General features: G+C 72.4%; 40 protein-coding genes and 1 pseudogene (1 of these 41 running past the window's edge). 16 read left to right on the top strand and 25 right to left on the bottom strand.

Annotated features, from left to right (window positions below):
• Positions 1-125, top strand: a pseudogene (locus tag NMN56_RS04405) (electron transfer flavoprotein subunit alpha/FixB family protein); the annotation flags it as partial.
• A 115-nt stretch (positions 126-240) separates the two neighbouring features.
• Here the strand turns inward: NMN56_RS04405 and NMN56_RS04400 are convergent.
• The 5 genes from NMN56_RS04400 to NMN56_RS04380 all read right to left on the bottom strand — a co-directional run bounded on the left by NMN56_RS04400 (position 241) and on the right by NMN56_RS04380 (position 5,191).
• Complete coding sequence (locus NMN56_RS04400; protein ID WP_274045132.1) at positions 241-894, bottom strand: hypothetical protein; 654 nt, start codon at positions 892-894, stop codon at positions 241-243.
• Between the two features lie 92 nt (positions 895-986).
• Positions 987-1,622 carry a hypothetical protein gene (locus NMN56_RS04395; RefSeq protein WP_274045133.1) on the bottom strand — a complete coding sequence of 212 codons (636 nt, stop codon included), beginning with the start codon at positions 1,620-1,622 and terminating at the stop codon, positions 987-989.
• A 117-nt stretch (positions 1,623-1,739) separates the two neighbouring features.
• Positions 1,740-3,968, bottom strand: a complete 2,229-nt coding sequence (locus NMN56_RS04390; RefSeq protein ID WP_274045134.1) for an ABC transporter permease — start codon at positions 3,966-3,968, stop codon at positions 1,740-1,742.
• Positions 3,965-4,642: an ABC transporter ATP-binding protein gene (locus NMN56_RS04385; protein ID WP_430542466.1), complete on the bottom strand. Its 678-nt coding sequence runs from the start codon at positions 4,640-4,642 to the stop codon at positions 3,965-3,967. The genes NMN56_RS04390 and NMN56_RS04385 overlap by 4 nt, the downstream gene beginning before the upstream one ends.
• A gap of 171 nt (positions 4,643-4,813) precedes the next feature.
• A complete protein-coding gene (locus NMN56_RS04380) occupies positions 4,814-5,191 on the bottom strand; it encodes a hypothetical protein (protein ID WP_274045136.1) in 378 nt (125 codons plus the stop codon).
• Positions 5,192-5,984: 793 nt separating this feature from the next.
• Here NMN56_RS04380 and NMN56_RS04375 point away from each other — a divergent pair.
• On the top strand, positions 5,985-6,644 hold the full coding sequence (locus NMN56_RS04375) for a TOPRIM nucleotidyl transferase/hydrolase domain-containing protein (RefSeq protein ID WP_430542460.1): 660 nt from the start codon (positions 5,985-5,987) through the stop codon (positions 6,642-6,644).
• A 142-nt stretch (positions 6,645-6,786) separates the two neighbouring features.
• Here the strand turns inward: NMN56_RS04375 and NMN56_RS04370 are convergent, their stop codons facing one another.
• The 5 genes from NMN56_RS04370 to NMN56_RS04350 form a co-directional block, all read right to left on the bottom strand.
• Entirely contained in the window at positions 6,787-7,512 is a 726-nt protein-coding gene (locus NMN56_RS04370) for a SanA/YdcF family protein (RefSeq protein WP_280842837.1), read from the bottom strand.
• Between the two features lie 171 nt (positions 7,513-7,683).
• The gene (locus tag NMN56_RS04365) at positions 7,684-8,562 is read right to left on the bottom strand and encodes a LysR family transcriptional regulator (RefSeq protein ID WP_274045139.1); all 879 of its coding nucleotides are present in this window, start codon (positions 8,560-8,562) and stop codon (positions 7,684-7,686) included.
• Between the two features lies 1 nt (position 8,563).
• Positions 8,564-9,772 carry a low temperature requirement protein A gene (locus NMN56_RS04360; RefSeq protein ID WP_274045140.1) on the bottom strand — a complete coding sequence of 403 codons (1,209 nt, stop codon included), beginning with the start codon at positions 9,770-9,772 and terminating at the stop codon, positions 8,564-8,566.
• A gap of 226 nt (positions 9,773-9,998) precedes the next feature.
• Positions 9,999-10,313 carry a nuclear transport factor 2 family protein gene (locus NMN56_RS04355; protein WP_274045142.1) on the bottom strand — a complete coding sequence of 105 codons (315 nt, stop codon included), beginning with the start codon at positions 10,311-10,313 and terminating at the stop codon, positions 9,999-10,001.
• 93 nt (positions 10,314-10,406) lie between these two features.
• Positions 10,407-11,156, bottom strand: coding sequence for an SDR family oxidoreductase (locus tag NMN56_RS04350; RefSeq protein WP_274045143.1), 750 nt, complete (start codon positions 11,154-11,156; stop codon positions 10,407-10,409).
• A gap of 605 nt (positions 11,157-11,761) precedes the next feature.
• On the opposite strand from NMN56_RS04350, the gene NMN56_RS04345 reads away from it, so the two are divergent.
• Entirely contained in the window at positions 11,762-13,543 is a 1,782-nt protein-coding gene (locus tag NMN56_RS04345) for a serine/threonine-protein kinase (protein ID WP_274045144.1), read from the top strand.
• A 187-nt stretch (positions 13,544-13,730) separates the two neighbouring features.
• Complete coding sequence (locus tag NMN56_RS04340) at positions 13,731-14,945, top strand: MFS transporter (protein WP_274045145.1); 1,215 nt, start codon at positions 13,731-13,733, stop codon at positions 14,943-14,945.
• A 102-nt stretch (positions 14,946-15,047) separates the two neighbouring features.
• Here the strand turns inward: NMN56_RS04340 and afsR are convergent, their stop codons facing one another.
• Together afsR and NMN56_RS04330 are read right to left on the bottom strand one after the other, a co-directional pair.
• Positions 15,048-17,942 (bottom strand): AfsR/SARP family transcriptional regulator, encoded by a 2,895-nt coding sequence (gene afsR, locus NMN56_RS04335; protein ID WP_430542465.1) that lies wholly within the window; start codon positions 17,940-17,942, stop codon positions 15,048-15,050.
• A 1,486-nt stretch (positions 17,943-19,428) separates the two neighbouring features.
• Positions 19,429-20,727, bottom strand: a complete 1,299-nt coding sequence (locus NMN56_RS04330) for a trypsin-like serine protease (RefSeq protein ID WP_274045147.1) — start codon at positions 20,725-20,727, stop codon at positions 19,429-19,431.
• A 342-nt stretch (positions 20,728-21,069) separates the two neighbouring features.
• Here NMN56_RS04330 and NMN56_RS04325 point away from each other — a divergent pair, with 342 nt between their 5' ends.
• The 4 genes from NMN56_RS04325 (at position 21,070) to NMN56_RS04310 (ending at position 26,780) form a co-directional block, all read left to right on the top strand.
• On the top strand, positions 21,070-21,864 hold the full coding sequence (locus NMN56_RS04325) for an IclR family transcriptional regulator (protein ID WP_274045148.1): 795 nt from the start codon (positions 21,070-21,072) through the stop codon (positions 21,862-21,864).
• A gap of 328 nt (positions 21,865-22,192) precedes the next feature.
• Positions 22,193-23,962 (top strand): OPT/YSL family transporter, encoded by a 1,770-nt coding sequence (locus NMN56_RS04320; RefSeq protein ID WP_274045149.1) that lies wholly within the window; start codon positions 22,193-22,195, stop codon positions 23,960-23,962.
• 255 nt (positions 23,963-24,217) lie between these two features.
• Entirely contained in the window at positions 24,218-25,282 is a 1,065-nt protein-coding gene (locus NMN56_RS04315) for a 2,5-dihydroxypyridine 5,6-dioxygenase NicX family protein (protein WP_274045150.1), read from the top strand.
• Between the two features lie 169 nt (positions 25,283-25,451).
• Complete coding sequence (locus NMN56_RS04310) at positions 25,452-26,780, top strand: alpha/beta fold hydrolase (RefSeq protein ID WP_274045151.1); 1,329 nt, start codon at positions 25,452-25,454, stop codon at positions 26,778-26,780.
• Between the two features lie 133 nt (positions 26,781-26,913).
• Here NMN56_RS04310 and NMN56_RS04305 read toward each other — a convergent pair whose 3' ends face one another.
• Positions 26,914-27,531, bottom strand: coding sequence for a short chain dehydrogenase (locus NMN56_RS04305; RefSeq protein WP_274045152.1), 618 nt, complete (start codon positions 27,529-27,531; stop codon positions 26,914-26,916).
• Between the two features lie 70 nt (positions 27,532-27,601).
• Here NMN56_RS04305 and NMN56_RS04300 point away from each other — a divergent pair, with 70 nt between their 5' ends.
• Together NMN56_RS04300 and NMN56_RS04295 are read left to right on the top strand one after the other, a co-directional pair.
• Positions 27,602-28,483, top strand: coding sequence for a LysR family transcriptional regulator (locus NMN56_RS04300; RefSeq protein WP_274045153.1), 882 nt, complete (start codon positions 27,602-27,604; stop codon positions 28,481-28,483).
• 213 nt (positions 28,484-28,696) lie between these two features.
• Positions 28,697-29,191, top strand: coding sequence for an STAS domain-containing protein (locus NMN56_RS04295; RefSeq protein WP_274045154.1), 495 nt, complete (start codon positions 28,697-28,699; stop codon positions 29,189-29,191).
• A 37-nt stretch (positions 29,192-29,228) separates the two neighbouring features.
• Here NMN56_RS04295 and NMN56_RS04290 read toward each other — a convergent pair whose 3' ends face one another.
• The 3 genes from NMN56_RS04290 to NMN56_RS43000 all read right to left on the bottom strand — a co-directional run bounded on the left by NMN56_RS04290 (position 29,229) and on the right by NMN56_RS43000 (position 33,519).
• Positions 29,229-30,035 carry a DUF3710 domain-containing protein gene (locus NMN56_RS04290; protein ID WP_274045155.1) on the bottom strand — a complete coding sequence of 269 codons (807 nt, stop codon included), beginning with the start codon at positions 30,033-30,035 and terminating at the stop codon, positions 29,229-29,231.
• A 196-nt stretch (positions 30,036-30,231) separates the two neighbouring features.
• Positions 30,232-31,122 carry a DUF4232 domain-containing protein gene (locus NMN56_RS04285; RefSeq protein ID WP_274045156.1) on the bottom strand — a complete coding sequence of 297 codons (891 nt, stop codon included), beginning with the start codon at positions 31,120-31,122 and terminating at the stop codon, positions 30,232-30,234.
• A gap of 306 nt (positions 31,123-31,428) precedes the next feature.
• Positions 31,429-33,519 (bottom strand): serine/threonine-protein kinase, encoded by a 2,091-nt coding sequence (locus tag NMN56_RS43000; protein WP_347178573.1) that lies wholly within the window; start codon positions 33,517-33,519, stop codon positions 31,429-31,431.
• A 122-nt stretch (positions 33,520-33,641) separates the two neighbouring features.
• Between NMN56_RS43000 and NMN56_RS04275 the strand changes: the two genes are divergently transcribed.
• A complete protein-coding gene (locus NMN56_RS04275; protein ID WP_274045272.1) occupies positions 33,642-34,232 on the top strand; it encodes an RNA polymerase sigma factor in 591 nt (196 codons plus the stop codon).
• A gap of 324 nt (positions 34,233-34,556) precedes the next feature.
• Positions 34,557-35,381 (top strand): aldo/keto reductase, encoded by an 825-nt coding sequence (locus NMN56_RS04270; RefSeq protein WP_274045273.1) that lies wholly within the window; start codon positions 34,557-34,559, stop codon positions 35,379-35,381.
• Between the two features lie 112 nt (positions 35,382-35,493).
• Here the strand turns inward: NMN56_RS04270 and NMN56_RS04265 are convergent, their stop codons facing one another.
• The 5 genes from NMN56_RS04265 to NMN56_RS04245 form a co-directional block, all read right to left on the bottom strand.
• Positions 35,494-36,471: a PfkB family carbohydrate kinase gene (locus NMN56_RS04265; RefSeq protein WP_274045157.1), complete on the bottom strand. Its 978-nt coding sequence runs from the start codon at positions 36,469-36,471 to the stop codon at positions 35,494-35,496.
• Complete coding sequence (locus tag NMN56_RS04260; RefSeq protein ID WP_274045158.1) at positions 36,468-38,060, bottom strand: purine-cytosine permease family protein; 1,593 nt, start codon at positions 38,058-38,060, stop codon at positions 36,468-36,470. The genes NMN56_RS04265 and NMN56_RS04260 overlap by 4 nt, the downstream gene beginning before the upstream one ends.
• A gap of 105 nt (positions 38,061-38,165) precedes the next feature.
• Complete coding sequence (locus tag NMN56_RS04255; protein WP_274045159.1) at positions 38,166-39,170, bottom strand: ADP-ribosylglycohydrolase family protein; 1,005 nt, start codon at positions 39,168-39,170, stop codon at positions 38,166-38,168.
• A 95-nt stretch (positions 39,171-39,265) separates the two neighbouring features.
• Positions 39,266-39,985: a GntR family transcriptional regulator gene (locus tag NMN56_RS04250; RefSeq protein ID WP_274045160.1), complete on the bottom strand. Its 720-nt coding sequence runs from the start codon at positions 39,983-39,985 to the stop codon at positions 39,266-39,268.
• Between the two features lie 225 nt (positions 39,986-40,210).
• Positions 40,211-41,152, bottom strand: a complete 942-nt coding sequence (locus NMN56_RS04245; RefSeq protein WP_274045161.1) for a LysR family transcriptional regulator — start codon at positions 41,150-41,152, stop codon at positions 40,211-40,213.
• A 136-nt stretch (positions 41,153-41,288) separates the two neighbouring features.
• Between NMN56_RS04245 and NMN56_RS04240 the strand changes: the two genes are divergently transcribed.
• Positions 41,289-42,221 (top strand): NAD-dependent epimerase/dehydratase family protein, encoded by a 933-nt coding sequence (locus tag NMN56_RS04240; RefSeq protein WP_274045162.1) that lies wholly within the window; start codon positions 41,289-41,291, stop codon positions 42,219-42,221.
• Between the two features lie 58 nt (positions 42,222-42,279).
• Positions 42,280-42,822, top strand: coding sequence for an NADPH-dependent F420 reductase (locus NMN56_RS04235; protein ID WP_274045163.1), 543 nt, complete (start codon positions 42,280-42,282; stop codon positions 42,820-42,822).
• 203 nt (positions 42,823-43,025) lie between these two features.
• Here the strand turns inward: NMN56_RS04235 and NMN56_RS04230 are convergent, their stop codons facing one another.
• A complete protein-coding gene (locus NMN56_RS04230; protein ID WP_274045164.1) occupies positions 43,026-44,336 on the bottom strand; it encodes a hypothetical protein in 1,311 nt (436 codons plus the stop codon).
• Between the two features lie 360 nt (positions 44,337-44,696).
• On the opposite strand from NMN56_RS04230, the gene NMN56_RS04225 reads away from it, so the two are divergent.
• Entirely contained in the window at positions 44,697-45,914 is a 1,218-nt protein-coding gene (locus NMN56_RS04225) for a glycosyltransferase (RefSeq protein ID WP_274045165.1), read from the top strand.
• Positions 45,915-45,995: 81 nt separating this feature from the next.
• Here NMN56_RS04225 and NMN56_RS04220 read toward each other — a convergent pair whose 3' ends face one another.
• The gene (locus NMN56_RS04220; protein WP_274045166.1) at positions 45,996-46,184 is read right to left on the bottom strand and encodes a hypothetical protein; all 189 of its coding nucleotides are present in this window, start codon (positions 46,182-46,184) and stop codon (positions 45,996-45,998) included.
• A gap of 330 nt (positions 46,185-46,514) precedes the next feature.
• A complete protein-coding gene (locus NMN56_RS04215) occupies positions 46,515-47,900 on the bottom strand; it encodes a cryptochrome/photolyase family protein (RefSeq protein WP_274045167.1) in 1,386 nt (461 codons plus the stop codon).
• Between the two features lie 98 nt (positions 47,901-47,998).
• Between NMN56_RS04215 and NMN56_RS04210 the strand changes: the two genes are divergently transcribed.
• Complete coding sequence (locus tag NMN56_RS04210) at positions 47,999-48,448, top strand: hypothetical protein (RefSeq protein WP_274045168.1); 450 nt, start codon at positions 47,999-48,001, stop codon at positions 48,446-48,448.
• Positions 48,449-49,142: 694 nt separating this feature from the next.
• On the opposite strand, the gene NMN56_RS04205 is transcribed toward NMN56_RS04210, so the two are convergent.
• Positions 49,143-50,079, bottom strand: the 3' portion of a protein-coding gene (locus tag NMN56_RS04205) for an adenine deaminase C-terminal domain-containing protein (RefSeq protein WP_274045169.1). The gene runs 884 nt beyond the window's last position; 937 of the gene's 1,821 nt are visible here — the last part of the coding sequence; its start codon lies off the right edge, out of view — the gene reads right to left on this strand; its stop codon occupies positions 49,143-49,145.

Here is a 50,079-nt window from a genome sequence, read left to right as displayed (position 1 = left end):
CGATCGTGGCGATCAACAAGGACGCCGAGGCCCCCATCTTCGACCTCGTCGACTACGGCATCGTCGGCGACCTCTTCGACGTCGTCCCCCAACTCACCGACGACATCAACACCCGCAAAGCCTGAACCACCCCCACCCCCGGCGGACGCCCCACGGCGGCCCCGTGAACGCAATGTGGGCACTGTGAACGCTGTGAGCCCTACTTGCGTGCCGCATGAGCCAACTCGCTTGCCCGGCGCGCTACTTGGGCGCCCCGTACCAGCGCCAGCTGGTCAGGCGCGGGTGCCCGGGGAGCTCGGTGCGTCCCGTGGCCCACAGCAGAGTGGGCCACGGGTCGGTGCCCTCGGGGGCGTGCGGGAACAGGCGCGCGAGCGTACGCGCACACAGACCGGCGGGCGGCGCCCAGGGCAGCCCGAACGTCTCGGCCAGGTCGTAGGTGTGCACAAGCGTCTCCACGATGCCCATCGCGGCGAAGCCCTCAGGGTCAGAGACACCGAAGCCGTGGTAGCCGCGTACGTGCGGTGGTGTCGTACGCACCATCGCGACGAGCAGCGCACCGCTCGCCTCCAGCACCTGCAACAGCCCGGCTGTCCCCGCCGAACGGTCCGCGTGCACAGCGTTCAGCGGACCGCCTGGCCGGCGGCTCTCCCACACGTAGGGCACATCGCCGGTCAACGGCGGTGTCCTCGGGCCGAGTTGGACGGCGTAGGCGAACAGGTCGTCACTGAGGTGCTCGACGGTCTCCCAGCAGTCCCAGTCCAGCGAACCCGCGTTACGGTCCCAGCCGTCCTGCGGCGCCCCGCGCAGCGTGGCGACGGCGAGTTGCACGGCTTCGTCGAGGTCGTCCGCCGTGACGGGCGAGGCCGGGGACGCGGACGAACGGGTCTCAGGCATGCCGAGGACCCTAGCGCGCGAACGCACGGGCCGCTCGGCCGGACAGTCGCGGTCAGGCGGTCAGGCGGTCAGGCGGTCAGGCGGTCAGGCGGTCAGGCGAGCGTGAGCTGCCAGTACGCGGTGTCCCTGTACTCGTCGTCCGGCGGCTTGACCTCGACCGTGACCGGCATGCCCTTCGTGTCACCCGAGACGCGCACAGGCACGGCGACACTCTCGCCCTCACCGAGCGGGGCCAGGAGCCTGGCCGCCGCCGCGTCCTTGTTGAGCCAGTCGCTGACGCTGCCGTCGTCGGACCCCGTGTCGTCCAGAGGATCGCCCGCGCGGACGACGAGAGGGGCGTCCTCGTACTCGGAGACGCTGTCCTCAGCCGTGGGACCGCCGGGCCTCAGCTTCCTGTCCGTCTCGTTCTCGTACGTGACGGTGAAGCGGTAGGCGTGCCCGCCCCGTTCGCGTCGCAGGTCGCCCACGGACACCGTGAGCCCGTCCTCGAAACGGGCCGCCATACCCGGCATGAGCGGATCGGCGGCGCTCCCGTCCGGACTGTCGGCCGCCGAACCCTCCAACTGCCCGTAGCCGTCGAGCCCCTTCTCCAGTTCGGAGAGCCCCCACATCCCGAGCAGCAGCAGGGCACCGAGCACGAGAATCGCCGCCACACAGCCCACCTGCCACCGCCGATCCGTCTTCTCGACGCTCTCCGGTTCCGACTCGGACCGCGCTTCCGCTTCCATGCACTCCACGCTAGAAAGCCCCGCGCCCCCACCCCTGAGCGCACATACTCAACCCGGCTGAGTACCCCCCACCCACCGGGTCCGCGCACTCCCCCACCGCGCCAACGACTGCTTGTCTCAGTCCTGTTCGCCGGGTTGCCAGGCGTCCGCCTGGCGGGCGGCGGCGGTTGCCGCCCACCACCACATGAGCAGGCCCAGCAGCGCCACGACCAGGAGGCTGACCGTGGTCAGCGCTGCGGGGACTTCGAGGCCGCGGGGGCCGACGAGGGGTTGTGCGAGCCAGCCGCCCGCCAGGGTGCCGGTGAGTCCGGCCAGGAGGAGAGGCATGCCGACGCCCCAGGCCGCAGTGGTGCGGAAGATGCCGGTGCCGCCTGCGAGAGCGGTCAGTGGTGCGAGGGCCCGGCCTGAGCGCAAGTGTTCGGCCATGCCGGAGAGTCCGGCGGCGAGGGCGAGGATGGTGAGGGCGGCGATACCGAGCAGAACGCTCCAGCGGCCCTGGTCCCTGTTCGGGGCTCCTCCCACGAGGTAGTCGGCGCCGGGCGCGTCGATGCGGGCTCCGCGCGGGAAGCTGTCGTAGGCGAGTTCCTTCAGCGCCGCGACGTCCAGGTCCTCCCCGTCTCGGCTGGTGAGGATGAGCGTGCTGCCGTTCTCGGCGTCGACAGGCTTCCTGGTGGCGTTCCGGTCACGGGTGACGGTGACCGCAGCGTCGGGGAAGGCTTTCCAGGCAAGGAGTTCGCGTACGCGCGGGTCCGAGGGCCGCTCGTTCAGTGCGGTTGAGGCCCCCTCGTCGCCGGGACAGGGCAGCGCGAGCGTGCGCAGTGCCGTGCAGTCGCCGGCGATGCGGACGCCTCGGGCTCCGGGTGTGGAGAAGAGCGCGGTTTCGGTGCCCTGGGGAAGCCGGGTGACGAACCGGGCCTGGGCTCGCTTTCCGCCTCCCTTCGGGCCGACTTCGAGGGTGCTCAGGCCGATGCGGTCGAGGGTCAGCTGGGCCGCCGTGGCTTGCTGCCCGAAGATCATCTGCCAGGCGACCGCTTGGAAGAGCAGACACAGGGCGATCGCGACGCCCGCCACCATGCGGGCCACGGTGCGCGGATGTGCAGCTGTGCGGCGACCGGCGACGAGCAGCCCCGGCAGGCGTCGGCGTCGGCCGATGCGTGCCAGTCCACGTCCGAGTGCGGCTGCGGTGACCGCGACGGCGGCCGGGAGGGTCGCGAGGGTGCCCGCTGTGCCTGCCCAGGTGGCGAAGAGCCGTGCCGGATTCTCAGGAGGGAAGAAGCGGGCGCCCTGAACGCCCAGGAAGAGCATGACGGGACACAGCATCGCCCACACCATCGGCGAGCGGCGGTGTCCCTGCCCGGGACGAACCATCCGTTGGCGGCGCCCTGAGGCGGGGCGGTCGAAGAGGAGAACAACGGCGAACAGGCACAAGGCGGCGGCCAACGGGACCAGAAGAGTGGCAGGCCACCACCAGCGCTGCAGGTCCGCGGCCTCGATGACGTATCCGGTCACCGGGAGGCGAACACCCCGCCAGGCGGCTGCCCCTGTGGCCGCGGCGCCCAGGGCGATGCCGCAGAGCACAGGGCGCCATGCCTCGCCGCAGGCGATCAGTGCCCTGTCGCTCGCGCGCCCGCCCAGGGAGGCGATCAGCGCCATCCGGCGGTCGCGGGCGCGTGCCCCGGTACGGGAAGCCACCCAGGCGAGCGCGAGACCGGGGAGGAACAGCATGCCGACGATGAGCGCCTGGAACATCCATTCCGGTTGATCGTCGCGTGGATAGGGTCCGACGCGGCCCTGTCCCGCTCCGTCCCCCGGTCCGAATCCGCTGATCCGGGAGGCGTAACGGGAGTGCAGTTCTTGGGGCTTGACGACGATGTAGGCGAAACGTTCTGATCCGTCGGCGAGCCCGTCATCCGCGATGGTGCCGACGGTTCGGCCATAACGCTCCTCGATCCCCTCACCAGCCCCCGCTTCGCGCAGCGCCGGTGAGAGCAGCACCTCGCCCGCACTGGGCCAACCGCGCACGCCCGGCGGCAGCGGCACATCGGAGGTGAGCGGAGCGAGGAAGACGATGTCGTACTGGCGCCGGTCTGCGAGCCAGTCCGAGGAGACCTGATAGGCCGCCTGCGCCCGCTGCGCCGTCCCGGTGGCGACCGCGGGTTCACGTGCGGCGACGCGCTGGGCCTTCCCCTCGTACACCGCGTGCACGGCGACCGCCGAAGCGCCCCCCAGCGTGAGGACGAGCGCGGCGCACAGCAGGGCGACGAACCGGATGTGTCCGGCCTCGGCGTGCTGTCCGGCAGCGTGACCGATGCGCAGGAGGCGCCGGGACAGTCCGGTCCGTTTCACGGCCGCACCTCGTCGGGCGCGCTCGCCCGGTCTGCCGGCGTCAGGCGGCCATGACGCAGGTGCAGGACGCGGTCAGCGCGTTGGGCCACGGTCACGTCATGGGTGACCACCAGCAGTCCGCAGGAGTGTCGCCGGGGAAGCGAGAAGAGGAGGTCGGCGACGAGTTCGCGGGTGTCGGCGTCGAGCGCACCGGTCGGCTCGTCGGCGAGCAGCAGTCCGGGGGCGTTCATCAGCGCCCGTGCGACGGCCGTCCGCTGGCGCTCGCCGCCGGACAGTCGGCTGGTGGCAGTGCGTACCGGTACCCCCAGGTCCGTCAGAAGGCCCTCGGCGCGGACGAAGGGATCTTCGCTCTTCGGATCGCCCGACGGCGTCGTCGCCGTACGGGACAGCAGCGGGGCCAACGCGACGTTCTCGACGGGAGTCAGCTCAGGGAGCAGTTCACCGAACTGGAAGACCATGCCGATGCTCTCGCTGCGCACCCGCGCCATGCGCTTCCCGGACAGGCCGGTCGTCGGCGTTCCGGTCACCGCGACCGTCCCCTCCCCCGGCTTGATCAGGCCCAGCACGCACGACAGCAGCGTGCTCTTACCAGAACCGCTTGCTCCGGTGACAGCCACCGACTCCCCGCGAGCGACCTGAAGGTCCAACCCGTCGAACAGCACACGGTCGGCCAGAGAATAGGAAAGCCCGCGCACACGAAGCGCCGGGGCTTCGCCGGAGGGGGCGGTTGCGAGGGTGGGGGCGTCCGATGCGAGCACAACTTTCCTTGTCCTGGGCGGAGTTCGGCGGGAAGCGCACGTAACGAGGGGCGGCGCCCAAGACGCCGCCCCTCAAGAGGAGCAGGCTCAATGTCCGTCGCCGGGGCGGTCATAGGCACCGCACTCGTCGGGGGAAAACTGGATGTTCGTGCATGCCTGCACGGCGGTCACGCGGTGAGAACTGTCCGAGCCGCTGTACTTCTTGGACCGATAGCCCCCGCTGTTGTCCATCCGCAGGCCACGACTGTTCTTGCGGTCGTACTTGACGTACACGGAGTGGCTGTCCGAGGCAGTGTCTTGGACGGCGACGCTGCGATTGTTGTACGCGCCGTCTGTGCTCCACGCATGGGCACCAGGGGAGCGCGAATCAAGATTCTCGGCAAGTGCCGGAGACGCGGATCCCAACAGTGCTAAGACAGATATTCCTGCGGCTGCATATCTGGCAACCTTCTTGTTGTTGCGCACGACCGCTCCTTTAGATGGATTTCAGGTGGCACTCGAGTAGAGACCTTGTAGAACTTGGGAAGGAAGATACTTCACACGGAGCTGACACCGTGTCAAACCACCCCGACCCAAGGGGAGCTAAAGGATCCACATAAGTTCACCTTGAGTTATTCATTCCGGGGCCGCGAGGACATTCCCGATGATTCATCAGCACGTTCAGTCACCGCGCTACCAATGTGATGTACGTCACTTGCCTTGATTCGTTCGCGCCCAGGTCATGTTGCGCAACCTCGCCCACGACCGGTGCAGAGCGCCGTATGGAGCGACCATCCAACAAAGGGCGTCTGTCTTCTCGGCGCGTTCCGACAGAGGTGAATGCTCCTAGTAGGGTCGGGGACTGGCGCGGTGGCTGATGCTCCGTTTCCAGTCCCCGCCGCTACTAGAGGAAGAACGGCCGGGCGACCAGGAGTTGCCTCCGTCCGGCGCCTCAGCTCGGAAATGCAACTTCAGCCCCGTCTCGTCCCAATCGTGCGCTCGGACGAACTCGCCCGCCTTGCGGACATCGCCCGTCGTCAGCTGCACAGCGCCGCGAAGCCGGCCACCACGCTTCGGCTGGACGTGAATGCGGTAGCGCTTCCGGGGCCCCGGAAGCAGGGTCTGGTGGGCTCGTACAAGCTCGTACCAGATCTTCTCGAAGGCAGTGCGCGGAGCGGTCTGTGAGTCGTTCGCCGAGGTCGATCCCTGACCGTGAAGGCGGGCCGGTGGTGGGGAAAAGCGGGGGTCGGGGGTGGGGTGGTGGTGCGAGACTCGGGGGGTGGACGCGATGGAGCGGTTTCGTTCGGCGGCCGTCGCGTGGGCGGCCGGGGGTGTGGGGGCCGGGGACGCCGGTGTGGTGGCGCAGGGGCTGGCCGGAGACGTGGGTGTGCGTACGGTCGTGCTCGTCGAGGGGGTCAGCGACCAGGTCGCGTTCGAGACGCTCGCCGCGCGGCGGGGGCGGGCTCTCGGTGAGGAGGGCGTCTCCGTCGTACCGCTCGGCGGTGCGACGAGCATCGGGCGCTATCTGGCCCTGCTCGGGCCCGGCGGGCTGAACGTCGGGACGGCGGGACTCTGTGACGCGGAGGAGGAGAGGTTCTTCCGGCGTGCGCTGGAGCGCAACGGTTCCGGGCCGCTCGCCACCCGTGCCGACCTGGAGCGGCTGGGGTTCTTCGTGTGCGTCGCGGATCTGGAGGACGAGCTGATCCGCTGTCTCGGCCCCGGCACCGTGTGCGACGTGCTCGGTGAGGAGGGCGATCTGCGCGCGTTCCGTACCTTCCAGAAGCAGCTGGCGCAGCGGGAGCGGACGGTCGAGCAGCAGCTCCGGCGCTTCCTCGGCACCACTCGTGGCCGCAAGGCCCACTACGCGCGCTCACTGGTGGAGGCCCTGGGCCCCGCGGAGGCGCCGACACCGCTGGAGCGGCTGCTCGCCTACCTCTGAGCCCGCTTGCTGCTCTCGTGTCTCGTACTTCTCAGCCCGTTGCTGCTCGCGCCTTTGAAGGCCCGGTTCTCGGGAGCGTCCGTTTCCTCACCTCGTTCGTGCCCTCACTTCCTCAGCGCGCTCACTTCGCCCGCCGGTGCCCTCACTTCGCCAGTGCGCGTCGCACGCCGTGTTCGTCGGGGCCCAGGAAGTGTGGGTCGGGGGTGAGGGTCGCCTCGTAGAGTGCCTTGGCCGCGCCGGGGAGTTCGCGGACGCTGCTGGCGTACCAGGTGAGGTCGCGCGGTTCGGACACGGGCACGCCGTGTGCCTCGATCCCGACCGCCCCGCACAGCGCGGTGGCGCGGCGGATGTGGAAGTCCTGGCTGACGAGCAGCGCCTTGCCGACGCCGAAGACCCGCTTGGCGCGGGCGCACGAGTCCCAGGTGTCGAAGCCCGCGTAGTCGGCGACGACATGGCGCGAGGGCACGCCGCGGCCGGTGAGGTAGCGGCGCATGGCGTCCGGTTCGTCGTAGCTGTCGCGGCTGTTGTCGCCCGTGACGAGGACAGCGCGGACCTTGCCGTGTGCGTACAGCTCGGCAGCGGTGTCGAGCCGGTGTGCGAGGTACGGGGAGGGTTCGCCGTCCCACAGTCCCGCGCCGAACACCATCGCGACGGGCGCGGAGGGTGCGCCGGCGACGGCCTCGGCGACGGCGCCGGCTTCGGTGACCGCGGAGCGCGTCGTCATGCGCAGCCACGTCGCGGGCAGCAGCGCGAGCACACACAGCAGCACGAGCCCCTGTACGGCGCGGCGTCTGCCCCGTCGGGTGCGGGGCAGACGCGGGCGGCGGAGCAACGCGCGCGCCCGTTCGAACAGCTGAGGTCTCGGCACATGTGCTGCCACGCGGGGAGGGGCCCGCACGGTTGCAGTCCCGGGTTGCACGTCCGGGGTCGCACGTTCGGGGTTGCCCGTTCGGGGTTGCCCGGAGTTACTGCCCACGGTTGCTGTCCTGGTGCCTGCTGAGGTCACCGCGCGGTGCGGCGACCACCTGCCCGTACGGGCTTACGGGGCCGCGGTGCCGAGGAGTATGTCGCGCCCCGGGCAGGTGGTGTGGGGCAGGTAGAGGGCGTGGAGGGGTGCGTGGAGCGGGGGTTCGAGTGTGAGGATGCGCGCTTTGCCACCGGCGGCGGTGCCCGGTGGTGTGGTGACGAACGCGAGGTGGTCAGTGCCGATGACGGCGGTGACCGGGGGCGTGCCCTGGCGGCCGGTGCGTGCGATGCGGGGTTCGAAGCCGGCGTGACGGCAGTGGTCGATGAGCAGATCGGTGTAGCCGGACCGGCCGGGTGTCCCCCAGACCATGAAGCGTTCGTCGGCCAGTTCGGGCAGCGTCACACCACCGGTACGGGTGGCGAGGGGGTGGCTGGACGCGACGGCGATGTGCAGGCGCTGGTGGCCGAGGGTGGTGCGGGTCAGCCCGGGTGCGGGGGTGATGCCGCGGCACAGGCCGAGGTCGAGGTCGCCGGCGAGCAGCGCTTCGGTCAGTTCGTCGGGGTAGCGCTGGTGCACATCGGGGACGGTGCCGGGGCGCGCGTCGGTCACGGGGGTGAGCAGGCTGACGACTTCCTCACCCGTGACGGCCGGGGTGTAGCCGATGCGGAGGGGCTCGGCCTCGCCGCGGCCGATGTGCCGGGCGCGGTGTACCGCCGAACGTGCCACGCCGTTCAGGACGCGGGCGTCCTCGACCAGGGCGCGGCCCGCGGGGAGAACGGTGACGCCGGTGCTGCCGCGCTCCAGCAGCGGCACGCCGACTTCGCGTTCGAGGACGCGGATGGATGTCGACAGCGCCTGCTGGGACAGGTGCATACGCGCGGCGGCCCGGGTGAGGCTGCCCTCTTCCGCGACGGCGACCAGGTGCCCCAGCTTGTTCAGGTCCAGTACCACGTCAAAGTCCCTTGGCGCGGCGGCGGTTCACGGTGATGAGGTTGGCGGCCAGAGTGGCACTCACTGCCAGGCCGGTGCCGAGCACCGTGCCTCCGATGCCGAGGGCCGGTGCGCAGAACCCCAGGACCAGCACGACGAGCGCGCCGGCGAGCACCAGCAGCGAGTGTCCGACGGCCCCGGTGCCGGTGGCCCGGTGCAGAACGGCCAGTACGAGGAGCACGATCGCGACGGGCACCGCGATCGCGAGCCCCGCTCCCCGGGTGGAGAGGTGCCCGTGGTGTGCCGCCGCGTCGAGGGCCGCCTCCAGACCCGCGCCGATCGCGGCCAGCGCGGCGAAGACGGCATAGTGGCCGTATCCCCAAGCCAAGGCGGTACGCAGGGTGGTCAGTGCGGCCTCGCTGCCGCTGAAGTAGATCCACCACAGGGCGAAGACCAGCAGCAGTCCGCCCACGGCGATCAGCAGAACGGTGGTGGACAGGCCGTGGTCGGTCATGGCGGACTGGACGGCTGCGAGCGAGGCGAGGATCACCTCGCCGAGAACGATGATGGTGAACAGCCCATAGCGTTCGGCGATGTGCCCGGGGTGCCAGCTGGTGGGTCGGCGACCGCGGGACTCGGCCCACGCGGGTACGGCAACCTCGGCCACCACCAGGACGAGGAAGGTGACCCAGACCCACACTCCGGACGACCACAGGCGGGCGATCCATCCGACCTGCACCACGGCGATACCGGCGGCGTAGCGCAGCGTGGTGCTCCGGCCCTCGGGGTGTTCGGCCGCTGCCCGTAGCCACTGGGTCAGCAGCGCCACCCGCATGATGACGTAGCCGATCACCACCACGGTGAAGTCGTGGTCCTCGAAAACGGGGCGCGCGCCCGCCGCCAGCACCAGCACACCGGCCATCTGGACCAGCGTCAGCAGCCGGTAGGGCACGTCATCGGTGTCGTAGGCGGAGGCGAACCAGGTGAAGTTCATCCACGCCCACCAGATCGCGAAGAACACCGCGGCGTACGCGGCGAGCCCCGAGGCGATATGGCCCTCGGCGAGCGCGTGGTGCAGCTGGACCGCGGCCTGGGAGACCGCGACCACGAATGTCAGGTCGAACAGAAGCTCCAGCGGCGTCGCGGCGCGGTGCGCCTCGTCCGGGTCGCGTCCGCCCATCACCCGCCGTACCGCTCCTGTCCGGCCCGTGCCGGCAACCTGGCCACTCATCGCAACGCCTCCTGGCCGTCGTCTTCTTCACTCTCGTTCGTCGCCGGTCCCATCCTTGCCGCTCGTCCGGCCCACGCCCGGCAGGGACGCGTGTTCCGAGCATGCAAGCGGGCCCGGACGCTCCAGCAGTCCGGGCCCGCGCTGAGGGTCCCAGGTCCTCCATGGGATCAGGCTCGTTCAGGGAACGACGCCGAGGGGGCGCCTCCCCCGCCGAACAGGGCCGGCCCTACGCTTGGCCGGTCTCGAAGCGGCTGATCCGGCCGTCGGTGACGGTGAACGCCCATCGGGTGCGCATGCTGCCGTAGGTGGAGTTGGTGTAGGTGCCCGTCAGTGTCCGCCCGTCGGACGCGACGTCCTCGACGTCCAGATGCCCGTTCGAGGAGAAGATCTCGCTGTCCGTCCACGCGGTGACGTCGCGCTCGGTGCCGTCGTCGGACATGGTGACATCGTCGGTCAGCGCGGCGGCGAAGGCGTCCTTGTCGCCGGAGTTGAGGGCGGCGACGAAGGCGGCCACCGCGGGGTCGAGCGGTTGTGTGGTCATCGGTACCTCCGGGTGCTCGGGCTGTACGGGGGCGGGGGGGGTGGGGCGGTGGCCCGGCGGGGGCCTCGCGGCTGCGTCGTCGCCGGCGGGGGGTCAGCGGGTGGTGTAGCCGCCGTTGGGGAACAGCGTCTGCCCCGTGAACCACCAGCCCTCGGTGGACAGGAACAAGATCACCGGGACGATGTCCTCGATGTGGGTGAGCTGGTTGCCCAGCGCCTGGGACGCGTGGAACTCCGCCCTCTCCGGGGTCTCCTGCGGGTAGAAGAACGGAGTGTCCATCGGGCCCGGGGCCACGGTGTTCACCGAGATCCCGCGGTCAGCGAACTCCTTGGCCGCCGCCCTGGTGAAGTGCTCCAGCGGCGCCTTGCCGCCCGCGTAGGTCGCGTAGCCGTCGGTGAACGCCGCCAGCAGGGACGTACCGAGGCTGATGATCTTGCCGCCGTCGTTCAGCCGCCGCCCGGCTTCCTGGATGAAGAAGAAGCCCGCCTTGGCGTTGATGCCGAACATCCGGTCGTACTCGTCCTCCGTCGTCTCCAGAATCGGCTTCCGCAGCACCATCCCCGTCGTGTTCACCGCGATGTCCACACCTCCGTAGGTGTCCACCGCCGTATCGAACAGACGCCGCACATCCGCAACGTTCGTCAGGTCGCCCTGCACGGCGACGGCCTGTCCACCGGCCTGCTGGACGTCCGCGACCGTCTGCTCCGCCTCGCTCTCGGAGCCGTGATAGTGCACGACGACCTTCGCTCCTGCCCCGGCGAACGTCCTGCTGATCAGCCCGCCCAGGTTCTTCTCGCCGCCACCGACGACCGCGACCTTCCCCTGCAGATTCTTCCCGGCCATGCTCCGCACTCCCTCTCGTCCTTGCTGGTGCTCGCGTCATTGCTGGTGATCGGCTTGATCACGTTCCACCAATGACACTAGGCGGACATTACGGACAGCGGGTAACACAAGCTCTTGGTGTCCCCACAAGCACCGTCGATACCTGCAGGCGGGAGCCCGCCCCGCCAAGCCGCCGCTCCGCAATCGAGTGACCGGCCCCTGCCGCCGACTGCCGGACGGTGGAGCCCTGGTCCTCCTCGACGGCCGGCCGCCGGGCCGCTGGGCCGCCGGGCCAGGGGGTCACGCGCCCGGGCCGGGTGGCTCGTGCGCCCGGGCCGGGTTCTCGCGCGCGCGGCCCAGGTGGTCATACGCCAGGCCGGTGGCCGACCGCCAAGCCGGGGAGGGATCGCGCACCGAATCCGTTGACCCGGCGCACCGAGCCGGGGGGCCGCGCGCCGAATCCGTCGGTGCAGCGCCGTTCCGGACGCCTGTCCGTGTACGCCCTTAGCCCCCGATTCCCGTACAACTCCGCACCGCTCCCGATGCCGGTCGACCCCAACCGCCCCAACGGATCACTGGTGACGAATGGTTAGGATCGAGCGGCCAGCTGATCGGAAGGAAGCGGAATGAGGAACCTTGAGCCCGCCGACCCCGTCCAGGTCGGCAGGTACAGACTGCTGAGCCGCCTGGGCGAAGGGGGAATGGGGCGGGTCTATCTGGCACGTTCGGAGCGGGGCCGCACCGTGGCGGTCAAGCTCGTGCAGCCGGATCTGGCACGGCTGCCCGAGTTCCGGCAGCGCTTCCGCCAGGAGGTCGCGGTTTCGCAGCGCGTCACGGGAGAGTGGACGGCGCCGGTGCTCGACGCGGACACCGAGGCCGAACAGCCGTGGGTGGCCACGCATTACGTGCCCGGCCCCTCGCTGTACGCGGTCGTCGCCGAGGAATACGGCCCTCTCCCCACCGAAGCGCTCCGCGTCCTCGCGCACGGCCTGACGCGCGCGCTCCGCGAGGTGCACGGTGTCGGCCTGGTCCACCGCGACCTCAAGCCCGCGAACGTCCTGGTGACCATCGACGGCCCCCGGCTGATCGACTTCGGTATCGCCCGGGCCGTGGAGACGGCGACGGGCAGCGATCTGACGCGGACGGGAGCCGTCGTCGGCTCGCCCGGCTTCCTCTCGCCCGAGCAGGTACGGGGCGAGCGCGTGTCCCCGGCCAGCGATGTCTTCGCGCTCGGCTGCGTGCTGGCCTTCGCCGCCGGCGGCAGGTCTCCCTTCGGTACGGCCGAAGGCGGCCAGCACGCCCTGCTGTTCCGCGTCGCCGAACACGCGCCGGACCTCGGGGCCGTGCCCCCTGAGTGGCACGCGTTCATCGGCGCGTGTCTGGAGAAGGCCCCCGAACGGCGGCCCACCGTTGACCAGTTGCTCGACGCGACCCGCCCGTCCGAGGCGGACGGGGCAACGCCGTGGCTGCCTGCCACGCTGATCGCCGGCCTGGGACGGCACGCGGCGGCGCTCCTCCAGTGGGAGAACCCGGCACCCGGCGCTGACCCCGCTCCCCCGTCCACCGGTACGGCGCACGCGGGCCCCGGCAACGCGCACCCCGGGCCGCCGCCAAGTACCGGAGCGGCCGGACCGGCAGGCCCCGGCCCGGCGGGACCCGGAACGCTGGGCCCCGAGCCATGGGGCCCCGACCCGGCGAGTACGGGACTGACGGCTCCCGGCCCCGGAGGGCCCGCATCCACCGGGCCCCCGCCCGACGGGCCCGCATCCACGCCGATACCCTCCCCTCCGTCCGGCGCCACGGCGACACCACCACCGGCACCGGCACCCAACCGCGCGCAGGCCGACTCACTGCACCAGCAGGCCGCAACGGGCCAGGAGGTCATCCGCCTCTCCAGCCGGACGGCCTCCATCACGCGGTTCGCGCAACTGGCCTACCAGGCACAGGGGTTGGGCTACACCTACGACACCTTCGAGGCGGGCCTCACAACGCGCCCCGCCCTCACCCTCCGCCGCCACCCGGGTCCTCCGGGCAGCCAACCGGCGACCCCCTTCGATCTGCTCAAGTCGCGGATCACCGTCGACGGCATGGGCGCCTACAGGCGCAACATCACGCTGCTCGTCGGGGCCTTCCTCTGCGTCGTCTTCGGCCCGACGGCCGGGAACTCTGTGATCTCCTCCATGATGGGTACCTCCTTCATCGGGGCCCTCGTCATCGTCGCCTACCTCCTCCTGCGCAAACGCGACCAGGCCCAGGCCGACCGGCTCACGGGCTTCGGCTACCGCCGCTTCCCCGACCCCATGGGCCGCCCCCGCTACCAGCCGGCGCCGCAGAACCCGGCCACGCCACCGCCATGGAGCGGTACGCCCCAGCCTGGTCCGCACAGTCGCGGCCCCTACAGCCCCTGAGCCCCGGCTCCCCCGGACACCCTCGCGCCGCTGGTGTGCCTCGTGGACCCGGTGGAGTTCCTGGTCCAGGTCGTGCAGCGCGTAATCCCGTTCGTGCCGGGCCGCCCCGCTCCCCTACGGTGCGCTCCATGGGACGGCGCGGTGGCACACGGGACGGGGCCAGGGGTGGCGGGCATGCGGTGGCCCCGTGAAGCTCGGTGCCGAGTACCGGCGGATCTGGGCCGGGAACGCCTCGTCGAACCTCGCCGACGGCATCACCTTCATCGCGCTGCCGCTGCTGGCCGCCGACCTCACCAGCTCTCCCGCGGCGATCGCCGGGCTGCCCCTCGCCCACGCGGTGCCCCGCATCCTGGCCGTGCTCGGCCTCGGGGTGCTCATCGACCGCGGGGACCGCCGTGTGCTCCTCTACCGGGCCAACTTCGCCCGGGCCGCCGTCTTCGCCGTCCTCACCATGCTGGTCGCCACGCACACGGCCTCGCTGCCCGTCCTCTACGCCGTCTTCGTGGTCATGGGCGTCGTGGAGACGCTGTCGGACAACACGGCCTTCGCCGTACTGCCGCAGGCCGTCACCGCTGCGGGTCTCGACCGGGCCAACTCCCGGATCGCGGGCACCCAGTTGATCGTCGACGAGTTCGCCGGGCCGCCGCTCGGCGGCTTCCTCTTCGCCGCCGCGGCCTTCGCCCCGTCGGGGCTCAATACGCTCGCCTTCCTGGCAGCCGGCGTCAGCTACTTCCTTCTCCGGGGGAACTACCGCGTCCCGGCGGGCGGGACGGCGCCTCCGGCGGGCGTCTACGCCGGCATCCGCGAGGGGATCTCCTGGACGTGGCACCACCGGATCGTGCGTACCACGGTCGTCATCGGCACCATCGCCGGCGTCGGCTACATGATCCCGTTCTCCTATCTGGTGCTGTACGCGCGCGAGGTGCTCGGGCTCAGCTCAGCCGAGTACGGCCTGCTTCTGTCGGCGTCGGCCCTGGGCGGTCTGGCCGGCGCGTGGTCGGCCGGCAGGCTCCGTGCCCGTATCGGATACGGCTGGTCGATCGCGGTGGCGCTGGCCACCGGCTCCGCCTCGTTCCTCGTCATCTCCGTGACGGAGAACCTCGTCGCCGTCGCCGTCGCGCTGGCCGCTTACATCGGGCACTCCGCGCTGTGGAACGTGCTCGCCGCCTCCGTACGGCAGAAGGCAACGCCCGCCGCGCTCATGGGGCGCGTCATCTCGGCGACCCGGCTCATGTCGTTCTGCGGACTCGCGCTGGGAGCACTCCTGGGCGGCCGGCTGGCCACCACGTTCGGGCTGCGGGCGCCCTTCCTCGTGGCAGGCGCGCTCTTCGCAGCGGCGACGGCCGTCAGCGTGCTGGCGATACCCCGCTTCCGGGCCTGGGAGAGGGGCGGGGAGGAGTGAGAGGGGTGAGAGGGGTGAAGTGGCGCCGCAGCGGGGTGAGTTGGGAGGGCAGGATGCCGAGGACTGCGTCAAGGCGCGGGGCGCTACGGCAAGGGCGTGGCGCTACTGGGCCGCCCTCGTGGGTTCGAGCAGCGCGGCGACCTCCTCGGCCTCGCCGCTCCCGAGCTGCCGGAACAGCGTGAGCGCCTCGCGCCAGCAGGCACGCGCGCGGTCGTGCTGGCGTACGGAGTCCAGGGCGCTGCCCAGCAGCGTCAGCGCACCGGCGCAGTGCCACGCGCCGCCGACGCCACGGAGGATGGCGAGAGCCTGCTCAGCCTGCGAAGCCGCCAGAGCGGGGCGCCCGCGTGCGAGGTGGAGCTGTCCGAGGCGATAGTGCGTGAGCCCCTCGCCCAGGCTCTGCCTGGTCTGCTGGAAGAGGGACCGCGCTTCGTCGAAGCACTGTTCGGCCTCGTCCAGCCGGTCGGCCGCGGTCAGCGCCGTACCCAGCGCGTTCAGCACCGGGGCCCTTCTCTCGGGGGGACCGCCGTGCCGGTCCTGGAGCGTGAGGGCCTGCTGAGCCAGCGCCAGCGCGTTCCCGGTCTCGCCCAGTCCGGTGTGCACCCGGGAGAGGAGGCACAGCGCGGCGACTTCGGCGTGATGGTCACCACGGAGACGGAAGGCGTCCAGTGCCCCGTCGACATGGCGCTTGGCCTCCTCGTGCCGGCCCTGGTACGTCGCCACGACCCCCAGGTCGTACAGCGCGTGTGAGGCGGAGAGCGGGTCGTCGGCCCTGTCGGCCAGCACGGCCGTCTCGCGTGCCGACTCGCCCGCCGCCTCGAACCGGCCGGCGGCGAGATGGAGCGCTGTCAGCGCGGAACGTACCCTCGCCCCGGCCCGGGGGTCACCGGCCGCGTCGGAGGCCGACTTCAGCGTCTCGGCCGTCTGCTCGTACTGCCAGACGTGGACACCGCTCTCCACAAGCACGCCGGTGACCGTCAGCAGGTCGACGGCGTGGCGGAGCGTGGGCCCTGAGGCCAACTGGCGGGCGCAGGACAGCGCGCAGTCGGACTCCGCGACGAGCCAGCCGACGGCGTCGCCGCGACCCGCGAAACGGATGCCTCCGCGTGCGCCGGTCTCCGTGGAGTCCATGAGCTGCGCGCCCGGCCGCGCCAGCGCGTACACATGCCGGGCCGTTGCCAGGTAGAAGTCGAGGAGGCGGGAGAGTGCCGCGTCGCGTTCGCTGGGGGGGTGTTCGTCGCGTTCGGCGCAGGCGCGTGCGAAGAGGCGTACGAGGTCGTGGAGGCGGTAGCGGCCGGGTGCGGCCGATTCCAGCAGGGAGGTGTTGACCAGGGATTCGAGCAGGTCCTCGGCGTCCTCGGCGCTCAGGTCGAGCATCGCTGCCGCAGCGCGCAGGGAGATGTCGGGGCCCTCGACCAGGCCCAGCAGGCGGAAGGCGCGGGCCTGTCGGGCGTCGAGCTGGCCGTAGCCGAGTTCGAAGGTGGCGGCGACGGCCAGGTCGCCGGCCTGCAGTTCGTCCAGCCTGCGGCGCTCGTCGCCCAGCTTGCGGGCCAGTACGGAGACCGTCCAGGTGCGCCGGGCCGCCAGCCGCGTCGCCGCGATCCGCAGGGCTCGGGGCTGGAAGCCGCAGGCGGCGACGACGTCCATGGCGGCTTCGCGTTCGGCGGCGACGCGCTCTTCGCCGACGATGCGGGTGAAGAGGGTCATGGCCTCTTCGGGGCTCATCACGTCCAGGTCGACCAGGTGGGCGCCGGCCAGGTCGATCATGCGGGTGTGGCTGGTGACCAGGGCTGCGCAGCCGGCGGTGCCGGGCAGCAGCGGGCGTACCTGGGCGGCGTCGCGTGCGTTGTCGAGCAGGGCCAGTACGCGGCGGCCGGCCAGGAGGGAGCGGAAGAGCGCTGAGCGTTCCTCGACGCCGTCCGGAATGGCTGAATCAGGTGTTCCCAGGGCGCGCAGGAAGGACCCGAGTACGGATTCCGGGTCGGCCGGTGAGGATCCGGCGCCCTGCAGGTCGACGTAGAGCTGTCCGTCGGGGAAGCGGTCGGCCGCCGCGTGTGCCACCTGGACGGCCAGTGTCGTCTTGCCCACTCCGCCGATGCCCGCGACGGCGGAGACGGCCATGACGGTGCCGTCGGCCTGCGCGAGCTGGTCGCCCAGTTCCGCGACGAAGGAGGCCCGGCCGGTGAAGTCGGCCACTTTGGCCGGGAGTTGGGCCGGACGCGCGAGCGCACGGGAACCGGATGAGACATCCTCCGGCTGGTGTGCCAGGGTCAGCTCCTCGTCGGCCTCCAGAATGCGCCGCTGGAGTTCGGACAGCTCCTGGCGCGGATCGAGACCCAGCTCGTCGGCGAGCAGGCGCCGGGTGTCGGCGTAGACGGCCAGCGCCTCGGCCTGCCGCCCGCTGCGGTACAGCGCGAGCATCAGCAGCTCGCGCAACCGCTCCCGCAGGGGATGCTCTGCGGTGAGCGCCGTCAGTTCACTGACCGCCTCCGCATGGCCGCCCAACCGCAGGTCCAGATCCAAACGGCGTTCGAGGAGACCGAGCCGCCACTCCTCCAGGCGCGTGCGCTGCGTCTCCGCGTACGGACCCGGCACATGGACCAGCGGCTCGCCCTCCCACTGGGCCAGCGCCGCGCCGTACTGCTCGCGGGCCGCGACGAAGTCACCCGCCGCGACGGCCCGTTCGGCCTGCGCGGCGTGCGTCAGCGCGATGTCCAGGTCAAGAGCGTCCTCGGCGCCGGTCCGCAGCGCGTAGCCACCCCACTCGCTCACCAGCAGCCCGGCCTCGGAACCGAGGGCCTTGCGAAGGCGTGAAGCGTACGTACGCAGCGCCGCCTTCGCCTGGCCCGGTGGCTCCTCGCCCCACATCGCGCCGATCAGTTCCTCGGCCGTCGCGGTGCGCCCGCCGCGCAGCAGCAGCGCCGCGAGCAGCGCTCTCTGCTGAGGCGAGCCTGTGGGCAGCGGCTCGTCGCCGCGCCATGCCCGCACGGGACCGAGCACGGCGAAACGGAGCCGGACCGAGGGAGGGGTGGCCTCGGGTGCGGGGTCGCCTTCCGGCGGGGGGTCGCCTTGCGGTGCGGGGGTGGGGCTTTCCGGTGTGGGGGGCCTTCCCGGAGCGGGGGTGCCTTCCGGAGGGGGGACTCGCTGTGGCGGTTCGGACGGCTGTTCCGGTTCGGGGGTCCGTGCCCGTGCGGGGGGCTGCTCTGCCGGGGCGGTGCTTCGCGGCTCCGCGAGTTTCCCCGCGGGTGGGAGGTTCGGCACGGGCTCCGGTTCACGTTCCGGATCAGCTTCCCGTTCACGTTCCGGGTCCGAATCCGGGTCCGGGTCCGAGTCCGGGTCCAGGTCAGGGCCCGGTCCCGGGCCGGGCGTGTCGAATTCGCTTACCGGCTGGGCCGGTTGGGCATCTGCGGGTGAGGCCGCGTGCCGGTGGCGGGGGCGCATTCTGTCCGCCGCCGTACGCACGAGTTCGGCCGCGCGGCGTGCGCGTGGCTCGTCGGCCGCGTCCTGGGCCGCCTCGAACTCCATGCAGGCGAGCATGGCGAAGGCGCCCCGCGCCTGGGGGTGGTCGCGGCCGAGGGTCGCGGCGGAACGCTGGGCGACAAGGGTGAGGACATCGACGGCACGTTCCGCGCGGTCCCGTTCCCCGGCCGCGCGTGCGGCCTCGAACTCGGCGGCCGAGAGGGTCACCAGGGCCGCCAGGCACCGGGGGTGTTCGCCGCCCAGCAGCGCGACCAGTCGCCGGCACACGGACTCCACCTCGGCGGCGAGCTGTTCGGCGGCGGCCGGCCCGGTGGGGCGGTCGCTGTGGCGGGCCTCCTCCACGAGTACGGAGAGGAGGAGCAGCCGGGCCTCCAGCACCCCACGGGCATCCGGCCGTCCCCCGGCCCTCTGCCCCCACTCTCGCGCCCCCTCTTCCTCCAGCTCCCCGTCCCCGTCGCCGTCCCTCCCTGCCTCTGCCTCGGCCTCGGCCTCGGCCTCTCCTTCTCCCTCTGCGGAGGCGAGCCGGTCCCGGGCGGTACGGGCCAGCTCGGCGGCGGTCAGTTCGGTGGCGTGCGGCGCGGGGCCCAGGCGCAGCCGGAGTGCGGAGAAGCTGGCCAGCATGGCTGATCCGGCCAGCCCTGACGGCGCGGCGGTGTCCGTGAGGGGAAGCGACAGCAGCCGCTGGGCGGTCTCCAGGTCGCTGCGCTCACCGCGTTCGGCCAGCATCCGCACGAGCTGGTAGCGCACGGGCAGCAGAACGGCGCTGTGCAGGGCCTCGTCCGACAGGGCCCGGTCAACGGCGCAGTCGACGGCCGTACGGGACAGCTGGGGCATGCCGAGTGCGTCCAAGAGGGCGACGAGGTGGGCCAGTTGGCCGACCGTCTCCGGGTCGGACATCGCCGCGTTGCCCCGTACGAAGACGGCGGTGTCCCTGGCGACGGCGGCGCGCGCCCCCGCGTCACCGCGCAGTCCACGCTCGGCGGTGGAGATGGCGTGGGTCCAGCTCTCAATCATGGGCATCGCGGGCGCCCTCGCCCAGCTTTCCTTCGATCAGCCGCCGCAGGACCTCGACCCGGTGTGCGGCGGCCTCGGTGGGGTCGATGAGCCCGTTCTCCGCCCACTGCCGCAGCGCGACGAGCAACGTCTCGGCCTCGGCGACCGGTTCGAGCCCCGTGCGCGTGACCGGCCCGGAGGGCGGCGGCGGGACCACAGGCGGGGTGTCAGCGGCAGGCCCGGGGCCAGGGGCGGCGTCGGGGTGGGTACCGGGCTCGCCCCCGGGAGCGAGAACAGGGGCTGTGGCGGGGAGTTGAGCGGCGTCCTGCTCCTGCCCCGCCGCGGGGTGTGCCGGGGCCGGGGGCCGGCCGTTGTGGGCCGCGGGATGGGGACCGTTCCGCGCCGGGGGAAGCGGACCGTTCGTTGCCGCCAGAAGCGGATCGTTCGTTGTCGCCGGAAGCGGACCGTTCGTTGCCGCCAGAAGCGGATCGTTCGTTGTCGCCGGAAGCGGACCGTTCGCCGACGGAAGCGGTTCACCCCGCGACGGCAGCCGGCCGTCCTGCCCGGTCGGAAGCGGCCCATGGCGCACCGGGTGCGCCGGGTGCGCCGGCGGGCGGAGTACGTCGATGAGGTGCCCGACGTCGAAGTGGTCGAAGCGGCGCAGCGCTTCCGCGATCGTGGCGGCGAACAGGACGTTGGCCGCGCGCAGTTCGGTGGAGTGCCGGTCCATGGCCTGTTCGAGGAGGATGCCCAGCACCACCGGATCGGCATCGGCCTCGCCGCCTTCGACGGGGCCGCCCGAGTAGCCGGAGTAGTCGCCGAGCCGCTGGTCCGCCGTGAGCTGGAGTGCCTCGATCGAGGCTCCGGCGACGCAGGTGTAGAGCATGGCGCCGTGGTCGATGGACCCGCTGAGCTGCACGTCGCCCGGTGAAGGGCGGTAGGGGCCGCGCCATTTGTCCCCCCGGGCCGCGATGTGGGCCGAGGGGACCGGCAGGGCGATCTCGTGGGATGCGTCGATCTCGATCAGTGCCAGGTCGGCCTCGTCGGCCGTACGGCACACCCTTCCGCGCACGCGCCGTGCGTCCGCCAGTGCGATCACGACCTCGCCGGTCGAGGCGTCCAGGTGCCGCAGACAGTGCAGCGCGGTGAGCACGAAGCAGCGGTTGAGGAGGAAGCCGGCGCCCAGTCGCTGTCCGGCCTGGAAGAGGTCCACCCAGTAACCCTCATCCGCCACGGGCCCCCGAGGGCCCCGGGCCCGTTCCGCCACTCGGCTCTCGTCGCCGGGCACCGAACGGGATGCCGGTGTCCGCACAGCACCCTCCTCCGCCGCCCGCGCGCTCAACTCCCCCAGGCTAGCCGAGCGTTGCTCTCTTCCCGCCCGGCGCGGCGCAGATCCCGGCCCGGTCGCGGCCCGGCCTGAGCCCGGTCCCCGCCCGGCCCCCGCCAGGTCGCGGGCCGGGGCACCGGAGGACGGCGGTGGCACGGCCCGGGAAGCGTACGAACCGGGCGACACAGGGCAAGGCGCGCGCGCAGGCATCACCATCGGAGTCCCTCCGAACCCTTGACACCCCCGGGGCCCACGCTCATAGTTCTCACCTCACAGCGCAACGGCGTTGCGCTGAGCGCACCAGGAGTTACGGCAGGAGGTGGGCGTATGGCCGACGAGGAAGAGCAGTCGCCGGCAGCCCGGCAGGCCCCGGCAGCGGGGGTGTTGCAGACGGCGGACCGCGCGCTGGTCGTGCTGCTCACCTTCAGCGAGCGGCGCCCTGAGTGGGGGGTCAGCGAGCTGGCACGGCACCACGGCTGGGACAAGGCGGTCGCGCAGCGGCTGCTGACGACGCTCACGGCGCGCGGGTTCCTGCTGTGCGACGGCACCACGCGCCGCTACCGTCTCGGCCCCGCCGTCTCCCGGCTCGCACGCGTCGGCGAGCACAGCGGCGTACTGCCCTCGCTGGTACGGCCGGTACTGGCGAGACTGCTGCGCGAGACCGGCGAGAGCGTGGTGCTCAACGTGCCCAACGGCGGCGGGTACCGCTGTGCCGCCGCCGTGGACGGCACGGGCCCCATCCGCTACACCGCACTGGTCGGGGCCCACATGCCGGGTCACGCGGGTGCTTCGGGCCATGCGATCTTCGCCTACTACCCCGAGGCGGAGATCCGGCAGATCTTCGGGGCAACAGCCCTTCAGCGCTTCACCGAACACACCCTGACCAGCCTGGACGCCCTGTTCGAGCAGTATGAGCTGATCCGCGGACAGGGGTACGGCGTCAGCCACGGCGAGTACGACGAGGCGGTCACCGCCGTCTCGGCGCCCGTCTTCCAGGGCGGCACCGTCGCCGCCTCGCTCACGGTCATCGGGCCGGGGCACCGGGTCTCCGCCGCGGTCGAGAGCATCACCGCTTCGGTGCTCGACGGGGCACGTGAGGCGACGGCGGCCTTCGGCATGTGACGCCGGCGACGCCGTACGCGGCGCCGCGCCCGCCTGAACACCCACGCCTCACCCGCCACGGCGGCCGGGCCAGGCCCGTCACGCCCATCAGGCCCACCGGGCCCGTCACGCCCGGCGTCGCACCGCCACTCTCCACCGCACGGGCCCACACGTGGGCCGGTACGCACATGGGCCGGTACGCACGTGAGGGCGCGGCACGGTCCGCCGCGCTGGGGCTCGTCGCACCCACTTCCTCCGCATTCCTTCCGACCTGTTCCGCCGATCTGCTCCGCCGATCTGCTCCGCCCGAGCGTTCCTCCCCCGTCCTGCCCTCGTGAAGAGGTGTCACATGTCTTCTCCACCCTCCCCCGGCAGAACCGCGCCCGATCCGGCGCCGGCGCCTGACCCGTCCTCCGCGACGCATCCCCGGGTGAGCGAACCGTTCCTGTTCGTACTCCTCGTGGTGCTGTCGGTCGTGGGCGCTGTCATCGGCATCGACCTCGTGGCCAAGCTCGGCATCTCCGCCAACACCTCGGTCGTGGGCGCCCTGATCGCCATGCTCATCGGGCGGATACCGCTGCGGATACTGCACCGGATGCGCTCGGTGCACCGCCAGAACCTCGCGCAGAGCGCGATCTCCGCCGCCACGTTCGCCGCCGCCAACGCGCTGTTGACCTCGGCCGCCGTGCCGTACGTCTTCGGGCGCGAGGACCTGGTGTGGCCGATGCTGGCCGGTTCGTTTCTCGGGCTGCTCATCGACGCCTGGGTGCTCTACCGCTCCTTCGGCTCCCGGCTGCTGCCCGCGCAGGCGGCCTGGCCCCCGGGAACGGCGGCGGCCGAGACGATCAAGGCAGGTGACAAGGGCGGCAAGCGGGCCGCCGTGCTGGCGGGCGGCACCGTTGTCGGGCTGGTGGGAACGTTCTTCAGCCTGCCGCTGTCGGCTGCGGGCGTCGCGTTCCTCGGCAACGTGTGGGCCCTGCTGATGTTCGGCGTCGGACTCGGCCTGCGGGAGTTCGGGCCCGACCTGTTCGGCACCGACCTGGGCACCGGCTACGTCCCGCACGGCGTGATGGTCGGCGCGGGCCTCGTGGCACTCGGCCAGGCCGTGACGGTGCTGGTGCGCAGGCACGGCAAGGGCGGCGCCGCCACGGGGAGCGCCCCGTCCACGGGCAAGGCGCACACGGACGGTGCGCCCGCAGCGGAGCAGCACACGGACGAGGCGCCCGCGGCCGAGCCGCCCGCAACGGACCCGCACACGGACGAGGCGCCTGCGGCCGAGCCGCACGCGGACGAGACGTACAGCGTCGACGAGGCGACGCTGCGCCGCACTCTGGTGCGTGGCTTCGCGCTGTTCACCGGGGGCGCCGCGCTCCTCGCGCTGGTGGGCGGGCTGTGGGGCGACATGAGCCTGCCAGGGCTGGTGGGCTGGGTGCTGTTCGCCGCGCTCGCCGCGCTGGTGCACGAGCTGATCGTCGGGCTGGCCGCCATGCAGTCCGGCTGGTTCCCGTCCTTCGCCGTTACGTTGATCTTCCTCATCCTCGGCCTGGTCATCGGCATCCCCTCGGTACCGCTCGCGCTGCTGGTCGGCTATGTGTCCGCCACAGGCCCCGCGTTCGCCGACATGGGGTACGACCTCAAGGCGGGCTGGCTGCTGCGCAGCGACCACCGGCCGTGGGACCCGTACGAACGGGCCGGCAGGCGCGAGCAGTTCCGCGCGGCGCTCATCGGGTTCGCCGTGGCGCTCGGTGTCGTCGCGGTGCTGTGGCAGTCCTACTTCCAGCAGGACCTGATCCCACCGGTCGCCAAGGTGTACGCCGACACCGTGCGGCACGGGCTCAGCGATCCGGGTGCCCTGCGCACGATGCTGCTGTGGGCGATCCCCGGCGCGCTCATCCAGCTTCTGGGCGGCACCCGCCGCCAGATGGGCGTGATGCTGGCGACCGGGCTGCTGATCCTCACCCCGCACGCCTGCTGGCTCGTTCTGGCGGCGCTGGCCATCCGCGTCGTCTACCGGCGGATGCGGGGCCCGCGCGCCGACACGGAGCTGAACCTCGTCGGCGCCGGCCTGATCGCGGGCAGTTCCCTGGGGGACTCCGCCCAGATCATCAAGGCGCAGTAGCAGCGCCCCCGAAAAGCAGAAGCAGCCCCCGAAAAACGCGGTGAACCGCACACCGAAGAGGGCGGCCGTCTGCGCCCCGAAGGGGCGCGGGGAACTGCGCGCCCAGCCACAAATCACCCGCAGTCCTGGGGGCACCTCCCTGCTCGAAGAGCTTGGGGGAACACAGAAAGCCGCACCCCCCTCCCCGGCAACCACAACCACAACCACAGGCACAAGCGCAAGCACACGCACAAGCACAAGCACAAGGAGCCCAGCATGGAAATGCACAGCCGCCTGGAACCCCGCAACGAATACCTCGGCTTCGAACTAGCCCTGGCGGCACGCAAACTCGTAGAGGAGGTCATGCTCGTAAAGCCCGGAGAACATGTCGCCCTCACAGGCGACACCAGCAGCGACCGGCGCGTGCTCGACGCGACGGCGCACGCGGTGGCCGCGGCGGGCGCGCACCCGGTGATCATCTGGTACGAGACGCTGCCCGGCTCCTCGATGGAGCCGCCGCGGCCCGTCGCCGGCGCCATCGCGGACGCGGACGTGTGGATCGAGTTCGCGGTCTCCTACCTGATGCACTCGAACGCCTTCCGCGCCGCAATGAAGAACGGCTGCCGTTACACCAACCTGACCGCGATGGACGTCCAGATGCTCGTCGCGACCGTCGGGCGCCCCGACTTCCAGGGCGTCATACGGCTCGGCAAGGCCCTGGTCAAGCTGCTGGAGGCCGCCGACGAGGTACGTATCACCTCGGCCAACGGCACCGACATCACCGGGCGCAACGGCGACCGCCCCATCAACCTGCGCGGCAAGCCGGCCGAGAAGCCGGGCGAGACGGTCATGCTGTCCGGGCAGATCTCCTGGAACCCGCTGGAGGAGACACAGAACGGCACCCTCGTCTTCGACGGCGCCCTGTGGCCGCCGGACGAGCTGGGCCTGCTGCGCTCGCCGGTTCGCTGCACCGTGGAGAACGGCGTTGTGACCGCCATCGAGGGCGGCCAGGACGCCGAGACGTTCCGGCGCTGGATGGAGTCCTGGGACGACGCGAACATGTTCCGCGTCGCCCACTGGTCGCTCGGCTTCAACCCCGGCGTGCCCGCGCCGACGGGCCGGATCGTGGAGGACGAGCGGGTGTTCGGCTGCGTGGAGCTGGGCATCGGCACCAAGGGCGCCTGGATCGGCGGCGAGCCGTGGGTGTCGGCGGCACACACCGACGGCAGTGTGCTCGGCCCCTCCATCTACCTCGACGGCGAGGCCATCGAGGTGGACGGACGCTATGTGCACCCTGAACTGGTGCGCGTCTGCCAGGAGTTGGGCGTAGCCGGGTACTGAGGGCCTTCCGGAAACCGCCCGTGGGGAGGGGCCGCCCGGCCGGCGCACAGCCACCCGGCCCGGCCCCGCCCCACCACTCCCCCGGCCTCTCTGACGCCCTGCCTCTCGCCCGTCTCCCCTCGCCCCGAACCGCCCCCTCCCCTCCCCTCACCCCGAAGGAGCCCCGCACATGAGCACCCCAGCGCCCGTTGCCGTACACCGCCACGGCGGCATGGTCTGCGCCGACCACGTCCTCGACGTACCGCTCGACCACGCCAGGCCCGGGGGGCCCGCGCTCTCGCTGTTCGCGCGCGAGGTCACGGCGGCGGGGCGCGAGCACGAGGAGCTGCCCCGGTTGCTGTGGCTCCAGGGCGGGCCGGGCGGGCGGGCCGAGCGGCCGAACGCGGCGGGCGCCTGGCTGCGCCGCGCGCTGCGCGACTACCGTGTGGTCCTCATGGACCAGCGCGGAACGGGCCGTTCAGCCCCCGCTGACCGCCGCACGCTGGCCGGTTTCGCGGACGCGCACGCCATGGCCGACCACCTCGCGCACTTCCGCGCCGACTCGATCGTCCGCGACGCGGAGCTGCTGCGCGCCCACCTCGGCGGCGTACGCGAGGCGGACCGGCCCTGGAGCGTGCTGGGGCAGAGCTTCGGCGGGTTCTGTGCGCTGACGTATCTCAGCCTGGCGCCCGAGGGGTTGGAGCGGGCCCTGATCACCGGCGGCCTGCCCACCCTCACGGGGCACGCCGACGACGTCTACCGGGCCGCGTACGCCCGTGCCCTCGCGCACAACGAGCGCTACTTCGCCCGCTATCCGGGCGACCAGGAACTCGCCGACGCCGTCGCAGCGCACCTGGAAAGCGAGGACGTACGCATGCCGACAGGGGAACGGCTCAGCGTGCGGCGCTTCCAGACGCTCGGCATCACCTTCGGTACGGCAGCGAAGTTCGACGCGCTGCACTATCTGCTGGAGACCGCGTTCACCGAGGGGCCGCGCGGGCCCGAGCTGTCCGACGCGTTCCTGCGCGGGGCCGACGCGCTGCTCTCCTTCGCCGAACGCCCGCTCTACGCCGTACTGCACGAGCCGATCTACGCGCAGGGTGGTGCGCCGACCGACTGGTCGGCGCAGCGCGTACGCGAGGAGTTCCCCGCCTTCGACGCCTCGGGCAGCAGCGCGGAGGGCGGTGGGCCCGTGCGCTTCACCGGCGAGATGATCTACCCCTGGCAGTTCGAGGAGGACCCGGCGCTCGTACCGCTGCGTGAAGCGGCACATCTGCTCGCGCAGCGCACCGACTGGCCGCGCCTGTACGACCTGGACCGGCTGGCCTCCAACGAGGTACCGGTCACGGCCGCCGTCTACCACGACGACATGTTCGTCGACCGCGACCAGGCCCTGACGACGGCGGCCCAGGTGCGCGGCCTGCGCCCCTGGGTGACCAACGCCTACGCGCACGACGGTGTACGCGCCGACCCGGCCGTGCTCGACCGCCTGCTGGCCATGTCCGCCGGGGAGTTGTGAAGGACACCCGGTGAACGCCACCACCGAACACGCCGTCCCGGTCCGGCCGGGACCCGTACCCGGCCACACCCCGCGCACGGCGCCCGCCGCCGCGACGCTGCGCGCCGGCGCGGCGCGAGCCGGCCTCGCCGGCTCAGGACAGCTCGTAGACCTGTCCGGTCTGCGCGCCCTCGATGGAGCGCACATACGCCTGCGCCACCGTGTCCACGTCCACCGGGGGCATGCCGGGGAAGAACTCCCCGTACTGGGGGACGCATTCGGTGAAGAGCGTGGGGCTGACCGCGTTGACGCGCTGGGGTGCGATCTCGATGGCCGCGGCGCGCACGAACGCCTCGACGGCGCCGTTCGTCATGGCCGCCGCGCTGCCCGTGGGGATGGGCTCGCGCCCCAGCACACCGCTGATCAGCGTGAAGGAGCCGCGCTCCGCGATACGGGAGACGCCCTGCCTAACCACTTCGAGCTGGCTGAGCACCTTGCCACGGAAGGCGGCCGTGTGGTCCTCGGGCGTCATCTCCAGCACCGGCTTGTAGGGCACGTCGCCCGCTGCCGAGGCCACGGCGTCCAGGCGCCCGGCAGCGCCCGCGCCCTCGGCCGCCCGGTACATCCGCGTGATCTGTTCCGGATCCTCGATGTCGTGGCGCAGGTCGCCGCTGTGCCGGCCCACGGTGACGATCTCGTGGCCGCGCGCTGTCAGTGTCTTGTGGACGGCGGTGCCGAGCGTTCCGGCCGCGCCTATCAGGAGAATCCTCATGCCCTGGACGCTAGAGCGGGCGGCTCATGGGAGGGAAATACCGTTCGTACCGGACTTATGCTTGGCGGTTATGAATGTGGAGCTGCGTCACCTGCGGGCACTGGCCGCGATCGGCGACGAGGGAACCATCACCGACGCCGCCCGTACGCTGCACGTCAGCCAGCCCGCGCTCTCCCGCACGCTGGACCAGTTGGAGAGCCGTCTCGGCACGCGCCTGGTCGAACGGACCACCCGCCGCCTGGAACTGACCGCAGCGGGCCGCGGACTGTGGGAGCACGCACACCGGATCCTGCGGCAGCTCGACGACGCGCTGACCGAGGCGGCCTCCGGGCCACGCGCCCTCCAACTCGGCTTCGTATGGGCCGCGTTGGGACGCCATACGGTACCGCTGCTGCGGGCCTGGCGCACTGAGCAACCCGATACACCCGTGCACGCTCACCGCGACGACGACCCCGAGGCCGGGCTGCGGCGCGGGAGCCTGGACGCGGCGTTCCTGCGTACACGCCCCGCACCGGGTACGGGCCTGGAGTCCGTGGCGCTGTACAGCGAACCGCGCATGGCGGCCGTGCCCGAGGGCGACCCGCTCACGGCCCGCACGGAGGTGCGCCTCGCCGAACTGGCGCCGCACACCGTCGCGGTCTGCGCGACGGCCGCCACCACCAGCGCGGCGCTGTGGCCGAGTGCGCTGCGCCCCGCCACCGTCGAGGTGACCAACGTCGACGACTGGCTGACGGCCATCGCCACGGGGGAAGCCGTCGGCGTCACGGCCGAGGGCACGACCCACAGCTATCCGCACCCCGGCGTGCGCTATCTCCCCCTCGCCGACGCGGCGCCCGTGACCGTCCGCCTGGTCTGGCCCCGTGTCCCCACGCACCCCGCGACGGACGCGCTCCGCGAGCACGCCGTCCGCTTCCTCCGCGCGGCGGCTGCGACACCGGCCGCGCCCACCTGACCCACGCTGACCGCGTTGGCGCACCGACACCGCACCGGCCGCACCGGCCGCACGCGCCGGTGGCATCGGGGTATGACCGCGTAGGGCGCTCGCGCCGGGGCCTGAAGGGCCCCTGGGGGTTGGTACGGCCCTCCGGGGGCACTCGGAGGTGACCCCCGCGGTCGCGGCGGCACAGCGCCCCGTCAGGGACGTTCCCGGGGAAGGGAGAAGGGCGTGGGTTCGTGGGACAGCGACCGACTGGTCATCACCTCGCTGGCGGCAGGTCACGAGAGCGCCGTGCTGCGGCTGAGCGGTGAACTCGACCACGGTTCGGAGATGTTGTACCTCGACCGCATCGGCGCGGCCGTCAGCGCCGGGTACCGCTACCTCGTCCTCGATGTGACCGCGCTCGTCTTCTGCGACTCCCGCGGCCTCAACTGCCTGCTCGCGCTGCGCTGGCTGCTGCACCGCCGCGACGGAATGCTGCTGCTCGCCTGCGCAGGCCGCCACCTGGCCGCCCTCCTCGCCGTGACGGGCAGCACCGAGGCACTGCCCGTCCACCTCAGCGTCAGCCAGGCCCTCGCCACGCTGCCCGCCGAACACCGCCCCGCCTGGCCCCCGGCCGACGGCACCCGGCCCCTCCTGCCCCTGCGCAGCTCCGAGTCCCTGGAGAGCTCCTGGCAGCAGGACAAGAACCCCCATCTGCCCCCGCCGTCCAACGGCGACTGAGCCCCGGGACGCGGGCACGCGCCGCGGTCCAGGCCGGTTACGGGGGCGGGGTGAGGCAGAGCGGATCACCGGAGCTGTGCACCTCGTGACCAGGCGCGACGACGGTGGAGCTGAAGACGGCGTCCATCGGGCGGGCGTAGCGCGTCCCGCTGAGCGCCGCACCCTCCTCGAAGGTGCCGCGCAGCAGCCAGCCCGGCCCGTCGCAGCCGGCGAAGCGCACGAGCGAGTAGCCGCCGGACATCTGCTCGTCGGGTACGGCGACGCTCAGTTCGGTGCCGAACGGTCCGTCCTCCTCCGTGACGAACGAGCCGTCAGCCGTGAGGCCCTCCGACATGTCGGCGCGGACGTCCTCCCACAGCGGCTCTCCCGCGACGACGGCGAACGCCGTGATCTGGAGGACGGCCGCGCCCCGGTCGAGCACCACGGTCGCACCCACCCAGCGCCGCTCACCGTCCTCCTCGCGCTGGAGCGACAGTTCCATGCCGTCGCCGTACGAGGCGACGAACAGGGCGCCCAGGTCGATGCGTTCGTGCCAGGGGTTGTCGACCTCGCTGATGTCCCAGGGGCCCTGCGGCCTGCGTGCGGCGTCCTGGACGCTCGCGCAGTACAGCTCCCGCGCGGCCAGCCGCGTCTTTGAGTCCACGCCGTACCCGGCGCGGGCGGCCGAAGCGGTCAGGAGCGCGTCCACGAAGGCCATCGGCGGCAGCGCCGCGCCGGACAGATAGCGCCCGACCGCACGCCGCGCGTGCCCGGTCTCCTGCGCGCACGCCCTCAGGGACGTCCAGCCTCCGTCGACGTACAGCTCGCGCAGCCGCTGCACGAGCCGCAGACGGGGTTCGCTCACTCCACGTGAGATCCGCCCCAATTCCCGCCGCGTACGCTCTTGTTCGGCCACTGACGCCCCCAGCCCCCGCATGGACCGCCATGTTCCCACCGTACGGCCGTACACGTCCCCTGCCGTGCGGCACGGAATCGCGCGGGTGCGGCACCGACGAGCTTCCGGCGTGTGTGCGCGGAGTGAACGCGCCCCTGACGCCCCGTCAGGGGCCGGTGCCGGGACTGAGTGGGCCGATGCGGGGCGTGGACGCCTCGCCTGACTCGGCGACCTGCGCTCCGGGCCAGTCGGCCCTGAGGGAGTCACTCTGGTCGGGCGGCGTGACGCTGAGGGCGACCGGGGTGACCGTGGGCGCTCCGGTCATCGCCGGGTTGGTGTAGCTCAGCGGCGCCCAGGCACTGCTTCCCGGGCTCAGCGTGACGGACTTCGTCTCGCCGGGCGCGCGCTCCGGGTCCGGAGCGACCTGGTTGCCCGCGCCGTCGACGAAGGCCATGCCCGGGTAGCCGCCGACCGTACAGGTGCGGGATGAGTCGTTGGTGAGGACCAGCGGTACGTTCTGCTGGCCGGCGCCCGAGCGCCGGGTGCCGACCGAGGCCGACAGTTCCCCGGTGCGGCAGGCACCGTCCTGCCCCGCCTGATCCCCGTCTCCTGCACCGCCCTTCGGGCCCGGGGGACGCGTCCCGGCGCCGTCCGCCTCCCCGCTGCGCGCGCTGTCTCCGCTGTCTCCGTTCCCGCCCCGTGCCTTGCCCCCGTCTCCGTTGCCCGCCGGGGAGTCCGACGCCAGGGAGGGCGACGCGCTCCCGGCCTTCCTGCCGCCGGGCGACGCGCTCTTGCCGCCAGGACCGTCACCTCCGGCGGGTGCGGCGCTGCCGTCCACCCGCACGGGCCCCGAAGCGCCGGCTCCCTGCTCGCCACAGCCGGCGAGCAGCACCGACGCCGCCAGCACGGCCGTGGCGGCGACGAGGCGAACACGCACGCCCCCGCGCCCCCGCACGCTCCCGGAACCCGCCTCCGTACTGCCGGAGTCCGCCTCCGTCGCCGGCCCGCCCGGCTGCCCCCGCGTCCGCACGGTCGCCGTGTCCTGGTGCTGTGTCATGGCTGCCCGTCACTCCCTGCTCGTTCCCCGCGCGACCGGTCCAGCCGCTCGGGTGCGCGGCCCGCGCCGTTCCCCGCCTGCCCCGTGCCCCGCGCCGCATTCGAAGCGGCCGGGACGGAAAGCTCACAGTCAGAGCGGAAAGCTCATAACCGGGGCCGAAAAAAGCTCACGGTCGGGCCGGGGCTGAAAGCTCACGGTCGGTCGGGACGGAAGGCGCACAGAAGGCGCGGGGCGTACTTTTCCGGTCCCGCCCCCGGCCCCGTCTCCTCCGGTCCCCGCCCCTCCCCCGCACCCGTACCCGTAACCTCACGAACCCCGTACCCGCAGGCTCCGCAGCACCTTGTCCGTCCTCTCGGTGCACTCACCGTCGCACCGGATCTGCACGTACACCTGGGGTACGCCCGCGCGCTGGGACGTCAGCCCGATCTCCTCCAGCGAGTGCCCCGGCGAATCGCAGGAGGACCAGCTGCGGACGCTGCCCTTCCATGACGCGCTGCTGAAGGCCCGGCTGCCCGCGTAGGAGCAGCCCTGGTGCTCGATGGCCGCGACCTTCTCCGTCAGTGCGCGGGTGCCCGCCTTGCCGCCGACGCCGACGAAGACGCCGCTGACCCCGGCCGTGAGGTCCTGCCAGCGGTCCGCGTCCTGGGCGACGGTCAGTCCGGGGGCCCGCTGGTCGCGCAGCCCGAGCGAAGCGGGGCTCCAGCCCGTCTCGACGACCTGATCGGCCCAGTCTGCGGGTATCTCCACGCTGACCCGCTTGGTGGCGTCCTTCACCCGCACCGTGGTGGGCGAAGAGGACTGGTCCCTGGACGTCGCGTACCAGCCGACGCCCGCGAGCAGCACAGCGAACGCCGCGCCCAGCGCGGCGGACTTGAGATGGCGCCGGGGACGCCCGCCCGAAGCGTCCTCCCCCTGTCCCGGTCCCGGACGGGGCTCGGACACCTCCGTCGGCACACGCGCCTGGGACGGCGCGGAGGCCCCCGGGGCGGCGGAAGCCGACGACCCGGACGACGGCCCGGACGACAGCTCGGAGGCCGGTGACCAGGACTCCGACGAGGCCGAGCCCCCGGGCTGGCCTAGCGGTCCTGGGGGGCCTGCCGGCCCGGACTGGACCGGCTGACCGGGCTCCCCGGAGGTACCGGAAACGGGAGCGACAGCGGACGCCTGCGGTGTCTGGGGCGCATGTTCCGCGTGGGGCGCATGGGCCGTCCGGGGCTCGTAAGGCGCCGGGGATGCCGCGGAGTCCGGAGGCGCTTCGGCCCCGGACCCGGCGGAAGGCCCGGACCCGGCGGAAGGCCCGGGCACGGCAGCGGCGCCGGACACGGCGGAAGCCCCGGAGGTCGCGGCTCCCTGTGACGGTCCCGCTCCCCCGGCCCACGACGCTCCCGGCGGCGCGGCGGAGGACCCCGGTCCCGGCTCCATCCGTACGCCGGACCAGGGCTGCATTCCGGAGGACGCCGGCTGGAGGCCCGACCACGGGCGCGCGCCTGACCCCGACCGCGCCCCCGACTCCCGGTCGGCTCCGGACCCGGCAGCTCCGGACCCGGAGCCGGGCTCCGGTGCTGCCCCCGCGGGCCGGCCAGGACCGCCCGCGGCGTCGGGGAACAGCTCAGCGAGGCGGTCCAGCTCGGCGGCGAAGGCCGCCGCCGTCGGCCAGCGCTGTTCGCGGTCGGGGTGCATGGCGCAGGCGACGGCGTGGTCCACCTCGGGCGGCAGCCCCTCACGGAGCCGTCCCGGCGGCATGACCTGTCCTGGCGGACCCGGTACCGCGCCGGTCACCAGGTGGTAGAGCACGGCTCCCAGGCTGTAGACGTCGGCGCGCGCGTCGATACCGTCGTACGGTTCGGCCTGCTCGGGCGCCATGTAGCCGGCCGACCCCGCGACCACGGTCAGCCCGGATGCCTGGGCGAGGTTCTTGGCGAGGCCGAGGTCGGCGACGAGGACCCGTTCACGGCCCGCAGCACCGCCACCGGCCAGGAGCACGTTCGACGGCTTGATGTCACGGTGTACGACACCCGCCTCGTGCAGGGCGCTTACGCCGCGTGTCACCTCGGACACGAGTGCCAGTGCTTCGGGCAGGGGCACGGGACCCGCCGTCATCCGGTCGGCGACCGTGCCGCGGTCGGCGTACTCCATGACGAAGTACGGCCGTTCGTCGTCCAGCTCCCCGATGTCGAAGACTTGGACCACTCCACCGCCCGTCGCCTTGCGCAGCAACCGCGCCTCCGTGAGGAAGCGCTCGCGGATGTCCAGGCGATACGCCCAGTTCTCCGCCATCACCTTGACGGCTACCGGGGCGTGCAACCGGTCGTCGTGCGCGAGCCATACGACGGCGAAGGCCCCCGAGCCGAGACGTCGCTCCACTCGGTAACGGCCGATCTGATCAGGTGCGGGCATGCCCCTTATGATGCCTGCCTGTGGCCCCCACCTCCGAAGACGCCGAGAACGAGCCCGACAAGACCGGCAAGGCCGACACCTCCGACACCTCCGACTCCTCCCCCGAAGCTACTGAAAGCCCTATGACTCAGAGCCCCACAGGCCCCGGCGCTGTCAGTCCCGCCGACCATACGGAAGCGCTCGCCACACGTGCGGCGGCCGGTGACGACGCCGCTCTCGACGCCCTGCTCCGCACGATCAGGCCCGAGGTCGTACGGCGCTGCGCGCGGTTCCTGCTGTTCCGCGAGGACGCGGAGGAGGCGGCGCAGGACGTCCTGCTCCAGGTCGCGCGGAACGTGCACCGCTTCGAGGGGCGCAGCCGGTTCAGCACGTGGCTGCACACCGTCGTCGCGAACTGCGCGCGGCAGAAGTACCGCGAGCTGAAGCGCCGTTCCGCCGAGCAGCCGCTGCCCTCGCACTCCCCGTACGAGACCGGCGCCCCCGACCCGCGTACGACGAGCGTGATCGCAGGTTCCCGGGTGGACTTCCTGGAGGCGCTGGACAGGCTGGACCGCGAGAGTCCGCATCTGGTGGCGCCGCTGGTGTACCGGGACCTGTGCCAGATGGAGTACGCCGAGATCGTCGAACGGCTCGGCATACCGCTGGGTACGGTCAAGTCCCGGCTGTACCACGCCAGGCGCCAGATCAGGCCCTGGCTGACATCGAAGCCCTGAGCCCGCGCCACGCGTACGGGTCGCACGGGCTCCCCTGTGGTTCCCGGGCGGCTCGTCGCCGCCCGGTCACGCCAACTCCCTCGCCGGCACGCCCTCTTCGCTTTCCCGTCGGGGGCCTGGTGTGGCATCGGCGGCGGCGCGTGTCCGCGTCGCACCCGGTGCGGGGCGGCTCGGCTCCCGGTTCCGCGCCGCCGGGGGGCGCCGGGAGCGGACGTGCTTCCGCACGGGATGCCCGTCCGCGCGCTGCGCGCCCGTAGCGGTGATCATGGGAAGGCGGCGGGCAGCCCGCCGCGAAAGCACAGGGAAGGGAACGGAACCTTGTCGATGCGCACGGTGAACCTTCACTCCGGTACCGCGGTCCCCGCGCTCGGCCAGGGCACCTGGCACATGGGCGACGACCCCGCACGCCGCGACCAGGAGCTGGACGCGCTGCGCGCCGGTGTCGACCTGGGCATGACCCTGATCGACACGGCGGAGATGTACGGGAACGGCGCGGCCGAACAGCTGGTCGGCGAGGCGGTCAAGGGCCGCAGGGACGAGGTGTTCCTCGTCAGCAAGGTGCTCCCGTCGAACGCCGACCGACGCGGCACCGTACAGGCGTGCAGGGCCAGCCTGCGCCGTCTGGACACCGACAGGATCGATCTGTATCTGCTGCACTGGCGCGGTTCCGTCCCGCTGACGGAGACCGTCGAGGCGCTGGAGTCCCTGGTGCGGGAGGGCAGCGTCGGCGCCTGGGGAGTGAGCAACCTGGACGCCGACGACCTGGACGACCTGCCCACGGGCGCGGTCCCCGAGACCGACCAGGTGCTCTACAACCTCTCGCGGCGCGGGCCCGAGTTCGACCTGCTGCCCCGCTGCCGCGAGGCGTCGGTGCCGCTGATGGCCTACTCGCCCGTCGAACAGGGACGCCTGCTGGACCACCCGGCGCTGGGCGCCGTCGCCTCGGCGCACAGGGTGACCCCGGCGCAGGTGGCACTGGCCTGGGTACTGCGGCACCCGGACGTCGTCGCGATCCCCAAGGCGTCCTCCGTCGCGCACGTGGAGGAGAACAGGGCCGCCGCCGAACTCGCGCTCACCGTCGAGGACTTGGCCCTCCTGGACGACGCGTTCCCGCCACCGAAACGCAAGCGGCCCCTGGAGATCCTCTAGCCCGCCCTCCCCTGCCGTGCCGGCCCGGCGGGAACGCCGGCCGTACGGGCCGCGCCCGGTCGGCGCCCCCGCACGCCCGGTCGCGTGCCCTGTGCCGTCGGCGCCGCTCCGCTCAGTCCCCCGGCGCGGGCTCCGCTTCGAGGAGGGGCGCGAGGGGGTCGTTCCCGGCCAGCAGCGGGGCGAGTTCGGCCGCTGTGGGGCTGGTGGCGGGGCCGCGGCGGGTGACGGCGACCGAGGCCGCGACGTTGGCGCCGCGTGCCGCGTCCAGGGGGTCGGCGCCCCGGCCGAGGAAGGCGAGGAAGGCGCCTACGTGCGCGTCTCCCGCACCGTTGCTGTCGACCAGCGTGACGGGCCGGCCCGGTACCCGTACGGCGTCCTGGCCGCCGGTCACCAGCCAGCATCCTTCCGCGTCACCGCGTACGAGGACGCCGGCGCCAGGTGACAGCCGCCGGGCCAGTTCGCCGGCCGCAGCCGCCGCGTCGTCGATGCCGGTCATCAGCCGGGCCTCACGGCGGTTGCAGCTGAGCCAGTCCACCCGGGCGAGGACACGTGCGAGCCTGCCCGGGTCGATGTCGGCGACCAGCGGGCCCGGGTCCATGCACAGCACGACGCCCTCGGGCAGTGCCGCGGCGAACTCGGTGAGCCTGTCGGCCGATTCGGGGTAGGCCAGCCCGTAGCCGGAGAGCTGGACGAGGTCGCCGGCACGGGGTTCTGCCGCCAGCACGCGGGCGTCCTCGCCGGTCAGCGCCCCCTCGGCGCCGGACGCCGTCACGAAGGTGCGCTCGCCGCCCGAGTCGACCAGCGCGACGCAGTATCCGGTGTCCCGGTCGGGGCGCGGAGGCAGCAGCGGGGTGATCCCCTCGCGCTCCAGCGCCGCACGGACGAGGTCGCCCATGGGACCTGTGCCGTGGCCGCCCCCGTACACGACGGGCATACCGAGGCGGCGGGCAGCCGTGAGGACGTTGTAGCCGCCTCCGACGACGTGCTCGGCGTCCGAGGCGAGGATGTCGCCGCCCCGCTCGGGAAGCCGGGGCACGCGCATGACCATGTCGACGATCACGCTTCCCGCGAGCACGAGCCGTGCGCTCATACGGTGACTCCTTCCTCTGTGGAACCGCCGGTTCCGCTCCCGGTTCCAGTCTCAGTCCCAGAGCCGGGTCCGCTTCCGGACTCGGGTCCGCTTCCAGACCCGGTTCCGGTTCCGTAGCCGGGGCCTTCGGCGGGCTCTGTGGTGCGGCGGGTCGCCTCGGCCGAGACGGCGCGGTCCAGCGGGAGCAGCAGGCTGTAGGCGACGGCGGCCACCACGAAGGTCACCACCCAGCCGAGCCCGTTGCTGCCGAGCCAGCTGTGCGAGAACGGGCCGGAGAACCACACGTCGGTGTCACTGGTCTTGGCCTCGGTCAGCATCAGCCCCACCACGATCGCCACGGCCCAGGACAGGCACGCCGACCAGGCGAACCCGCCGTTGTACCAGTAGCGGCCCGAGCGCCGGGTCTCCATGAGCGCGCGGGGGTCGTAGACGCGGCGGCGCATCATGTCGACGGCGAAGACGCCGACCCAGGCGGTGATGGGCACGGCCAGGATGGTCAGGAACGTGGTGAACGGACCGTAGAAGTCCTTGGCGACCAGCATGAAGTAGATGCCGCCTGCGAACGTCAGGATGATGTCGAGCCCCACGGCGACCGTGCGCTTGGCCCGTACGCCGAGTGTCACCAGGGTGAGCCCCGCCGAGTACACGGACAGGTGGTTGGAGAGCAGCAGTCCGCCGAAGGCGGCGATGAGGTACGGCACCGACATCCACGACGGCAGCATCGCGTCGATGGCGGCCACCGGGTCGGACGCGGCGGCGAGCGACGTGTCGCCGGCCGAGAGCAGCGAGCCGAGCGAGATCAGCAGCACCAGGGGTATACCTGCGCCCCACGCCGAGGCCAGCACGAGCCGCCCGCCGGGTATGGAGCGGGGGAGGTAACGGGCGTAGTCGGCACCGGCGTTGGCCCAGCCGATGCCGGTACCCGCCGCGATGACACCGACGCCTGCGATGACCGCGCTGAGCGGCGCCGCAGGCGCCTGCACCACCTTCGTCCAGTCGACGGTGGCGGCGAGGAAGCCCATGACGACCAGGTTCAGCAGGCCGAAGACATAGGTGGCCCACCTGTTGATCCACATGATGGTGGCGTGCCCGAGCCCGCTGATGAGCAGGGTGCAGGCGATGAAGACCAGCAGACAGATGATGGTCAGCACGGTGTTCTGGTGCGTGCCGAAGACGATGGCCAGCAGGGAGAGCAGCGCGTAGGCGGCCGTGGTGGTGTTGACGGTCTCCCAGCCCACCCTGCTGATCCAGGTCACCAGTGTGGGTCCCGTGTTGCCGCGCCGCCCGAAGACGGCTCTGGACAGCGTGAGCGCCGGAGCGCCGCCCCGCTTGCCCGCGATGCTCAACGCGCCCACCAGCGCGAACGAGCCGAAGGCGCCGATGATCGCGACGATGACGGCCTGCCAGATGTTCAACCCGCGGAACGCCACCAGGGTGGCGCCGAGCGGAAGGCCCAGCAGCGAGATGTTGGCGGCGAACCACGTCCAGAACATCTGTCCGGCGTGGCCATGCCGCTCCTGGTCGGGTACGGGCTCGATACCGCGGGTCTCCACGGTGCCGACCAGCTCACTCGTCTTCGAGTCAGCCATGGCCCAACCTCCTTACGAGGCGAGAGGCGAGGAGTGGGCTCCTCGCGTATGTGCGGGCTGCGTTGTCTGCGTTGTCTGCGTTGGCTGCGAGAGCGCGGTTCCGGCTCAGCCGGCCGGACGCAGGGCGAGAAGACGCGCGGCCAGTGGCTCCACGTCGAGATCGTTGACGGAGCGCAGCGTCGCCACGGCGTCGGCCGGCAGGCCGCTCAGCCCGGAGACCGCGCCGGCCACGGCACCGGCGATGGCGCCGATCGTGTCGCAGTCGCCGCCGAGGTTGGCCGCGAGCAGGCAGGCACGCCACGGGTCCTCACCGACCAGCGCGAGCACGGCGAAAGCGGCCGGTATCGACTCCTGGCTGGCGACGCTGGTGCCGATCAGTTCGCTGATGAGGTCGGCGGCCTGCGCCTCGTCCAGCCCCGTCACCGCGCCGCGTGCCCAGTGGATACGGGTGGCGATGTCGGGCCCCGCCGCCCAGTGGCCGCGCGCCGCACCCGCCCTGGCCGCCGCCTCGGCCGCGTCCATGGCCGCGTCGAGACCGGCACCGTCGACGGCGCTGCTCACAGCGGCGGCGACGGCGGCAGCACCGGCGATGCCGATCGTGGTGTCGTGGGTGACCTGGCAGGACTCCACGACCCGGTCGATGAACGCGTCCAACGGGCGTACGGGGAAGGCCACTCCGACCGGGGTGACGCGCATCGCGGCGCCGTTCGTCGTCCCTGTGCTGCCGGTCTCGCTGACCGGCACGCCCCGGGTCACCGCGTCCAGTGCCGCCTTGGTCGAGGGGCCGAGAAGGTCGAGCGAGCCCTTGGCCTTCATCCCGGCCTCCCACTCCAGGAGGGCCTTCGCGAACTGCTCGGGGTCGATCCGTCCCTCCGGGCCCGTCAGGAGCCGGCCGACGATGAGCGCCTGGTCGGTGTCGTCGGTGACGCTTCCCGCCGGCATTCCAGCGGCCACGGGGTTGTCCGGCGGTCCGGCCTCGAAGCCGGTGACGCGGCCGAAGCGCGCGGTGATGGCGGCGCGGGACATGATCTGGGTGGGCATGCCCAGCGCGTCGCCGAGAGCGAGCCCGTAGAGGGCGCCCAGGGCACGGTCGGTGCGGGGGTCGTTCATAGGGGGTCTTCCGTTTTCCTGTCGCGTGTTACGGATCGGAGGGGCGGGGCTCACCGGGCCCGCCGGTTCGGCCGAACCGGCCGCCGGTCCCGCCTTCACTGGTGGCCCGGCTCGCCGAAGGTGGTGCGCAGTTCGAACCTTTCGGGGTCCAGCAGGCTCACCACGTGTTCGATGACGGCACCGACCGGGGAGCGCCCCACGCGGGTCACGCGCAGGAACGACGTACCGGCCGCGCGCCGCAGCTGGCCGGCCTCCGCCTCGCCCAGCGGGACGGCGGTCGCGCGCTGCTCCCCCGAGGCCACCACGAGCCCGGCTCCGGCGAGGGTCGCGGTCAGCGATCCGTCGACGAGGCCGGTCTCGGGTACGTCCTCAAGGCCGGCGTGCAGCGGCACCCGGCTGTACTCCAGGGAGAGCCGGACACCGTTGGGGAGGGTGCGCATACGGTCCACGGCGAGGAACCGGTCGCTCGCCAGGCCGAGCGCGTCCCGCAGCGCGGCGTCGCGCACGGTCTCCAGGCGCAGCACCGTCGTCTCGGGCGCTATGCCCTGTTCGGTGAGGGACTGTTTCCAGCCGTGCCTGTTGTCCAGCGGGGCGCCGTCGAAGCTGACGAAGGAGCCGATGCCCGGATGGGTGCGCACCAGCCCCTCGTCGGCGAGGGTGCGCAGTGCCTCCCTGACCGTGGAACGGCTGACGGAGAACCGCTCGGTCAGAGCGTGCTCCCCCGGAAGCCGGCTCCCCGTGCGCAGGGCTCCACCCCGGATCTCCCGGCCCAGTATCCGGGCCACCCGCTGATGCTTACGCGCCTGTTCGGACATGTCCGTACCGTAGACACACCTGTCTGAACCTGTCTGTTCCGTGGGTCACACCAGCCACATCCGCCTCACGCACGGACCGGAAACCTGGCCTTCGACCGCGTCAACGGCGGCGGTGTCGGCTGCGGCGGCGGCATCGGCTGCCGCGACAGCGCGGCGGAAGCGGCAGCGGCACCGACCGCGACCGCATCTGCGACTGAGACCGCGACCGCGACTGCGCGGCGAACCTCAGGAGGACGGTCGTGCTGTCCCGGCCGGAGGGCCGTCCTGTGCGAGCTGGGTCCGCACACCACGAGGCACCCGCATGCCGTGAGCGCGCAGGTCGCCGATGAACCGTGCGACGAGCGGATCCGGTTCAGCCGACGTCACCGCCACCAGCTGCCTGACCCAGCGCGGAGAGAACGGGCGCACTGCTCCCGGAAAGCCCAGGCCGACCGCGCTCACGGGGCACACGGCGACGCCCAGACCGGCAGCCGCGAGCTGTGGTGCCGCCGCGGTCACCGAGGTCCTCATCACCGTCTCCGGGTGGACTCCCGCGCGCGCGAAGGACTGGTCGAGCCAGGTACTGAGGCCGTTGTCCGGCGCGAAGTGAACGAGCGGCACACCTTCGAGATCCTCAAGGCGTACGGCCTCCTGCCCGGCCAGCGAGTGGCCGACGGGTGCCGCCAGCACGATCTCCTCCTCGGCGACGGCGGTGATCGTGAAGCGACCGGCCGAGGGAGCGGTCAGCACCGCCACATCGACTTCGTCGGATTCGACGAGGCCGAGCGCCTCGTTCATCGCCGTGGACTCGCGCAGCGTGATCGCGACCTCGGGGTAGCGGCGATGCCACTGGCGGACGACCCCGGCGAGCAGCGGCACCGTGAGGCTCTGCGCGCAGGCCAACCGCAGGACGCCCGCGGCCACTTGACCCACCGCACGTGCCGACCTCACCGCGGAGGCGGCTGCTTCGATCGCTCGTCTGGCGTCCGCGACGGCGGCGCGTCCCGCGGGAGTGAGCTTGACCCCCCGGGCCTCGCGGCGAAGCAGGACCGTCCGGGTCTCGCGTTCCAGCGAGGCGAGTTGATGAGAGACGGCGGGCTGCGACGAATGCAGCAGCAGCGCGGCCTGGGTGATCGAACCGGAATCCGCGACCGCGACAAGACACTCCAGTGCCCGAAGAGAAGCCATCCAAAAAACTTATCGCAGCCCGTCGAAGCATGAGTGCGGCCGAGGGAAGACCTCCGGGCCCCTGGTTGCTCTGGTCCACGACACCTTCTCGCTCAAGGCAGGCGGGGGGGGCTCACACAGAGCGAAGGAGAGGGTCATGGCACAGGTATTCGTCACGGGCGGTTCGGGGTTCATCGGCCAGGTGCTGGTACGCCGGCTCCTCGACGAGGGGCATTCGGTGCGTGCTCTGGTGCGCAGCGAGACATCGGCTGCGAAGATCTCGGCGCTGGGCGCCGAGCCCGTGCGGGGCGAGTTGACCGATCCGACCACGTGGCGGGACGGGGTGGCGGGCAGCGACGTGCTGTTCCATCTCGCCGCCGAGACCGACATCACCGCCGGTCGTGAACGTCATGAACTGGTGTCGGTCCGCGGCACCCGGGCAGCCGTCGACGCGGCCCGTCACGCGCGGGTCCCGCGGTTCGTCCACTGCGGGAGCGAAGCCGCGCTCCTCGCCGGCGCCCCGCTCGTGGACGTCGACGAGACCGCGCCGCTGCGGCCCGACTCGGAAGCCGCCTACAGCGCAGCGAAGGCCGCGGCCGAGAAGATCGTGCTCGACGCGAACACCCCGGAGCTCGCCACGGTCTCGATTCGCCCGAGGTTCGTCTGGGGACCCGGCAGCCTCCTCGTCGAAGGCTTGGTGGCGGCGGCGCTGGCGGGCCAGTTCGCGTGGATCGGCGGAGGCCGGCACACGACTGACATCACGTACGTCGAGAACGCCGTCGAGGGGCTCATGCTCGGATGGCGAAGCGGCCGGCCCGGTCAGGTCTACTTCGTCACCGACCGGCACCCCGTCGTCCTGCGCGAGTTCCTGGAGACGCAGTTCGAGATCCATGGCGTCGACACCCCGATCCCCGAACTGGACGCCGAGACCGCCGCCCGCGAGGTCCCCGTTCCCGCTCGATGGTTCCTCGGGCAGCAGTGCACCCTGCGGACGGACAAGGCCGTGGCCGAACTCGGGTACGGGCCCCTCGTTTCGCACGCCGCCGGTCTGGACGCCGTCAGGAACTCGGTGGCCGTCCCTCGCACATGAAGCGTCATCTGCGCATTCAACCGGCATACGTCAACTTTCAGCAGAAGGAAGACACACAGTGAAGATCGTCACGATCGGAAGAGGAATGATCGGCGCAGGACTGGCCGGCCTGTGGCGGACAGCGGGCCACGAGGTCGACGAGTTGGGCCGTGACGGCGGGGATGCCTCGGAAGCGGACGCCGTCCTGGTCGCCGTACCCGGCACAAAGATCTCGGAGGCCCTGAGCAAGGTGACAGGGCTGGAGGGGAAGATCGCGATCGACGCGACCAACGTCATACCCGCACGTCAGGGCAATTTTCCGTCCTACGCCGAGGAAGTGAAGTCCTTCACCCGCGCCCCGGTGGCCAAGAGCTTCAACATGAACTTCGGAGCCCTGTACGGCGAACTGAGCAAGCAGCGAGTGCGGCCGAGCAACTGGTACGTCGCCGACGAGGGAGCCCGCGACGTCACCGAGCAACTGATCCGCGACGCCGGCTACGACCCGGTGCGCGTCGGAGACCTCTCACGGGCCCACGACTTCGAAAACGCGGTCTGGCTGCTCATGGGCATCCAGCCGGTCGGCGGCGTCTTCTACCGGTTTGCCGCTCCCGGCGAACTCTGAACGAGCCGGCTCTGGGCATTCCCTTCTGCCCAGCTCGGCCGCAGGCATCCCGGTGCCCTCCCTTACGCCGCCGGCATCATCGGCGGCGTAAGGGCATTCCGCAGCGGTGCCCCGGAGGCGGACTCCGGAAGAACCGCCACCGTAATGCGCTGCCCTCCCCCACAACACGCCAATGCGTTGCCCTCGCCCCACAACACGCCTGTTCACGTCGAGGGGAGCAGGCCGCGCAGGCGGGTCAGGCGCTGGTCGAGGAGTCGGGCCGCGCCGGGCTGGCGGCCGGGGACCGTGGCGCGCAGCCCCGCGAGGCGGGCGGCGAGACCGAGCGCCTCGTCGGTGTCCCGTACCTGTTCCCACTGGTGGTGCGCCCGGTCGACCGCCGCCTCCACCTCGGCGTCCTGCGCGCTCTGGCCTACGGTCAGCCGCGCCTCGGCCGCCGTCATCCACAACTGGCAACTCGCCGCCGGGTCCTGGGCGAGCCGCGCCAGGTCGGCGCGTACCTCCAGCCACTGCAACGCCTGCGCCGACCCCGGCCCGTGGGCACGCAACGCCTCGGCCTCGCTCACGGCGGCGAGCGAGGCGGCCTCCGCATGCCGCCCTGCACGGGCTGAAGCGAGTACGACCGCGAGCGGATCCCGCACCTCACCGACCGGCCGGACCACACGGCGTGCAGCGGCTCGGTCCCCAGGATCCGTCGGAACGACAGGCGCCGTCGGGGCTTCCGGAACCGCGGGAGCGGCGGGAGCCGCAGGAGTGGCCGGTGCGGCGGGAGCGACCGGTGCCGCGGCCGGATCAGCCGGTACCTGCGGCGTGCCCGAAGGCGGCGGGGCGGCGGGTGGTGCGGGTGTGTCGACGGACAGGAGCAGTGCGTCCTCCCCGCCGGGGGCCTGCGCAGCGTACTCGTGCAGCTCAGGCAGGGCCGGCCGGGCGCCGCCGCGCCACAGGGCGACGCAGCGGCTCAAGTACTCGGGCACGGAAGGGGCATGAGCGGCGACCCCCGTACGGGCGAGCGTGACCATGCGCCGTCGCGGTGGCGGCGGCGAAACGCGGCCGTACACGCGGACACCCGGCCCCAGGGTGAGCCCCTGGCGGCGGAGGGTGGGCCAGGACTCGGCGTCGGCGGCCAGGTCGAGCAGCGCAGTGGTCGTCTCCGGTGCACGGAGGGCCAGTTCGCTGACCAGCCAGTGCCACGGCAGCGCGGTGTAGCGCGTCGAGGCGTGCGTCGTTCTGGCCAGGGCCAGATGAAGGCGGTGCTGCCGCGGGTCGAGCTGGAGCTGTCCCGCCAGGACGAGCACGAGCGGCCCTGGCGCCGCAGCCGCTGTCCGCACACGGCTGAGGACGGCGTGCGGGTCCACCGGGTCCGCCAGCTCGATCAGCGTCGCCGTCTCCGTACCCGTGAGCACCCCGGCAGGCACCGCCGCGAGCCCGGGCAGCACGGCAGTCGCATCGACCAGTCGTCCCCTGCCTCCTGGCGCCGCGGCCAGCAGCAAGACCGTTCCGGCTATCTCGTTCCCCACGGCAACACCGTAGCCGCTCAACGTCCCCCCAGCGCACGGCAGATCCGCTGTTCCGTTCTCCCGTTCCGCCCTGTTTTCCCCGCAGAGCGACGCATTCGCCATGCGCGGAGCAACGCGCGTTCGCCATGCGCGGAGCAACGGGAGTGGCCATGCGAGGGGCCACGCTGAGGAGGGCGTGCGCGCTGGGCAGCGGGACGCCGACGCCGTCGATCTACGGGTGCCGACGCCGTCGTTCTGCGCGAAGGAGTTGCCACTCCTTGCCACTCTCAAGCTATAGCGCGACAGGGGGCTTGCGGCAAGACCCGTGCTGTGCAGCAGGATGGGCGGACCAGTCCATGACCTGCGGAAACGGGGTGCGGTATGCGTGTGGTGCTGTCGACGTGGGGCTCGCGAGGAGATGTCGCACCGCTGGCGGGGCTGGCGGTGGGATTACGGGAACTCGGCGCGCAGGTGCGGGTGTGCGCGCCGCCGGACGAGGAGTTCGCGACGCTGCTGGCCCGTGTCGGCGTGCCCTTGGTGCCGCTCGGCCCGACGGTACGTTCGGTGATCGCCGGCCCGAGGCCACCGACGAGGGAAGCCGCGTTCCGGCTCGCCCCCGAACTGGTCGCCGCGCGGTTCCGCACACTCGCCGCTGCGGCCGAGGGGTGTAACGCGCTGCTGGCGACCGGTCTGATGCCCGCCGGAGCACGGGACGTGGCCGAGAAACTGGGCATCCGCTACGTGTTCGCGTGCTTCCACACCTTCGGACTGCCGTCGCGGCGCTTCCCTCCGGGGTCGCGACCGGGCAAGCCGTCCTCGCCTGACGAGACCGACAACCGGGTGCTGTGGGAGCAGGACGCCCAGAGGGTGAACGCGTTGTACGGCGAGGCCCTCAACAGCCATCGCGCGGCGATCGGCCTGCCGCCGGTGGACAACGTCCGCGCCCACGTCCTCACCGACCGGCCATGGCTGGCGGCCGACGCGACGCTGTGTCCTTCTCAGGGCATGACGGACCTCGACGTGGTACAGACCGGGGCATGGATCCTGCCCGACGAACGCCCGCTCCCCGCCGAGTTGGAGGCGTTCCTCGACGCCGGTGCGCCGCCGGTGCACGTGGGCTTCGGCAGCATGCCCATGCGCGCCTCGGCGGACGCCGCCACGGTGGCCATCGGGGCGGTACGCGCGCGGGGCCGCCGCGTGCTCCTCGCCCGCGGCTGGGCCAACCTGGCCCCGGTCGACGACGGCGCCGACTGCTTCCTCGTCGGCGAGGTCAACCAGCAGACACTGTTCCCCCGGGTCGCAGCCGTCGTACACCACGGCGGCGCCGGCACCACAACGACCGCCGCACGGGCCGCCGCACCCCAAGTGATCGTCCCTCAGATCGCTGATCAGCCGTACTGGGCAGCCCGAGTCGCCGAACTGGGCATCGGCGCCGCACACGAAGGCCCGGTCCCGACCACCGAATCCCTGACCGCCGCACTCACCACGGCCCTCGCCCCCGGGACCCGTACCCGAGCGACCACCGTCGCCGGCACCATCCGCACCGACGGCGCGCAGGTGGCCACGGAACTGCTGCTCGGCACAACCGGCCCGGGGTAGGCAGCCCGCGTGCGCATGAACCGCGCGGACGCCGAAGCCTGGCACCGACGAGGCAGCTCCGGCTTCCAGGTCCAGCCGCGTTCAGGGTGCTTGGCGCCCGCGCTCGGCGATCTCCTCGTCCGCCACGGCGATGGCCGCGTCGGCCCGGACGTACCAGACTTCGCGCCGGGCCGGAGCCAGCCCTGCCCAGGGGTGCCGCTCCGCACTGAAGCCGAGCGTGGCGTACAGCGCCTTCGCGTACCGTTCGCGGCGCTCGTCTTCGTCGTTCACCAGATCGCCCTTTCTCGGTGCGGATACGGGATACGGAGTTCGGGACGGGCCGACCGTGGGCCAACGCCAAGGTCAACATAGCCGCCTTCGCACGTATCCCCTCGGCTGCCCCTGCCGGTGGCCTCGCTCGCCTGCCGTACCGACCGCCACCGGCTCACATGGCCTGTCGGTCGCGGTCCGCCTCCCGTACGCCGAGTACGTCGGCGTTGTGCTCGCCCAGGACGGGTGCGGGGGGGGTGCGGGGGTGCGGAACATGTGCAGGCCGGTGCCGCAGGTGGCCGGGAAGCGGGCCGGCGGGCCGGTGGGCGGGGCGCGTGAGGAGGACGGGTGTCAGTCCGCGAGGCCGCGGGCCTGGCGGAAGCGGGCGAGTCCGTCGTCCAGCGCGACGATGGGCTCGGGGTAGTCGTAGGTGGCGCGCTCGCGGGCCGGGAGCTTCCACGGCTCGTGGACGGCCGCGCCTTCGAGCCCGGCGAGTTCGGGGACCCAGCGGCGTACGTAGGAGCCGCCGGGGTCGTAACGCAGCGCCTGGCGCACCGGGTTGAGCACCCGGTTGGGCCGGGTGTCGTTGCCCGTGCCCGCGACCCACTGCCAGTTGAGCTGGTTGTTGGCCACGTCACCGTCGACGAGCAGATCGAGGAAGTGGCGGGCGCCGACGCGCCAGTCCACATACAGCGTCTTGGCCAGGAAGCTCGCGGTCAGCAGCCTGCCCCGGTTGTGCATCCAGCCCTCGTGGCGGAGCTGGCGCATCGCCGCGTCCACCACCGGGTAGCCCGTCAGCCCTGACCGCCACGCCTCCACCTCGCACCCGGCTTCCTCCTCGGTGCGCCAACTGTCGCCCTTGTCACGGTAGTTGTGGTCGGCGGCGGCGGGGCGGGCGGCCAGTACCTGATGGTGGAAGTCGCGCCAGCACACCTGCCGTACGAAGGCGTCGGCCCCGGCCCCGCCGACGCGCCGCGCGCGGTGGACGACTTCGGCGGCCGAGAGCGTGCCGAAGTGCAGATGCGGTGACAGGCGCGAGGTGCTGTCACCCGCGAGGTCGTCGTGCTGGTCCTCGTAGGCGCCGACCGGCCCGCGCAGCCAGGCGTTCATCCGACGGCGGCCGGTCTTCTCACCGCCCCGCGCCAGCGCGGGCGAGACGCCCGCGACCTCGTCACGCGCCGGGACCTCCTCGGTACGGACGCCGTCGGGCACGGTCACCGAACGCGGCGCGTGCAGCGGCGAACGAAGACTCTCCTGGGCCCAGCGGCGCGCGTAAGGGGTGAACACCGCGAAGTGGTCGGCGCCCGCGCTGCCGGTGGGTACGACGGCACCGGGCGGTACGGCCGTGACCACGGCGTCATGCACAGCCAGCCCCAATCCCCGTTCCCCTAGCGCCACTCCGAGCCGCTCCTCGCGGGTCCGTGCGTAGCCGCTGACCCCGGCTGCCATGTGCACCTCGGCGGCATCGGCCTCCCGGGCGACCTCGCACACCTCCTCGACGACATCACCGGAGCGCACGACGAGGTGGCCGCCTCTGGCGTGCAACCCGTCGTCCAGGTCGGCCAGGCAGTCGGCGAGGAACGCACGCCGGTTCGGAACGTCGAACCCGGCGTCGGCGATGCCCCGGTCCCGGACGAAGAGGGGCACGATCCTGTCGTGCCTGGCGAGCGCGGCGCACAGCGGCGGATGGTCGTGCAGGCGCAGGTCGGAGGTGAACAGGACAACGGCGGTGGTCATGAGTTCCTTTCGCCCGGGTCGTCGCAGGCCGTACTCGTACGGAGGCCGGTGGCTGACAAAATGCGCGCAGCCGGACGGATGACTGAAGGAGTGAGCTCGTGCGCGTAGGACTCTTGCGGGCGGTGGGAGCGGCGACCGCCCTCTACGGCCTGGCGGTGACGGCACGCCCCGGGCTGCTCGCCCGGCCTTCCGGCCTGGTGGAGGCGGACGGCAGCACGGCCCTCGCGACCCGCACGTCGCTGCGTCCGCTGGCCTGGCGGGACATGGCCAGCGGCCTGGCCCTGATGACAGCGCCCCAGGGCGACGCGCTGCGAACCGCCGCATGGGTACGGATGGCCGCCGACTTCGGTGACGCGGCGCTGCTGGGCGCCACGCTGCCCGGACGGGGGCGCCGGGCGGGTGCGGTCGCCGTCTCGGTGGGCTGGGGCGCACTGTCGGCGTGGGCCCTGCTGGCCCCCACCGAACCGGCCACGCGCCCCACCCGCTCCCGCTCCGGGTCCGGGTCCGGGTCCGGGTCCGGGTCCGGGTCCGGGTCCGGGTCCTCCTGATCCGAGTCCGGGGCCTGATCCGGGCCCGGTTCCGGGTCCTGCTCCGGTTCCGGGTCCGGGCAACCGGTCGTCTGATTCCCGCCCGTCGTTCACGTCGACGTATCGCGGGCCGGGCGGGCCGGGTGCGCCCGGGTGCGCCGCACGGGCCGCACGCACCGCACCGGATGGAGCGGCTGCGGCACAACGGGGCGAAGGTGCGACGGTGCCGAAGGGGCCGAAGGTGCGGCACATCGTGCGTCCTCTCCTGGCGGGGTTCCGGGCCCCTCGGAGCCTCCGGGCCCCCGGGTCCTCGGCCGGGCTTACTGACCGGACGCGGCGCGTCTACACGCGCCGCACCATGGTGGTAAGCAGCCGACCACGGAGACCCGCTGAACCCCGCGCAAGCGGGCCGCCGGCCGACCCGAACGGCGCAACAGGCCGCCTCCTCGCGCTCCCTGGCGCGACAGGCCGCACGCTTCGCGTCTCCCGCGAAGGGCATCGCTCAGCGGGCCTCTCCCGGGAACGCCGCTCGGATCCGCTCCCCTTGCAGGTCCCGGTGTCTGGGGCCTGCCGGGGGCCCGAGGGCGCGGGGCAGCGCCGCGCTCCTTCCCTCGCCTTCCCTCGCCTCGCCTCGCCTCGCCTCGCCTGGCCCCGCCTGGCCCCGCCTGGCCTGGCCTGGCCTGAAGGTGCGTACCGGGTCGTTCGGAGGCAGCGCTCAGGCCGCGTCCACCACGCCGGTGACCGGGTCGCGGCGGGCGACGTCGACCAGCGACATGTCGGTGATCTTGAGGCTGGGTGACACGGCGAGGGTGAGCGTCGAGACGCTCATGAAGGGGTTCAGGTGCCGCCAGCCCCACTCCTCCAGCGCCGTACGCACCTCCCGGGCACGTGCGGCCACTTCGTGCGCGGGCGCCGGTGACATCACACCGCCCACGGGCAGCGCCAGCCGCGCGACGGTGTCGACAGCCACGCCGCCGTCACCGTCCCGGCCCGGCGCATGCCGCGCGTCTCCGTCCCCCGCTTCCCGGACGCCGGGTTCCCGTACCGCCGTGTCCACGACGGAATCCCGTACGGCCGCTTCCCGTACGACCGCGACGCCTCCGCCGTCGGCCACCACCTGGGACGAGGCAGCGGCCATCGCGGTGCGGGACGTGCCTACGGTGAGCAGGTTGTGGCTGTCGTGCGCGTATGTCGTGGCGACCGCGCCCGCCGCCAGTTCAGGGCCGAGCAGTGGCGCGAAGACGGTGCCCTCGCGCCCGTAGCGGTTGCGTACCCGTGCCAGCGCCGTGCGGCCCTCCCAGAGCACTTCGCCGTCGGCGACGGGCAGTTCGAGTTCCACGGCCTCGGTGTACGTGTCACGCAGATTGATGCGCATGGCGCGGAAGGTGTGTGTTCCGTCCGGCAGCGCGACCCGCCAGCGGAACGCGTCCTCGTCCTGCGCCTCCACGTGCACCGTGCCCTCCAGGCCGCCGCCCGAGGTCGCCGCCGCTTCCTCGGCCGGCCGGCCTTCGCGGGCCACGACGCGTCCGCCCGCCAGTACGACGGCCGGATCGAACTCCGCGAGTTCCCCGCGCAGCAGCACCAGGTCGGCGCGCTTGCCGGGTGCGACGACACCGCGGTCGTACAGGCGCAGCCGCTGCGCCGGCGTCCAC

It is taken from the genome of Streptomyces iconiensis (assembly GCF_028657195.3).
GTDB lineage: Bacteria > Actinomycetota > Actinomycetes > Streptomycetales > Streptomycetaceae > Streptomyces > Streptomyces iconiensis.
Note: the sequence above shows the minus strand (reverse complement) of the source record. Positions and strands in the feature narration are given on the sequence as shown.

Excerpts from the sequence above, each read along its gene's own strand:
- NMN56_RS04400 (WP_274045132.1), bottom strand. The coding sequence starts at position 894 with ATGCCTGAGACCCGTTCGTCCGCGTCCCCGGCCTCGCCCGTCACGGCG.
- NMN56_RS04395 (WP_274045133.1), bottom strand. The coding sequence starts at position 1,622 with ATGGAAGCGGAAGCGCGGTCCGAGTCGGAACCGGAGAGCGTCGAGAAG.
- NMN56_RS04360 (WP_274045140.1), bottom strand. The coding sequence starts at position 9,772 with ATGAGTGGCCAGGTTGCCGGCACGGGCCGGACAGGAGCGGTACGGCGG.
- NMN56_RS04355 (WP_274045142.1), bottom strand. The coding sequence starts at position 10,313 with ATGACCACACAACCGCTCGACCCCGCGGTGGCCGCCTTCGTCGCCGCC.
- NMN56_RS04350 (WP_274045143.1), bottom strand. The coding sequence starts at position 11,156 with ATGGCCGGGAAGAATCTGCAGGGGAAGGTCGCGGTCGTCGGTGGCGGC.
- NMN56_RS04345 (WP_274045144.1), top strand. The coding sequence starts at position 11,762 with ATGAGGAACCTTGAGCCCGCCGACCCCGTCCAGGTCGGCAGGTACAGA.
- NMN56_RS04325 (WP_274045148.1), top strand. The coding sequence starts at position 21,070 with ATGGCCGACGAGGAAGAGCAGTCGCCGGCAGCCCGGCAGGCCCCGGCA.
- NMN56_RS04320 (WP_274045149.1), top strand. The coding sequence starts at position 22,193 with ATGTCTTCTCCACCCTCCCCCGGCAGAACCGCGCCCGATCCGGCGCCG.
- NMN56_RS04315 (WP_274045150.1), top strand. The coding sequence starts at position 24,218 with ATGGAAATGCACAGCCGCCTGGAACCCCGCAACGAATACCTCGGCTTC.
- NMN56_RS04310 (WP_274045151.1), top strand. The coding sequence starts at position 25,452 with ATGAGCACCCCAGCGCCCGTTGCCGTACACCGCCACGGCGGCATGGTC.
- NMN56_RS04305 (WP_274045152.1), bottom strand. The coding sequence starts at position 27,531 with ATGAGGATTCTCCTGATAGGCGCGGCCGGAACGCTCGGCACCGCCGTC.
- NMN56_RS04300 (WP_274045153.1), top strand. The coding sequence starts at position 27,602 with ATGAATGTGGAGCTGCGTCACCTGCGGGCACTGGCCGCGATCGGCGAC.
- NMN56_RS04285 (WP_274045156.1), bottom strand. The coding sequence starts at position 31,122 with ATGACACAGCACCAGGACACGGCGACCGTGCGGACGCGGGGGCAGCCG.
- NMN56_RS43000 (WP_347178573.1), bottom strand. The coding sequence starts at position 33,519 with ATGCCCGCACCTGATCAGATCGGCCGTTACCGAGTGGAGCGACGTCTC.
- NMN56_RS04275 (WP_274045272.1), top strand. The coding sequence starts at position 33,642 with ATGACTCAGAGCCCCACAGGCCCCGGCGCTGTCAGTCCCGCCGACCAT.
- NMN56_RS04270 (WP_274045273.1), top strand. The coding sequence starts at position 34,557 with ATGCGCACGGTGAACCTTCACTCCGGTACCGCGGTCCCCGCGCTCGGC.
- NMN56_RS04265 (WP_274045157.1), bottom strand. The coding sequence starts at position 36,471 with ATGAGCGCACGGCTCGTGCTCGCGGGAAGCGTGATCGTCGACATGGTC.
- NMN56_RS04260 (WP_274045158.1), bottom strand. The coding sequence starts at position 38,060 with ATGGCTGACTCGAAGACGAGTGAGCTGGTCGGCACCGTGGAGACCCGC.
- NMN56_RS04255 (WP_274045159.1), bottom strand. The coding sequence starts at position 39,170 with ATGAACGACCCCCGCACCGACCGTGCCCTGGGCGCCCTCTACGGGCTC.
- NMN56_RS04250 (WP_274045160.1), bottom strand. The coding sequence starts at position 39,985 with ATGTCCGAACAGGCGCGTAAGCATCAGCGGGTGGCCCGGATACTGGGC.
- NMN56_RS04245 (WP_274045161.1), bottom strand. The coding sequence starts at position 41,152 with ATGGCTTCTCTTCGGGCACTGGAGTGTCTTGTCGCGGTCGCGGATTCC.
- NMN56_RS04240 (WP_274045162.1), top strand. The coding sequence starts at position 41,289 with ATGGCACAGGTATTCGTCACGGGCGGTTCGGGGTTCATCGGCCAGGTG.
- NMN56_RS04225 (WP_274045165.1), top strand. The coding sequence starts at position 44,697 with ATGCGTGTGGTGCTGTCGACGTGGGGCTCGCGAGGAGATGTCGCACCG.
- NMN56_RS04215 (WP_274045167.1), bottom strand. The coding sequence starts at position 47,900 with ATGACCACCGCCGTTGTCCTGTTCACCTCCGACCTGCGCCTGCACGAC.